This is a genomic window from Dongia rigui, from assembly GCF_034044635.1.
GTDB lineage: Bacteria > Pseudomonadota > Alphaproteobacteria > Dongiales > Dongiaceae > Dongia > Dongia rigui.
This window is the reverse complement of record NZ_JAXCLX010000003.1, coordinates 652,803-708,780: the sequence shown is the minus strand read 5'-3', so window position 1 is coordinate 708,780 and position 55,978 is coordinate 652,803. Positions and strand designations below refer to the sequence as shown.

Sequence of the window (55,978 nt, the reverse complement as noted above, 5' to 3'; positions counted from 1 at the left end):
GGACGCGAATTTGACGCCGACATAGCCCATCTCGGCCGGTTTCTGGGCGATGGCGACATCGACCAGGCCGGATTTCAAGCTGGCATCGATGCCGGGGACGGCGTCGAAGACGACGACCTTCACCTGGCCCGTCTTGCCGGCCTTCTTGACGCCTTCCGAGGCACCCATGCCGGAGAAGGTGTTGGCGCCGAAGATGCCGTCGAGATTGGGTTCGCGCGCCAGCACCGCCGCCACATGGGCCGCAGCCTTGTTGGCATCGTCCTCGTTATACTGCGTCTTCAATATCTTGATGTTCGGGAACTTCTTCATCTCCTCCTCGAAACCCTGCATGCGCTGGTCGGTCGAGGAAATGCCCGGCTTGTTGTTCTCGCAATAGACCGCACCCTTCTCGCCGACCGCCTTGGCAAGGGCCCGTGCCGCGATGCGGCCGCCCTCGGTGTTGTCGGAAGCGACGTAAGAGAGCGGGAAATCGGCCTTGCCGGAACCCGTCTGGTATTTGCCTTCACCGATATAGGTGTCGACGGTGATGACCTTGATGCCGGCATCGGCCGCCTCTTTGAGCGGCTGGATGAGCTGGTCCTTGTCGACCGGCGAAATGAGCAGCACGTCGGGCTTCTTGGCGATGATGGCTTTCAGGATCGGCACCTGCTCGGTGACGTTCCAGGCCTTGGGGATCTGGAACAGCAGCTCGATGCCTTCTTCCTCCGCCGCCTTGTCGGCGCCGCGCTTCATGGTGAAGTAGAAAGGATCGACCACACCGGGCAGCAGGGCCACGACGGGCTTCCCCGCAGCGCGGGCGATGCCCAGAGGCAAGGTGCTCATCGCACCGATGGCGGACAGGCCGGCAGCGCTATGCAGCAGGCGGCGACGCGTAAACATCATGCATTCTCCCCATGTTTATTAAACAGGAATGGTCCCAGTACTGGTCGCTCTTGATGGCAACCATGCTTGAATACTGGGACGGTCCTGTTCCAAAGGTCAATTGGAGAGAATAAACGGAAAGCAGTTTAGTAATCTGACTAAACAGGCTTATTGAAAGCGATCGCGTCCATGCTGCACAGCGTGATCGATCTCGGCACGGCTGATGCCGATGTCGCGCAGCTGGTGATCGGAGAGATGCGACAGCTCGATAACAGCGCGACGCTCTTCACGCATGCGCTTGAGTTGGGCGCCGAGGGCGATGAGGAAGGCGTGCAAGCGGCCGGTGCGGCGGCGGGCGAAGAGATAGGTCGTCAACATGGGGTACTCCGTTCAAAGCGTGATGCAACGGAGATAGGCGCTTTGCTGCGATGCGGCTGTGAGGAGCTTCACAGGTTGCGTGAGTAGAAACTGTACCTGCCGCGGTTAATTCCTTTCCAATCGGTCAAGAATAATTGACCATGCGGACAGAATGTGTTTCCATGGGTCCCAACAGGTAGCCAGATCGCCACCGAGTTCAACATCGCGCCCCATCATTCAAAGGGAGGCGCCGGGGCGGTCCGGTATTGAGTGTCTTTCATGACGTCAACCGGGAGAACCGCCGATGAGCGCGTATTCCGCACCCGATATCCGTGCCGGCCGATTGGGGGCCGCGGAGATCGCTGCGAATTTCAATGATGTGAAGCCGCCGCTCGACCACAAGCGCGCGCTGGTCGAAAGCAATCGCTGCTTCTATTGCTATGACGCGCCCTGCATCGAGGCGTGCCCCACTTCCATCGACATTCCGAGCTTCATCCGCTCGATCGCCGTCGGCGATGCGATCGGCGCGGCCGAGACGATCCTCGAGGCCAATATCATGGGCGGCATGTGCGCCCGCGTCTGCCCGGTGGAAATCCTCTGCGAGGATTCCTGCGTGCGCAACCATTCGGAAGACAAGCCGGTGCAGATCGGGGCGCTGCAACGCTACGCAACCGACGCGCTGGTGGCGGCGGGAAAGCAGCCGTTTGTGCGCGCACCCTTGAGCGGCAAAAAGGTTGCCGTGGTGGGCGGCGGTCCGGCGGGCCTGTCAGCGGCGCATCGCCTGTCGCGCCTCGGTCACGACGTCACGGTCTATGAAGCGAAGCCGAAACTGGGCGGCCTCAACGAATACGGCATCGCCGCCTATAAGACGGTGCATGATTTCGCGCAAACCGAGGTGTCGTTCATCCTGGCTTTGGGCGGCATCCATGTCGAGACCGGCAAGGCCTTGGGGCGCGATGTCAGCCTGGAAGACCTGCGCAGGAATTACGACGCGGTGTTCCTGGCCATGGGCCTTGGCGGCGTCAATGCGCTGGGCGCGGAAGGCGAGGACCTCCAAGGCGTCGAGGATGCGGTCGCCTATATCGCCAAGCTCAGGCAGGCCAAGGACAAGACATCGCTTCCCGTGGGGCGCAAGGTCGTCGTCATCGGCGGCGGCAACACGGCCATCGATATCGCCATCCAGTCGAAGCGATTGGGGGCCGAGGACGTGACCCTCGTTTATCGCCGCGGGCCAACCAATATGAGCGCCACGCATCACGAGCAGGAATTCGCCCAGGTGAACGGCGTCAAGATCAAGCATTGGGCGCGGCCCGTGAAGCTCTATGGCCATCAAGGTGCCGTGCGCGAGATCGAGTTCGAATACACGCAGCTCGATGCGCAGGGCCGGCTGATGGGGACGGGCGAGAAGTTCACGCTGCTGTGCGACACGGTCTTCAAGGCGATCGGGCAGACCTTCGTGAAGGATCCCGTCAACGGCAAGGCGAAGGACATCCTCGACCTCACCAACAGCAAGATCGCGGTCAATGAAGATTTCGCCACCTCGATCAAGGGCGTCTTTGCCGGCGGCGATTGCGTCGAGAGCGGCACGGATCTGACCGTGCAATCCGTGGCTGACGGCCGCGATGCGGCGATCGCGATCGATGCCTATCTGCGGGGTGAAGGATAATGACACCCACTCCCCGTCATGGTCGGCGCAGGCCGACCATCCATGAGTTTCTATCCGATCACCGAATCGTTGCTGGCAAATTCGTGGATGGTCGGCCTGCGCCGACCATGACGATGTAGAGGTGACCCATGGCTGACTTGCGTTCCAATTTCATCGGTATCAAATCGCCCAACCCGTTCTGGCTGGCGTCGGCGCCGCCGACGGATAAGGAATACAACGTCGTGCGCGCCTTCCAGGCGGGCTGGGGCGGTGTCGTGTGGAAGACGCTGGGCGAAGATCCGCCTGTGGTGAATGTGAGCTCGCGTTACGGCGCCTTCCATATGGGCAACGACCGCATGGTGGGCTTCAATAATATCGAGCTCATCTCCGACCGGCCGCTTGACGTGAACCTGCAAGAGATCAAGCGGGTGAAGCGCGATTGGAAGGACCGCGCCGTCATCGTCTCGCTGATGGTGCCGTGCGAGGAGGATGCCTGGAAACGCATCCTGGCGCGGGTGGAGGACACGGAAGCCGACGGCATCGAGCTGAATTTCGGCTGCCCGCACGGCATGTCGGAACGCGGCATGGGTGCGGCGGTGGGCCAGGTGCCGGAATATGTCGAGATGGTGGCGCGCTGGTGCAAGCAGAACACGCGCATGCCGGTCATCGTGAAATTGACGCCTAATGTCACCGATGTGAGGAAGCCCGCGCAAGCCGCGAGACAAGGCGGGGCGGATGCCGTCTCGCTCATCAACACCATCAATTCGATCTGCTCGGTCGACCTGGATTTGATGGCGCCCACACCCGTGGTCGACGGCAAGGGCACCCATGGCGGCTATTGCGGCCCGGCGGTGAAGCCCATCGCCCTCAACATGGTGGCGGAGATCGCGCGCGACCCGGCGACGCAGGGGATGCCGATTTCAGCGATCGGCGGCATCGGCAATTGGCGCGATGCGGCGGAATTCATCTCCATGTCCGCCGGCAATGTGCAGGTCTGCACCGCCGCCATGCATTACGGCTTCCGCATCGTCGAGGAGATGGCGTCAGGTCTTGCCAACTGGATGGACGAGAAGGGCTATCGCTCGATCGAGGACTTCCGCGGCAAGGCCGTGCCAAATGTCACCGACTGGCAGTATCTCAACATCAACTTCAAGACGATCGCCCATATCGATCAGGAGAAGTGCATCCAATGCGGGCTCTGCTATGTCGCCTGCGAGGACACGTCGCATCAGTCGATCGCGGCCAAGCGCGTGCCCGATGGAAAGGGTGGGGGCAAGCGCCGCTATGAGGTGATCGACGAGGAATGCGTGGGCTGCAACCTCTGCTACCACGCCTGCCCGGTGCCCAATGTCATCACCATGGTGCCGCAGAAGACCGACAAGCCCTATCTCAACTGGACTCAGGACCCGCGCAACCCGATGCGCAAGAAGGCCGCCGAATAAGCCTTCACTTTTCCTCCCGTCACCTTAAGGCCGGCAATCGATCGCCGGCCTTTTTGTTGGGCGCGATCTGCGCATGGCTGCTCAGATTGCCTTGCGCGCTTTCGGGCACGCTTTTAAGGTGTCGCACACGGGTGATAATCCATGCAGACAAGTGATATCCATGTGGTCGGGTTCCAAGATCGGAAGCTGGTTCTTCAATGTCGCTATCGCCGCGTTCTGTTTGCTCTTTACAACATCTGTCTTTGTGCACGGCAGCCAGGCAAACAGCGACACGATCAGCATCGAAGTTTCCCCGGCCGCAGACTTCTTGGTTCTCGATGGAGAGAAGAAAAAGGTCGACGTCGTCGACGAGCCGGAGCGCAGCAGGGTCATCGCTGAGTTCGGTGAAGAGATTTCTAAGGCCGGTGGCTGGGGCGATATCAAAGGCTGCGAAGACGTCCTGGCATTTGATGTTGAATTTGGCTTCCGGAGCCGAATTGTCGGTAGCTCTTGCGCGTTGACGGGCGAGAAAGCTGGGCCCATCGCCATTTGCCTGAGTAATACTGGCTCCCAGTCTTGGAGCGCGCTCTCCGGCCCAATCGCCAAATCGGAGCTTATCGAATTCATGGCCCGGGAATGTGCCCTCCCCGAGCAGACGATATCGGCGGAAGGCGATGTCATGTGGAGTGGTGGGATCGAGTAGCCAATACATGACCTAGCTGGCGACGCCTATAGCGATGAATTGGCGAACCTCCGTGGATATATCGCCGGCGAGCGAAGTGGTGCCGCGTTGCAGAGTTGCGAAATGATCCTGATGATTTCGGCCAAAGGCGGGGGCTATGCCGGCGGCCTTTGTGAACTGATGAAGGACAAGATCATCGAAAAGGTGGCGATCTGCGCAAATGAGATGGTTGGATATATGAAGGTTCGGCCTCTTGGACACTCGGTCATGACTCGCCGGGATCTTGCTACCTATGTCGCTTACTACTGCACTGCCAGCTGAGGGCGATGGGCATCGCAGTTCCAATGCTGACAAGCGCCTCGTAATCGATATGGATTTATAATCCTATTATTCCATAAAATAAATCGCACCCGATTTAATGCCACCCCTTGAACGCGGCGTTCCGCATCCCTTATTAGATCGCATCCGATGTAATCGCGACCGATTGCACGGCAACCCTATCCAGGAGACATGCCATGACCGCGACTGCCCTCAACACCAATACCCCCGCCAAGACCTTGTTCACCGGCCGCACCCATACCAGCGCCGGGCGTGACGGCGTGGGGCGGTCCGAGGATGGCTTTGTCGATGTGAAACTCACCGCCCCGCACCCGGCCGCCGAGAATCTCTTCGGCGTGGCCTGGTCGGCCTGTTATCTCGGCGCCATCGAGTTGGCAGCGGCGCAGCACAAGGTGAAGCTTGCGGGTGCGCCCTCGGCCGATGCCGAGATCAGCCTCAACAAGGCGGGCGAGGCCTATTTCCTCAGCGCCAGCTTCAAGGTGACGCTGCCGGGCGTCGACCGCGCCACGGCCGAGAAGATCGCTGAAACCGCCCACACCATCTGCCCCTATTCGAAGGCGGTCCACGGCAATATCGCGGTCTCGACCCGCGTCATCTGAGCACGCTCCCGTTTCCTCGCTGCCAGCAAGGCCGGTGCATCTGCACCGGCCTTTTTGCTGCTGTCCGGGATGCCCGTTGAACCCAGATTTGTCGGGGTCGCAAAATCCTGCCCTCGCGTGTGCGAAGACTTCAGGCGAATTCACATCTCATTAATGAGTTTGCGGGATATATTCCCGGCATGACCGATGGCGGAAATCCCCGTGATTGCAGCGGGATATAAGCCGGCGGACGAAGTGAGTTAGCTAACAGATGTCGATCATATCCATGTCGGCGGCAGGGACCGACCTGCCGAGCCCGACCCAGCGTTTTGACGTGGCGCAGCTGGCATCGCCGCCAGCGGCGCATTGGCTGCGCGCCGATGGCGGTTTCATGCCGCGCCTGGGCGGCAATCTCGCCGCCGCAGCGCTCTATTTCCTGCTGGGTCTCGCCGTCGGGCATTATTTTGCCGCCTATGGCCTGTTTCCGGCACCGATCTGGCTGCCATCGAGTGTCGCCGTCGTGGCGGCGATCCTGGGCGGCTGGCGCTTTCTGCCCGGCCTGTTCCTGGGCTCGTTCCTGATCAATTACGGCTATTTCGGCTCCAGCTTGCCGGTGGCGGCGCTGATCTCGCTCACCAATGCCGCTGGGCCGATTCTTGCCACGCAAGCGATGCGGCGCTGGTGCCCGCAGGACCGGCTGTTCAGCACCTTTACCGGCGTCGTCGCCTTCATCCTCTGTGCCGTGCTGTTGCATCCGGCCATCACTGCGACCGGCGGTACGCTCGCATTGAATATCCATGGTGGCTGGGACATCACCGCGATGACCCGGACCTGGGTCAGCTGGTGGCTGTGCGACAGTGGCGGCACATTGGCCTTTGCGCCCTGCCTGCTGATGTGGCTGGGCGGCGAAAAATCGCCCGACGAGGCCGGCAGGCCCCTCACACGCCAGAGCCGCCTGGTGTGGATCGCGGTCGCTGTCATCGTCATCGGCCTGTTCGTGGCGCCGCCGGCGCCGATCGCGCTCTTTGCGACACTCCCCTTCCTGCTGGTGGTGCCGCTGTCCTGGATCGCGCTCAACACGTCGCTGCGTGCCGCCTATACGCTGGTGTCGCTCGCCTCCGTCATCGCCATGGCGGCGACCGCGGCGGGCCAAGGCCCGTTTCACGCGCCGACGATGATCAACCCGCTGCAAATGGCGGGCGAACTCATTGTGCTGCTCACCATGACGGTGCTGACCATCGTCGCCCTCTTTCGCGAGCGGCGCGCGGCCGAAGCCATCAGCCGTTCCAAAAGCATGCTGCTGGCCACGGCGAGCCATGATCTGCGCACACCGCTCAATGCGATCCTGGGCTTTGCCGATCTGATGCGCCTTTCCAGCCGGCAGGCCCTTACCCCAGAACTGGTGCGCGAATACGCCAATGACATCCATGCCAGCGGTGCGCTGCTCCTTGGCCTTATCGACGAGATCCTGGACCATGCCAAGATCGAAGCCGGCAAGCGCGAGATCGAGCCGCGCCTCCTCGACGCGTCGGCCATTGCCGGTGCGTGTTTGGACCTGCTCAACGGCCGTGCCGCTGCCAAGAACGTCTCGCTGAGCGTGAAGACATTAGGCGCCGGTGCGCTCCATGCCGACGAACTGGCCCTGCGCCAGATTCTTCTCAATCTGCTCTCCAATGCGGTGAAATTCACCGAGGCCGGCGGCGCGGTCGAGATCCGCCTCAGCTTGCTCGGCGACGGCGCCGGCATCGTCGAGGTGACCGATTCCGGCATCGGCATGAGCGAAGCGGAGCTGGAGCAGGTGCTGCAACCCTTTGGCCAGGCGGGTTCAAACCGCCACCGTGAAAGCGGCACGGGCCTTGGCCTCAACATCGTCGTGCGGTTGGTGGAACTCCATGGCGGCCGCTTCTCCATCACCAGCGCGCCCGCCAAGGGCACCACGGTCCGCATCAGCTTCCCGGTGGCACCGGACGCGTTCTGACGCCTCGCGACGATCACTTCGCACCTGCGAAAACCCGTTGCCGATGTGACGGCTTTGTGGAAGGATTGCGCTCGCGAGTTTGATAGGCGGGCCGAGTCTTTTCGCGCATCCGCACTTGCACCCGACCCCTTCCGCAGCCCCCGCGCATGCGCCGGCCGCGTGATCACCCGGTCGGCTGGTGGGCTCGCAATCCCCAGATTACCCAATGCCCAAACGCGACCAAAAATAATAACAGGAGAAGGCTATGATCCGGACAACTCGACGTGCATTCCTGCATGCTTCCGCGGCGATGGCTGCCGTCACCGCGACCAGTGCGATGGGGCCGCGCCTGGCGCTGGCTGCCGATCCGATCAAGGTGGCGGCGATCTATACCGTGCCCATTGAACAGCAATGGGTGAGCCGCATCCACAAGGCAGCAACCGCCGCCAAGGAACGCGGCGATATCGACTACGTGTTCTCGGAAAAAGTCGCCAATACCGATTACGAGCGCGTCATGCGCGAATATGCCGAAGCCGGGCACCAGCTCATCGTCGGCGAGGCCTTCGCGGTGGAAGACGCGGCGCGGGCTGTTGCCAAGGATTACCCGGGCACGGCCTTCCTCATCGGCTCGTCCTTCAAGCCGGATGCGGCGCTGCCCAATTTCGCCACCTTCGACAACTATATCCAGGACGCCTCGTATCTCACCGGCATGATCGCCGGGGCGATGACCAAGAGCGGCAATATCGGCATGGTCGGCGGCTATCCGATCCCCGAGGTCAACCGCCTGATGAACGCCTTCATGGCGGGGGTCAAGGAAGTGAAGAGCGACGTGAAGTTCCAGGTGGCCTTCATCGGTTCGTGGTTCGACCCGCCCAAGGCCAAGGAAACGGCGCTGGCGCAGATCGATGCCGGTGCCGATCTCCTTTATGCGGAACGCTTCGGCGTCTCCGACGCGGCGAAGGAGAAGGGCATCCTGGCGGTGGGCAACGTCATCGACACGCAGGCCGATTACCCGGATACCGTCGTCGCCTCCGCCTTGTGGCATTTCGAGCCGACGCTCGACCGCGCCATCGCCAAGGTGAAGGATAAGAGCTTCACGGCGGAAGATTACGGCGCCTTCTCGTTCATGAAGGAAGGCGGTTCGTCTCTCGCACCCTTAGGCACCTTCGAGAGCAAGGTGCCGGCCGATATCGTGGCCAAGGTGAAGGAGAAGGAGGCGGCGATCAAATCCGGCGCCTTCACCGTCGCCATCGACGACAACGAGCCGAAATCGAGCTGATGAAGGCTGATGTGAGCGCTCAGCCGGGGGAGATCGTCCTCCGGCTGAGCGGCATTTCCAAAAGCTTCGGGAGCCTCCAGGCCAATGACGGGATCAGCTTCGATCTCGCCAAGGGCGAGGTGCTGGCGCTGCTCGGCGAGAATGGCGCGGGGAAGACGACGCTCATGAACATCCTCTTCGGCCATTACCTGGCCGATGCGGGATCGATCGAGGCGTTCGGGGCGACGTTGCCGCCGGGACGGCCGGCGGCGGCACTCGATGCCGGCATCGGCATGGTGCATCAGCATTTCACGCTGGCCGAGAATCTGACCGCCCTCGAGAACATCGTGCTGGGGACGGAGAGCCTTTTTGCCTGGCGCGCGGAGACCAAGGCGGCGCGGGCGCGGGTGGCGCAATTGGGCGCCGATTTCGGCCTCGCCGTCGATCCCCTGAAGCGCGTTGCCGATCTCTCGGTCGGCGAGCGGCAGCGGGTGGAGATATTGAAGGCGCTCTATCGCAACGCCCGCATCCTCATCCTCGACGAGCCGACGGCGGTGCTGACACCCCAGGAAAGCGAGGCGCTGTTCGCCACCTTGAAAAAACTGGTGGCGCGGGGACTGGCCATCATCTTCATCAGCCACAAGCTGCATGAAGTGCTGGCGGTGAGCGACCGCGTGCTGGTGCTGCGCCAGGGGAAGCTGGTGGCGGGGCGCGCGACCCAGGGTGCGACGCGCCAGGAACTGGCTGAGATGATGGTGGGACGGCCGGTGCCAGCACCGAAGGTCGAGCCGCAAACGCCGGGGGCGGAAGTGCTGCGGCTCGATCGCGTGACGGTGCTGGGCGCGCAGGGGCGCCCGGAGCTTGAGGCCGATCTATCCCTGCATGCAGGCGAGATCGTGGGATTGGCCGGCGTGAGCGGCAACGGGCAGGCAGTGCTGGCTGATCTCCTGAGCGGGCTGGTGCAGCCCAGCGCCGGTACTTTCACCATGCTGGGCGACAGCATCACGGTGACCGACGCCGCCGGCATGGTGGCGCGCGGCGTCGGGCGCATTCCCGAAGACCGGCATGCGGTGGGCCTCATCGGCGACATGTCGATCACCGAGAACATGATCGCCGAGCGTTACCGGGAAGCGCCGTTCAGCAAACGGCAGCTCATCGACTGGAAGGCGGCGAAGGCGTTTGCGGAAGGCATCATCAAGGGTTTCGATGTGCGCTGTCCGGGCCCAAGCGCCACAGCGCGGCTGCTGTCGGGCGGCAACATGCAGAAGCTGATCCTGGGGCGCGAGATGGCGGGCGACCCGAAGCTCATCCTCGCCGCGCAGCCGACGCGCGGGCTCGATATCGGCGCGGTCGGTTATGTGCATGAGCAGCTCCTCAAAGCGCGCGCACGCGGCGCCGGCATCCTGCTCATTTCCGAAGACCTCGATGAATTGCTGGCCTTGAGCGACCGCATCCAGGTCATCTATCGCGGGCGCCTGTCGGCATCATTGCCGCGCGAACGCTTCTCGGTGCCGGAGATCGGGCTGATGATGGCGGGGCATGGATTTGGAGGCGCGCATGCGGCTTGAACCCCGCGCCGAGACACCCTGGATCATCTGGCTTGGCGCGCCGCTTGCGGCGGTGGCGGTCAGCCTGGTGCTGGCGGCCCTGCTGGTGCTGTGGAGCGGGGCCGACCCTTTCGGCGTCTTCGGCCTCGTCATCAGGGGGGCCCTTGGTTCGCAATTCGCCCTCTTCGAGACATTGACGCGGGCGACGCCGCTCATCTTCACCGGATTGGCCGCCGCCGTCGCCTTTCGGGCGCGGCTGTGGAATATCGGTGCCGAGGCGCAGCTTTACGGCGGCGCCGTGATGGCGGCGTTGCTGGGGACGGGTCTGCTGCCGCTGCCCGGCCCGATCCTGGTGCCCCTTCTGCTCATTGCCGGTGCGGTTGCGGGCGCGCTGTTGCTGCTGGGGCCGACCCTCATGAAGACGCGCTTCGGCGTCGATGAGGTCGTCACCACGTTGCTCTTGAATTTCATCATCCTGCTCTTCGTTTCCTTCCTGCTGGAAGGGCCGTTTAAGGACCCGATGGGCATGGGCTGGCCGCAATCGAGGAAGGTGATCGAGGCGGCGCATTTGCCCAAACTCATTCAAGGGAAACGGCTGCATCTGGGGTTCCTCATCGCCTGCGCCATGGCCTGTGTCGTGTGGTTCATCAACACGAAGACCATCCACGGTTATGAAATGAAGGCGGTGGGCTTCAATGCGCGTGCGGCGCGCTTTGCCGGCATGAAGGTCGACCATGTGATGGTGAAGGTGGCGCTGCTCTCGGGCGGCCTCGCGGCCCTTGCCGGCGTTTCGGAAGTGATAGGCCTCAAGGGCAATCTGACGCTCGATCTCAGCCCCGGCTTCGGCTATGCGGGGATCGTGGTCGCCATGCTGGCCATGCTGCATCCCTTGGGCGTTGTCGCGGCCTCGATCTTTGTGGCGGCCATGTTTGTGGGCGCCGATGCGATGAGCCGGCAGGCGGGGGTTCCGAGCTACATCGCCCAGGTGATGGTGGCGACCGCCCTCCTCACTATGGTGGTCGCCATGCTGTTCACCCGATTTCGCTTGAAGTGGCGGTGAGCATGGAAGCGATCGAGATCGTCTTCACGGCAAGTCTCTGGGCGGCGGCGATCCGCATCGCCTCGCCGCTGATCTTTGCGACCCTTGGCGAGCTCATCTGCGAGCGCGCTGGCGTGCTCAATCTCGGCATCGAGGGCATCATGACGGTCGGCGCCTTTGCCGGCTGGTTCACCGTCTATCAGGGCGGCGATCTCTGGGCCGGGATCGTGGTGGCGGCGGCCTGCGGGGCGCTGTTCGGGCTGTTGCATGCGCTGCTCGTGGTGCCGCTGGGATTGTCGCAGCATGTGACGGGTATCGGCATCACGCTGCTTGCGACCTCGCTCACCTCCTATGTCTATCGCGTGTCGCTCCCCGAAGTGACGAGCCCGCCGAAGATCGAGCCGTTCCAGCCGCTGGCCATACCGGGCTTCCGCGATATTCCCTTCCTTGGCGAAGCGCTGTTCAACCAGACGCCGCTTACTTATCTGGCCTTCATCGCCGTGGCGCTTGTTGCCTATATCCTCTATCGCACGCCGCTGGGACTTGCCGTGCGCATGGTGGGCGAGAATCCATCCGCGGTCGAGGCGCAGGGCATCGACGTGACGCTGCTGCGCATCGGCGCGGTGATGGTGGGGAGTGCCTTCATGGCGCTGGGGGGTGCGTTCCTCACCATGTCGGCGTTCAACTCGTTCTATTTCGACATGGTCAATGGGCGCGGCTGGATCGCCATCGCCCTCGTCGTCTTCGGGTCGTGGCGGCCGGGCAAGGCGCTCCTTGGCGCCATTCTCTTTGCGGCCTTCGATGCCTATCAGTTGCGGCTGCAGCAGATCGTGGCCGGTGTCCCCTATCAGTTCTTCCTGATGCTGCCCTATATCCTCTCGATCCTCGCCCTCATCACCATGGCGCGGCGGGCGGGATATCCAAGGGCACTTATGATCCCCTATCGCAAGGGGGAAAGGTAATCGCGATGTTCGATCTCATCATCCGCCACGCCACTTTGCCCGATGGGCGCAAGGACATCGATATCGGCATCACGGGCGGCAGGATAGTCGCGGTCGAGCATGGGCTGCCGGATGCGGGTGAAGCCACGATCAACGCCGCCGGCAATCTGGTCTCGCCACCCTTTGTCGATGCGCATTTCCACATGGACGCGACCTTGAGTCTCGGCCTGCCGCGGCTCAACCAATCGGGCACGCTTCTGGAAGGCATCCAGCTTTGGGGGGAGTTGAAGCCGCATTTGACGCAAGAAGCCATCATGGAGCGGGCGCTGCGCTATTGCGACTGGGCGGTGGCGCGGGGCTTGCTCGCCATCCGCTCCCATGTCGATATCTGCGACCCGCGTCTCCTGGCGGTGGATGCGCTACTCGAGGTCAAGAAACGGGTGAAGCCCTATCTCGATCTGCAGCTGGTGGCCTTTCCACAAGATGGGGTGCTGCGGAGTGCCGGGGCTTTTGATCTGCTGAAGACGGCGCTGGATCGCGGCGTCGATGTGGTGGGCGGCATTCCGCATTTCGAGCGCACCATGGCGGATGGGGCGGCATCGGTGAAGCTGCTTTGTGAATTGGCGGCGGAGCGGGGCCTGCTGGTCGACATGCATTGCGACGAGACGGATGATCCGATGTCGCGCCATATCGAGACCTTGTCGGCCGAGGCGCACCGGCTGGGGATGCAGGGGCGCGTCACCGGCTCGCATCTCACCTCGATGCATTCGATGGATAATTATTATGTCTCGAAGCTCATCCCGCTGATGGCGGAGGCCGGGGTGGCGGCGATCGCCAATCCGCTCATCAACATCACCATCCAGGGGCGGCACGACACCTATCCCAAGCGCCGCGGCATGACGCGGGTCCCGGAACTGATGAAGGCCGGCGTGCCCGTGGCCTTCGGCCATGATTGCGTCATGGACCCCTGGTATTCGATGGGCTCGGGCGACATGCTGGATGTGGCCACCATGGCGCTGCATGTGGGGCAGATGACAGGGCAGGATGCCATGCGCGCCTGTTTCCAATCGGTGACGGAAACGCCGGCGAAGATTTTGCATCTCGAGGGTTACGGGATTGCCCCGGGCTGCAACGCCGATCTGGTTCTGCTCGACGCCGGCGACCCGATCGAGGCCATCCGCCTCAAGGCGGCGCGGCTCAAGGTCCTGCGCCGCGGCAAGGTCGTGGCGGAAGGGCCGGGGGGGGCCATGCGCCTCGACCTTGCCGGACGGCCCGGTGAGGTGACGTTCCATCACCAGGCTTGAGACAAACGGCGGCGCCGCGGGAACACCGGCGCCGCCGTTTCCTCAGAGGCCGATTTCATTCAGGGCGTACCCAGGATGAAATCGTCGCTGCCGAGGGAGGCGAGCTGCACATTGTGCAGGGTGATCGTGCGGTCCGGCCCGAAATCGAGCACCACGTCATCGCCGACGGCTTGGGCATGCGACAGCACGGTGTCGAGATCGGTGGCGCCGGCGATGTTGCGAAGATCGATGCGATCGCCGTCCTGGAAATCGTCGACGATGATGTCACCGAAGCCGAGGAAGGTGTCGTTGCCGGCACCGCCGATGAGGAGATCGTTGTCGCCGCCCACAAGCGTGTCGTTGCCTTCGCCCCCATTCAGCGTCAAGGCCACGTCGCCGGTATGGTTGCGGGCATCGATGGTGTCGTTGCCGCCAAGGCCGTTCACCTCAAGCCGGTCCTGGGCCGTGGCGCTGAACAGCTGGACCTCGGCATAGAGGCCGGTGATATGGGTGACGCCGCCCGCGGTTTCCAGCGTGATGGCATCGTTGCCGGTGGTGGCATTGACGGTGAGGGTGTCAATGGCGCCATCGTCGCCGCCGCTCAAGCTGGCAGCGAAGCCGACGGCCACCGTCCTGACATCGGTGCCGTCCATGGCATTGACCGTGACGTGATCCGTGCCACCCAGCACGCTGACCTCAAGGCGCTCGACGCCATCCAGATCCATGTGGATGTTGGCGACATCGCGGTTGAGGAAGGCGTGATCGCCATCGGCGCCGATGAAGATGTTCTCGCTGGCATTGGAGGCATTGAAGAGCAGCACGTCGGTGCCGGCGCCACCATCGACAACGTCGCTGCCATCGCCCGGATCCCAGACGAAGGTGTCGGTGCCGGCGCCCATGAAGACGGTATCATTGCCCTGATTGCCGTCCATGATGTCGTCGCCCTCGCCGCCGATCAGCGTGTCGCTGCCATTGCCGCCGGAGATGTGATCATTGCCGGCACCGCCATCGAGGGTGAGATGGGTGAGGGCCGCGACATTGCCGACGACAGCAAAGACGTCGTCGCCGATACCGCCGGTGATGGCGATTTCCTCGACACCGATCACGTTGATATTGCCTTGGGCCGGGTCGCCCGTCGCGACAAGGACGGCGCTGCCATTGGCCGCGACCTGGAACAGGTCATTGGCGCCCGTGCCGGCAACCTGCAGCACATCGTTGCCGCTGCCGCCATCGGCCGTGTCGAAGCCTTCGCCCGGGTTCCAGATGATCCTGTCATCGTCATTGCCGCCCAGCAGGACGTCATTGCCGGCACCGCCGTGGAGCGTGTCGTTGCCATTGCCGCCGTCGAGGATGAGGGTGACCCCGCCGGCGGGAACGCCCTTCACCTCCAGCGTATCGTTGCCGTCGAGACCGCGCAGGGCGAATTGATCGGTGCCGATCTCGGCATGCTCGACCCGGACCCGGACGCCGCGGCCGAGGGCTTCGATCTCGCCATTCACAAGCTCGAAGCGCAGGCTGTCATCGCCGGTGCTACCGGCGACATTGACCTCGTCCGCGGCGTTGTCGCCAAGGCCGTCACTGCCGGCAAGGTTCACCGTCACCTGGCGCAGATCGGTGCCGCGCATATCGCCGATCGTGATGCGATCGGTCCCGCCGAGCAGGTTGATCACGGCCCGTTCGACATGGTCGAGATCCATGTTGATATTGGCGATGTTGCGGAAGAGGGTGACATGATCGCCATTGGCCGAGAGGGTCATGTCCTCGCTGGCGTTTGATGCGTTGAAGCGCAAGCTGTCGGTGCCGCTGCCGCCATCGACGCTGTCGTTGCCATCGCCCGGATCCCAGATGAAGAGGTCGTTGCCGCTGCCCAGCTTGACGATGTCGTTGCCCTGATTGCCGTCGACGATGTCATTGCCGTCGCCGCCGATGAGCAGGTCGTTGCCGTTGCCGCCCTTGATCGTGTCGTTGCCGGCGCCGCCATCGATGGTGAGATGGGTGAGCGCTGCCACATTGCCGACGACATCGATGACGTCGTTGCCGGCCTTGCCGATGATCTTGATCTCCTCGACATTGGTCGCTGTGATCTCGCCCGGCTGACTGCCTTCCTTGGCGATGGTAACGCCCGTGCCGTTGGCCGCGATATGCAACACGTCACCGCCCATGGTGCCGCTCACTTCCAGCACGTCCGTGCCGCTGCCGCCATCGGCCATATCGACGCCGTCGCCCTGGTGCCAGAGGAAGCGGTCATCATCATTGCCGCCGATGAGCAGGTCGTTGCCGGCGCCGCCATGGAGCGTGTCGTTACCATCGCCGCCATCGAGGATGATGCCGACGAGCCCCGCCGCAACACCGCCGGCATCGACCATGTCATTGCCGCCGAGGGCGCGGACGGTGACGTGGTCGAGACCGACCTCGGCGTTCTCGACCCGGACCGTGGCGCCGAAGCGGTCGATTTCGATGGCACTGCCGACCGAGCGCAGGGTGATGGTGTTGCTGCCATTGGTGCCGTTGGCGATGACGTCATCGGCGGCACCATCGCCCGCCGTGGCGGAACCGGCGAGATCGACGGTCACAAGCTTCACGTCCGTCTCGTGGAGATCGTCGATGACGATTTGGTCGGTGCCGCCCAGGGTGCGGATGGCGATGTGCTCGACATTGTCGAGGTCCATGCTGATATTGGCGATGTTGCGGCTGAGCAGAGCATGGCTGCCGAGTGCCGAAATATTCATGACTTCATTGGCATTCGAGCCATTGAAGGACAGGCGGTCGACGCCAGCGCCGCCATCGACGACGTCATTGCCGTCGCCGGGGTTCCAGATGAAGACGTCATTGCCGGCGCCCATATGGGCGACATCGCTGCCGCGCCCGCCGGTGATGATGTCATTGCCGGCGCGGCCGTCGATCACGTCGTTGTCGTCGCCGCCATTGAGGACATCGTTGCCATTACCGCCTGTCACTTGGGTCATGTTCGGGATTTCCTTGCGGGGGTTGGGATAGGGGTGCGCGCGTCGCCGGGCGCGCCGGCGGGCCGACACCGCTGCATCCCACAGAGGTGGCTGGCAATCTGGTACGCGCAGCCTCAAAGCTAGCGATCCGCGACGCTCACACATCGGGAGGTTTCCCTATTTTGTGAGGCGGTTTTGGCGATTCGGATGGGCGGGCGATGCAGAATGTGAAGCGCGCGAGCTCTCTTCGGCGGGCGGATGGCGCCCGAAAGCAAGCTTGACCGAGCAGTCAGGATTGGGCAGGATTTCCCTCAAGGCCGCAAAGGCCATTGATAAACATCCGCCCGCAAGGAAAAGGGCTGGATAAACAGGGTTGGTTTGGGCTGCGACGACACGCATGCCCCGTGCTACATCACGCGGAATGGCGTGTGGCCGGGACGTGGCGATTCGCATCCATGCTCCCTGGACGTGCACGAGGCAGAACCGGCAGCCTTTTGGGCTGTCCGCGGGTACCCGGAGGGAAGAGCATGGCGACCAATCTCAAGATCAATGGCGAGCGGCTGTGGGACAGCCTGATGGAAATGGCGCGGATCGGCGCCACGGAAAAGGGCGGCGTCTGCCGCCTGGCCTTGACCGACCTCGACCGCCAGGCCCGCGACCTCTTCGTCAAATGGTGCAAGGAAGCGGGCTGCACCATCCGCATCGACAAGATGGGGAATGTGTTCGCAAGACGCGCCGGCAAGGATAACAGCCTCGCCCCCGTCATGACCGGCAGCCATATCGACAGCCAGCCGACCGGCGGCAAGTTCGACGGCGCCTATGGCGTGCTCTGTGGCCTGGAAGTCATCCGATCACTCAATGACATGAAATACGAGACGCTGCGCCCGATCGAGGCGATCATCTGGACCAATGAGGAAGGCTCGCGCTTTGCCCCGGCCATGGTGGCATCGGGTGTCTTTGCCGGCGTGTTCGACCTCGATTACGGCCTGGGCCGTGCCGATCAGGACGGCAAGACCATGGGCGAGGAGTTGAAGCGCATCGGCTATTACGGCGATGACGAGGTCGGCGGCCGGCCGGTCCATGCCTTCTTCGAGGCGCATATCGAACAGGGGCCGATCCTGGAGGCCGAGAAGAAGAAGATCGGCATCGTCCAGGGCGCGCAAGGCCAGCGCTGGTTCGAAGTGGTGTTCACGGGCCAGGAAGCCCATGCCGGTCCCACACCGATGAAGGTCAGGAAGGACGCGCTGGTCGGTGCCGCACAGGTCATCGCCGCCATCAACCAGATCGGCCATGACAACCAGCCCTTTGCCTGCGCCACGGTGGGCATGATCAATTCCAGCCCCAATTCCCGCAACGTCATCCCGGGCAAGGTCTTCTTCACCATCGATCTCAGGCACCCGGACGACAAGATCCTCTCCAAGATGGCGGCCGAAGCCAAAGCCGCCTGCGAGGCCGCGGTGAAGAAGAACATGCTGGAGATGGACTTCAAGGAAATCTGGTACTCGCCGCCGGTGAAGTTCGACCAGGATTGCGTGGCCGCGGTCAAGAAGGGTGCCGAAGAACTCGGCTTCGATAATCTCGACATCATCTCCGGCGCCGGGCATGACGCCTGCTATATGAACCGTGTCGCGCCCACCGCCATGGTCTTCATCCCCTGCGAGGGCGGCATCAGCCATAACGAGATCGAGAACGCCACCAAGGAGGATTGCCGCGACGGCTGCGACGTGCTGCTGCGCGCCATGGTCGAACGCGCCAATGCGGCTTGAAGGGGTCGGCCTTGTTGACAAACCCCTCACCCCACCCCCTCTCCCCGGAGGGGCGAGGGGCTTTGCAGCGAACTCGCTCGAAACTCCCTCGCCCCGCTTGCGGGGAGAGGGGGTGTCGATGATTGACACTGTCATCGACGTCCGCAAGCTCGGGCTCACTTTCGAGACGCCGGATGCGCCGGTCGTGGCGTTGCAGGATATCGATCTGCAGATCCGCCGCGGCGAGTTCGTGACCTTCATCGGGCCGTCGGGCTGCGGCAAGACGACCTTGATGCGGATCATCGCCGATCTGGAGCAGCCGACCTCCGGCACCGTCACGGTGAACGGGGTCTCACCGCGCGAGGCGCGTCTTAAACGCGCCTATGGCTATATCTTCCAGGCGGCAGCCCTTTATCCCTGGCGCAACATCCAGCGGAATGTCGAGCTGCCGCATGAGATCATGGGTGTTTCGAAGCGCGAGCGGGCCGAGAAGGCGCGGCGCTATCTCGACCTTGTGGGCTTGAAGGGCTTCGAGAAGAAGTTTCCCTTCCAGCTCTCGGGCGGCATGCAGCAGCGCGCCTCGATCGCGCGTGCCCTGAGCTTCGATCCCGATCTGCTGTTGATGGATGAGCCCTTCGGTGCGCTCGACGAGATCACGCGCGACCGCATGAATGAAGAGCTGCTGCGCATCTGGGGCGAGACCAAGAAGACGGTCATCTTCGTCACGCATTCGATCGACGAGGCGGTGCTGCTCTCCACGCGCATCGTCATCATGAGCGCCCGGCCCGGCCGCATCATCGATGTGATCGACAGCAATCTGCCGGCGGTACGGACGCTGGAGACACGCGAGACGCCTGAGGCGCAGGAACTGGCGCACCGCATCCGATTGGGGCTCAAGGCCGGCCATTCCTATGACGAGGTCAAATGAGCAGCGTTGCTCGGGACCTCAAGGAGAAGGCGCTGCCGGTTGCGGCGGTGGTCGCACTCATCATCGTGCTGTGGTACGGGCTCGCTGCCCGGCTTAACTGGACCCAGGTCGAAGACGGGCTGGTGAATGCCGCAGCCGACCAGGCGGCCGAGGCCGAGGCCGAAGCGGCGCTGAATGGCGACAATGGCAGCAGCGACAATGCCGACGCGGGCAGCGAGGACGACGAGAGCCAGTCTTATGATTCGGCAACCGCCGATCCCGAACCCGGCGAGGCGGCGCCCGAAGAAGATGCCGCCGGCAGTGACGAAAGCGACGTCGCACCGGCCCAAGCCGCACCGGCACAGGCTGCCACGGTTGAGAAGCCGCCTTTCATGACGGTGCTGAAGGGCACCTGGGAGATGGAACGCCCTGTCCTTCCCAGCCCGCATCAGATCGTGAAGGAATTCGTCGCCACGACCTTCGCCGAACCGGTCACCTCCAACAAATCCCTCGTCTACCATGCCGGGGTCACGGCATCGGCCACCTTGGTGGGCTTTGCACTCGGGGCCGTGCTCGGCATGATTCTGGCGGCCGGCATCGTGCATCTCCGGACCCTCGACCGCTCACTCATGCCCTGGATCATTGCCTCGCAGACCGTGCCGATCCTCGCCATCGCGCCGATGATCATCGTCGTGCTGGGGAATATCGGCATCACCGGCCTGGTGCCGAAATCGATCATCTCGATGTATCTCTGCTTCTTTCCCGTCACCATCGGCATGGTGAAGGGTCTGCGCTCGCCCGATCCGATGCAGCTCGACCTCATGCGCTCCTATAACGCCAGCACGGCACAGGTGTTCTGGAAGCTGCGCGTGCCGGCTTCCGTGCCCTTCCTCTTCGCCAGCCTCAAGGTAGCGGTCGCCATCAGCCTCACCGGCGCCATCGTCGGCGAGCTGCCGACGGGTGCCGCGGCCGGCATCGGCGCGCGGCTGCTCTCTGGCAGCTATTACGGCCAGACGGTGCAGATCTGGTCGGCGCTCTTCGCGGCGGCCTTGCTGGGTACCGTATTGGTCTATGGCATCGGCGGCATCGAGCGGCTGGTGTTGCGACTAGCGGGGGGGCGGGCATGAAAGCGACGCCTGCCCTGCGCAACAGCCTGCTTGCCGCCCTGCTGCTGCTGGGCGTTGCGATCTATGGCCTTCACGCCATCGGCGTGGCGGAAGCGGCGGGCGCCCTGCCGGTCCCAGCCTGGGTCAGCGTCCTGCTGGTGGTTGCGACCGCCGCCGCGTGGTGGCTGCTTGGCAATCTCAGCGCCATCAGAGGCGTCAAGCTCACGAACTGGCTGGTACCGGCAATCTTCGGCGGCGCCCTGCTCTTAGGCTGGGAAATCGTCTGTCGTGGTTACGGTGTGCCGCGCGTGCTGCTGCCGGCGCCGAGCCAGATTTGGGATGCTTTCTTCCGCGAATTGCCGACATTGATCGACGATTTCCGCCAGACGTTCCTGAAGGCGGTGATTGCCGGCTTCACGATCGGCAATCTGCTGGGCCTTGCCACGGCCCTCATCGTCGACCGGGTGCCGTTCCTGCAACGCGGGCTGCTGCCCTTGGGCAACATGGTCTCCGCCGTGCCGATCATCGGCATCGCCCCCATCATGGTGATGTGGTTCGGCTTTGGCTGGGAATCGAAGACGGCGGTCATCGTCTTCATGATCTTCTTTCCAATGTTGGTGAACGCGCTGGCCGGCCTCAACGCCGCCGACAACATGAGCCGCGATCTGATGCGTTCCTATGCCGCGGGCTACTGGGCGACGTTATGCAAGCTGCGCCTGCCGGCCGCCTTGCCGTTTATCTTCAACGCGCTCAAGATCAACTCGACCCTGGCGCTGATCGGCGCCATCGTCGCGGAATTCTTCGGCTCGCCGATTTCCGGCATGGGGTTCAGGATCAGCGTCGAGGTGGCGCGCATGAATGTCGATGTGGTCTGGGCGACGATTGCGGTGGCGGCCCTGGCCGGGTCGATCTCCTATGGCGTGCTGGCGCTGCTGGAGCGGCATTTCACCTCCTGGCATGCGTCCTTCCGGGGGCGCTGAGGTGGCAAACGGGTTCTTTGGAGTTCTTTGGGCGTTCAACAACAAACGAATGAAAACGGAGGCTTAAAATGGTGCTCAAGAAACTGTTCGGCTCGGCGGTCATCGCCGGCCTGTTGCTGGGTGGTGCCGCGGCGGCGGAGGCCAAGGATGCGCTGACCCTGCAGCTGAAATGGGTCACGCAGGCGCAGTTTGCCGGCTATTACGTCGCCAAGGACAAGGGCTTCTTCGATGAAGTCGGCCTCGACGTCACGATCAAGGCGGGCGGTCCGGACATCAACCCCTCCCAGGTGATCGCTGGCGGTGGTGCCGATGTGGTCGTCGACTGGATGCCGTCTGCTCTGGCAACGCGCGAGAAGGGCGTGCCGCTGGTCAACATCGCCCAGTTCTTCCAGAAGTCCGGCATGATGCTGACCTGCCGCAAGGACGCCGGCATCAAGTCGCCGAAGGATTTCAAGGACCAGACGCTGGGTGTCTGGTTCGGCGGCAACGAATATCCGTTCCTCAACTGGATGAACAAGCTCGGCTACAAGACCGATGGCTCGGCCGGCGGCGTCAAGGTGCTGAAGCAGGGCTTCAACGTCGATCCGTTGCTGCAGAAGCAGGCCGCCTGCATCTCGACCATGACCTATAACGAATATTGGCAGGTCATCGATGGCGGGCTCAAAGCCAAGCAGCTGGTCACCTTCCAGTACGAGAAGGAAGGTGTGGCGACCCTCGAGGACGGCCTCTACACGCTCGATAAGAGCTTGTCCGATCCGGCGATGGTCGACAAGCTCGCCCGCTTCGTGAAAGCGGCACAGAAGGGCTGGGACTGGGCGGTGAAGAACCCGAAGGATTCGGTCAAGATCGTGCTCGCCAATGACGCGACCGGCGCCCAGACCGAGAAGCATCAGCTGCGCATGATGAAGGAGATTGCCAAGCTGGTCGGCAAGAACCCGAAGGGTACCGGCTGGCTGGATGATGCCGCCGCCGAGCGCACGGTCGAGACGCTGATGTCGGGCGGTTCCGACCCGGTCATCACCAAGAAGCCGGAAGGTGCCTGGACCCACGACATCATCGAAAAAGCCAACGCGATGTAAGTCGCCGCCGCTTTCAGTTTCTCCAAAACTTGAAAACCCCGCCGAGAACATCGGCGGGGTTTTTGTTTTTGTTGGGTGGGATTTTTCAGTTGCCCACCCCCCTCCCTGACCCTCCCCCTCAAGGGGGGAGGGGAAAGAAGGAAGGCTCTATCAATGCACTGGGTGCAGTCCTCTCCCCCCTTGAGGGGGAGAGTTAGAGAGGGGGGTATCTCTCAGCTCTTCGGCCGAATGCGGTTCCAATGGCCCATCTTGCGGCCGGGACGCGCTTCGGCCTTGCCGTAGAGGTGGAGCTTCACATCCGGGTCGGAGAGAAGCTGGGGCCAGGTTTCGACCTCGTCGCCGATGAGGTTGGTCATCACGGTGTCGGAATGGCGCGCGGGGTTGCCGAGGGTGAGGCCGCAGACGGCGCGGACATGCTGTTCGAATTGCGAGGTGACGGCACCGTCCTGGCTCCAATGCCCGGAATTATGGGGACGGGGGGCCAGCTCGTTGACCAGGACCTTGCCGTCCCTGGTGACGAACATCTCGACCGCGAGCAGGCCAATGAGATCGATCTCGGCGGCGATCTGGCGGGCGATGGCTTCGGCGGCGTGTGAGACTTTCGCCGGGACGCCGGCCGGCACCGTCGAGGTGTCGAGGATATGATGCTTGTGATGATTGCGTGCCGGTTCATAGAGCGCGATCTCGCCCGCTGGGTTGCGGGCGACGATGACCGAGATCTCGCAATCGAAATCGATGAAGCCTTCGAGGATGGCGATGGAACCGCCCATCTTCTTCCAGGCGTCGTCGAGATCCATGCCGGCTTCGATGCGCACCTGGCCCTTGCCGTCATAGCCGAAGCTTGCGGATTTGAGGATCGAGGGGGTGCCCAGGGCCGCCACGGCCGCCGGGAGCTCAGCGGCGGATGTGACTTCGCGGAAGGCGGTGACCGGCACGCCGATGCCTTCGAGGAAACGCTTCTCGCGCAGGCGTTCCTGGGTGATGTGGAGGACGCGCGGGGCGGGGCGGGTGGGTTTCACCTTGGCAAGGATCTCGGCCGAAGCGGCGGGGATGTTCTCGAACTCGAAGGTCACGACATCGACCGCTTTGGCAAAGGCTTCGAGGGCGGCGAGGTCGGTGTAATCGGCCACCGTGTTCTTCCACGAGACCTGCGCCGCGGGGCCGTCTTTCTCGGGCGAGAAGATATGGACCTTGTAGCCGAGGCGCCCGGCGGCCAGCGCCGACATGCGGCCCAACTGGCCGCCACCTAGGATGCCGATGACGGAACCCGGCGGCAGGATCTGACCGTTTTCAGCGCTCATCGCCTGTCAGCCCTCACGCGTCGGTTCATGGGCGACGGCGGTCGATTGTCTTTCGCGCCAGGCGGCGAGGCGCTTGGCCAACGCCTTGTCGTTGAGGGCGAGGACGGCGGCGGCGAGGAGGGCGGCGTTCACCGCACCGGCCCGGCCGATGGCGAGTGTCCCCACCGGGATACCGGCCGGCATCTGCACGATGGAGAGGAGCGAGTCCTGGCCCTTCAAGGCGGCACTTTCGACCGGCACGCCGAAGACCGGGAGTTCAGTAAGGCTCGCCGTCATGCCGGGCAGGTGGGCGGCACCGCCGGCGCCGGCGATGATGACCTGCAGGCCCCGCGCCTTGGCGTTCTGGGCGTAGTCGAACATGCGTTTGGGGGTGCGGTGGGCGGAGACGATTCGCGTTTCGGCGGCGATGCCGAGGGCGTCCAGCGTTTCGGCGGCATGGCGCATGGTGGCCCAATCGGATTGGCTGCCCATGATGATGCCGATTTTGGCTTTGCCCATCTTGATCTTGCCGGCGGGGGCCTTGGTCCGCGCCCTGGCGCCAGCCGGCCCGGCCTTGCGTTTCTCTTTTGTTGCCATGGCCTTACGCCTTTCTGACCCCAGCTGGAAAGGCCGCGATTATAGGGACGGGACGACCTTTGGCAAGCGGTGGGGACAACGATATTAACGTCGCTTTAACTGAGTTATGCGCATGATTCGGCGTCATTTTTTGACCCCTGCGCCGGCCTGGGCCAGGAGCCAAAAAGAGATTGCGAGGGCGGCCCGGGGTCGCCAACATCGGTCGCCAGCAGGGGGGCCTGTGGCGGAGCGAAAGGCAGCGGAATGAAGATCAGAGATCGAGCTGGCGGTCCGACGGGGATTGGCCCCGCTGGCGGCGCCCGTCCGGTTTCCAAGGTGGCCAAGGCTGCGAAGACGGCCGCGGCGGCCAGCGTCGATTCCGCCACCTCAGCCGCCCCCGTCGACCAGGCGACCTTTCTAGGACTCAGTGAAAACGAACTGTCGCCCAATGTGCGCGCGGCCCTCACCGCCTTGCTCGATGAAGTGCGCAGCCTGCGCGACGAGCTCGACCGCACCAGGAAGCGCATCAGCCATCTGGAGCGCGTGGCCGATGAAGACGCCATGCTGCCGATTGCCAACCGCCGCGCCTTCGTGCGCGAGCTGACGCGCCTCATCTCATTCTCCGAACGCTACGGCTCGCCGGGCTCGGTGCTCTATTTCGACTTGAATGGCATGAAGCAGATCAACGACCGCTTCGGCCATCCGGCCGGTGACGCGGCGCTGAAGCATTTTGCGACCCTGCTGGTCAACAATGTGCGCGATTCCGATGTCGTGGGCCGATTGGGTGGCGACGAGTTCGGCGTCATCCTGGCGCAGGCAGACGTGGCGCAGGCACAAGACAAGGCCAACCAGCTGCTCTCGGTCATCAGTACATCGCCCTTGAACTGGGACGGGTACGAGATCCAGCTTTCCTGCGCGGTCGGCCTCCATGAATTCCACGGCCAGCAATCGGCGGACGATGCGCTTTCCCAGGCCGACGCCTCGATGTACCAGGCCAAGCGCAAGCATTACGCCGTCAAGAACGGCGCCGATCGCGACGCCGCCGCGGGTGAGGTGGATGACGCAGCAGATGAGGACGAGGCATCGTGACGCGACGCGTCGCCTGCCTCCATTCTGCCGACAGCAACATCGCCATCTTTGACGCGGCTTCCGCGGGGTTCGATTTGTCGCTGCGCCATGTCGTGCGCTCCGATCTGCTGGCGGCGGCTGAAAGTGCCGGCGGATTGACCCCCGACGTCATCGCCATGACCGAGATCGCGCTTCGCCAGGCGGCCGACGGCGCCGATGGCGTGCTCCTCACCTGCACCACCTTGGGCCCCATTGCCGACCGCTTGCGCCTGCCGATGCCGGTATCCGTGCGGCGCATTGACCGGGCGCTCGCCGAAGCGGCACGGGATCGGGCGGGTGGCGGCAGGGTCGTCGTGCTCTATACCTATCCCGGTACGCGCACCGCGACCGAGGCGCTCTTTCGCGAGGTCGCGGGTGCTGCGGTGGAGATGCAATTGGTGGCGGGTGCCTGGGACGCGTTCAGGGCCGGCGCGCATGACCGCTATGGGGCGATGATCGCGGCGGCGGCCGACGCCATTGCCACGGAAGACAGGCGTGTCGCGGCAGGGGCTGGTGCCATTGCTTTGGCGCAGGCCTCCATGGCACCGGCCGGCAGGCTGTGCCGCATCGCCCAGCCACTCGACAGCCCCAGGGCCAGCCTTGCAGCAGCGCTGCTGCCGGGTTAGCGCGCCCCCCCCCATCCCCATCTGCGCTACTTCTTCGTCGCCGCCTCATAGCGCGCCTTGGTTTCGGCACTCATCGGATAGAGGCCGGGGAGCGGCACGCCCCGCGCCACCTCCGCCATGATCCAGGCCTCCATGCGCTCCTGCTCGGGCGCTTCCTTCAGCACGTCGTCGAGGAGGGCCGCTGGGATGACCACGGCGCCATCGTCATCGGCCACGATGATGTCGCCGGGAAAGACGGCAACGCCGCCGCAGGCGATGGGCTGCTGCCAGGCCACAAAAGTGAGGCCAGCGACGGAAGGTGGTGCCGCAATGCCGTCGCACCAGACCGGAAGACCGGTCGAGAGAACCCCGGATGCATCGCGCATGACGCCATCGGTGACGAGCCCCGCAACGTTGCGCTTCACCATGCGGGCGCAGAGGATGTCGCCGAAGATGCCGGCATCGGTGATACCCATGGCGTCGGCCACGGCCACGACGCCGTCGGCCATGTCCTCGATCGCGGCGCGCGTGGAAATGGGCGAGGCCCAGCTGGCCGGCGTCGCCAGATCCTCGCGCGCCGGCACGAAGCGCAAGGTGAAGGCGGGGCCGACGACGCGCGGTTGCCCGGATTTCAGCGGCCTCGTCCCCCGCAGCCACACATTGCGCAGGCCCTTCTTCAGAAGGACCGTGGTGAGGGTGGCGGTGGAGACTTGTTGCAGGCAAGCGATGGCGGCGGGATCGAGCGGCATGACGATTTCCGTTGTGAAAGAGTGTCGCGGCAATGGTGGCATGTCGCGGCCAGCGCTGCAAATAGCGGTGCTGGTTGGCGCTGGCGAAATGTGCCACATTTCGGCATTCGATTTTCACGCAACGACGCGGCCGAGCCTTGCCGTCATGGCTAAACCCACCTCCCCATCATCCAGCAAGGCCGAGTTCCGCGATGACGGGCGGGCTTTGCTGAGCTTTGCCGAGCGCGTGCGCGTTCGTTGCCGCAAATGCCAGGCACCGGGGATCGTCCTGATGCAACGCGATGGCGCGCAAGCGGGGGCGAACTTCCGATGTGGCTCCTGTGGCACGGCGGGGTCGATCGCCGACAAGGACTGGTTCGGGCCGCTGGTTGTCGGCGGCAAGCGGCATTGCCAGTTCTGTGGCCACAGCTGGTCGGTGGCGGCACGGCGCCTTGCGCCGGGCGCTAGGTCACCGCGACATGTGAAAGCGCGCTGCCCGCAATGCGACAAGGAGACACGCAACGTTGCTGTGCTGTCGCCAGGCGTCGTGCCCGGTGAGCCTACCGACCCTTATCTCGGCCTTGCGCTTCTGCTGGTCGCCGAGACACGCTTTGGCCCGCTCTGGTGCTACAACGAAGAGCACCTTAGTTTCTTGAAGGACTACGTCACCGCCAGCCAGCGCCGCCGCACGAATGCGACGACGCACCACTCCATGTTCGTGCGCCTGCCGGCATGGATGAAGCTGGCGAAGAACCGCGATGAGGTGTTGAAGGGGTTGGCTCGCATCGAAGCGATGGCTGCGACATCTCACGCTCTCGGCTAGCGTTCGTCGCTGCATTTGTAATCACGCATACCGTTAGAAATCGGTCGGTGATGTGTTCCCGATGCGAAAGCCAAAATACTAAACAGCGTCTATTTGCCCGCTACGACCCCTTACTGACAGCGCATTTGCCGAGAACCTGGCCATCGGAGCTTCCGCCGAATCTCTTATCGCGTGCTGCGAAGGCATCTTCTGCGGGTTTGGGATTTGTCCGCTTAGAATCAGAGGCAAAGTCGTTTAGCTGTTTCAACTCTGCTTCAGTGAAAGTGGCAATTGTCTCGTCGACGATGCAAGCAAAGTATTTCGGTTGCTTCTCGCGCGACAAGCCATCTGCTTTCCACTTGGCGGCCATGCCATTGGTCAGCATCTCGCGGTATGTCGCCCCTGCCGGATAGATGACGCCTTTGCCTTCACAAACTGCGGAGGCATAGGGATAAAGCTTCATTCCGCGCTGTCGTTCAAAGCTTGCGCCGAATGATTTTAGCGGACCAATCATGTCGTAGAAGTCGTCGTACAGATGGCTTTTTGCAAACTTGTCCACCTGGCGATTCAACTCCGGCGGGGACACTCTAACGATCTGGTCGCCGATGCACTGACGATACGCAACCGGCAGAGACTTGATATCGGTCTTTTCGCTTTCGGCCTGAATCTCGAGCAGACGCGTCCAAACCTCTGAGGCAGAGTCGACGTTTTCAAAGCGTGTGACATACGTATTGTCGGGAACAAGACCCTTAGGCGGCAAAGAGCAAGCGCATAACGCAAGGCATGCAAGACTGGCAGCAAGGCGGAGGGGCATAGCCAATTTCATAGTCGATCTCACGTGAGCTTTGCATATCAATATTAGAGAAAATCGTCGTCTCTCACATTGCACGCTAAAGTATTTTATAAAAAAATCATTCGTGCAATAGTAATCGTCGAAGCAAAGCCGCTGACGAAGGCGAAAGCAATCAGTCGAGATTCTTGGAGGGAGGGGGGTATGAAACTAGCTATTACCAAAGATCAGATTGGAATGATCGTTGCAAAGGCACATGAGCATCTGGCGGCTTGTGTCGCGGCCGAGCTCGCGTCTGGCGGATGGCGCACGCGAATGAGTCCGGATGAGATAATTCGTCTTCATATGACGCCGGAGAAAAAGGACAGTCGAAATGAGATAAGTGAGCTTCTTTCTGGAATTTTATTCTCCGCTCAAAACCGACAAGACGCCAACCGGGTCATACAAGGGTCCGTCCGAGGAAAATGGGAAGGCTTGCGCAAGCTGCTCTTGGATTTCGAGCCCGAAAAAATTCTATCTACCTGGAGCAATTCCGATGAGTTGTTCGACTATATTCGCAAGGCTGACGAAGTTGGTGGTGCAAAGCGAGATGACCCAAGATCAAGATGGCCACAGTTCTGCAAGAGCGTAATGTCTGCATCGCAGTTCATTTCTCGCTTTAGAACGGCCCAAGAGTTCATATGTTGGATTGAGACCTTCACAAAGACACCCGATACTGCCGCCGCGCTGCCCCTCGTCCTTGCAGAAGAGATTGACGGCTTTGGGCTTGCTCTTGCGTGCGACTTTCTCAAAGAGCTTGGCTACGAGCAATTTCCAAAGCCTGATATTCATATAAAGCGTCTTGCTCATCGCTTGCGGATAAGTTCAGCCAACAGCGACTACATGTTACTCCGTGACCTGATGAAATTGGAGCCGCTTCTGGCGTCTTTCAAAATCAGCTTGTACGGGTTTGACAAGTATCTTTGGCTTATAGGGTCCGGCCGCTTCTACTTGGTAGAAGAAGACGGGGTCGAACTGAGCATCGGACGTCAGGCAAGGCCATTCTTGAATCGCATGCGGAAAGCCGGGTATGACGTGGCGGAAGACGCCAAAGCCGACAGCGAACTCGCAGTTGAGTAGCGCAATCTCGAAATATTCGGCGATGGCAAGATCGGAGGAGTATAGACTGTACACCCCTCCGGGCTCCTACACGTCCAGATTGGCGACGTTCAGCGCGTTCTGCTGGATGAATTCGCGTCTGGGTTCAACGAGGTCGCCCATCAGGGTTGAGAAGATTTCTTCCGCCTCGTCGACATGGTTGACCTTCACCTGGAGGAGCGAGCGGACGGCGGGGTCGAGGGTGGTGGCCCAGAGCTGCTCGGGGTTCATTTCGCCGAGGCCCTTATAGCGCTGGATGTCGATGCCCTTGCCGCCGATCTCGATCACGGTGTCGACCAAATCGATCGGGCCGTGGACGTCGATGGTGCGGTCCTTGACGGTGAGGGTGGTGGCGCCGCTGAAGCTTTCGGCAAGATCCGCCTTCATCTGGTCGAGGCGGTGCGCCTCGGCCGAGCGGATGAGGCCGGCATCGATGATGTGCCCCGAGGTGACGCCGCGCAGGCGCCGCTTGAAGGCAAGGCCCCCCTCGCTGTCGGAGAGGCCGGACCAGCCGCGTTCGGTTGCGGGTGAAAGCGTGTCGAGCTTGGCGGCAATCGCCGCGGCAAGCTCCGGATTGGCGGCGGCCTGCGGATTGAGGCCACCCAAAATCGCCGTCTGCTGCACGACATTGACCGAGCCCACCTTGCGGATGAGCGGCTCCATCAGATGCTTGGCCTGTGCTGCCATGTTGACGACACGGCGGAGATCGGCGCCGGCAACCTGCGCGCCGGACCCCAGCGTCAGCACGGCGCCATCGAGCCCTAAGGTGATGAGATAGTCTTCGCGGGCTGCGTCGTCCTTGAGATAGTGCTCGGTCTTGCCCTTGGCGGCGCGATAGAGCGGCGGCTGGGCGATGTAGAGATAGCCCTTCTCGATCAACTCCGGCATCTGGCGATAGAAGAAGGTGAGGAGCAGCGTACGGATATGCGAGCCGTCGACATCGGCGTCGGTCATGATGATGATCTTGTGATAGCGCGCCTTGGCGGCATCGAATTCCTCCGGCCCGATTGAGGTGCCGAGGGCCGCGATCAGCGTGCCGATCTGTTCCGAGGAGAGCATCTTGTCGAAACGCGCGCGCTCGACATTGAGGATCTTGCCGCGCAAGGGCAGGATCGCCTGGTTCTTGCGGTGGCGGCCTTGCTTGGCTGACCCGCCTGCCGAATCACCCTCGACGATGAAGAGTTCAGAGAGGGCCGGGTCGCGTTCCTGGCAATCGGCGAGCTTGCCGGGGAGCGATGAGATGTCGAGCGCCCCCTTGCGGCGGGTGAGATCGCGGGCCTTCCGGGCCGCTTCGCGTGCGGCGGCTGCCTCGACGGCCTTGCCGACAACGCGCTTGGCTTCCGTCGGGTGTTCCTCGAACCATTGCGCCAGGCGCTCGTTGACGATGTTCTCGACCACGGGCCGCACTTCGGATGAGACCAGTTTGTCTTTCGTCTGCGAGGAGAATTTGGGGTCCGGCACTTTGACGGAAAGGACGCAGGTCAGCCCTTCGCGCGCGTCATCGCCGGTCAGCGTCACCTTCTCGCGCTTGGCGATGCCGCTTTCTTCCGCGTACTTGTTGACCTGGCGCGTGAGCGCCGCGCGGAAGCCCTGCAGATGGGTGCCGCCGTCGCGCTGCGGGATGTTGTTGGTGAAGCACAGCATCGTCTCGTGATAGGCGTCGGTCCATTCCATCGCCATCTCGACGGTGATGCCGTCTTTCTCGCCCACGATGATGATGGCCGGGCTGTGGATCGCCGTCTTGCTGCGATCGAGATAACGCACGAAGGCCTCGATGCCGCCCTCGTAATGCAGCTCGACCGATTTCGGTTCGACGGTGCGGTTGTCGGTCAAGATGAGGCGCACGCCGGAATTCAAGAACGCCAGCTCGCGCAGGCGATGTTCCAGGGTCGCATAATCATATTCGGTCTTGGTGAAGGTTTCCTTGGAGGCAAGGAAGGTGACCTCGGTGCCGCGCTGACCGTTGGCATCGCCGACGACAGCAAGCGGCGCTTCGGGATCGCCATGGCGGAAGCGCAGGAAATGCTCCTTGCCGTCGCGCCAGATCTTGAGATCGAGGCGTTCCGAGAGCGCATTCACCACCGAGACGCCGACACCGTGCAGGCCGCCCGAGACCTTGTAGCTGTTCTGGTCGAACTTACCGCCGGCATGCAGCTGGGTCATGATGACCTCGGCCGCCGAGACGCCTTCTTCCTTGTGGATGTCGACGGGGATGCCGCGGCCGTTATCGTTCACCGTGACCGAGCCGTCGCCATTCAGCGTCACCAGCACGCGGTCGCACCAGCCGGCGAGGCTCTCGTCGATGGAGTTGTCGACGACTTCGTAGACCATGTGATGGAGGCCCGAGCCGTCATCGGTGTCACCGATATACATGCCGGGGCGCTTCCTGACCGCATCGAGGCCCTTGAGGACCCGGATGGAATCGGCGCCGTATTCGTCGCCGCCATGGTTCTGGTTCTTGGTTTCGTCGCTCATGGTCAATTACTCGTCACTGAAAATTACGGGGTTGGCAAAGCGCCGTCTTACGCGTCGCTTTGCAGGCGGCCGTCACCGGCCGTGATGAATTGGGCCCAGCCGGAAAGCGGCTGGAAGATGTCGCGCTCGGTGCCGGTCAGCCAACATTGGGCGGAGAGGGCCTGGAGTTCGGCAAAGAGCGCCTCGCGCCGGGACTTGTCGAGATGGGCCGCCACCTCGTCGAGGAGGATGACCGGCGGCTCGCCGCGCCGCCGTGTGGAGAGCCGCGCTTCGGCGAGGATGATGGCGATGAGAAGCGCCTTCTGCTCGCCGGTCGAACAATCGGCGGCGCGCAAGGGTGCTCCTCCTAGATGGCGACCGAAGAGGGTTACGACAAGGTCCGATCGATGCGTGCCCCACGTCGTTATGCCGCTGTCGGCATCTGATCCACGGGCGGCAGCGAGCCGATCGCGCAGCAAATCCTCCGCCTGCAAAGCGGAGTGGGTGCCCAAGGATTCTTCGACCGAACCGGCGACAGTCAGTTCCGCCTGCGGGAAGGGGCCGATGCCCTCCGCCATGGCGGCGTTGAGACTGGCCGCGGCATCGAGGCGGGCGGCAGCGATCGCCACGGCCTGCGCCGCCATTTCGCTCTCAAGGCCGGAGAGCCAGGCATTCATGTCGGTGCCAGACGCCATTGGCGCTTCACCGCGCAGGATCCGGGCCCGTTCGCGCATCGCCTGTTCGTATGAAGCGACGCGGGCAGCATGGGCGGGATCGAGGCCATAGACCAGGCGGTCGAGGAAACGGCGGCGGGAGGATGTGCCTTCCGAAAACAGGCGGTCCATCTGCGGCGTCAGCCACAGCACGGTCAGGATCTCGGCAAAGCTTGCCTGCGAGCGCATGGCGGCGCCATTGAGGCGCGAGACGCGCCGCTCGCGGCCGCTCTGGGCGAAGGCCAGGGGATCGCGACCCGTGCCCAGCGCATGCTCGCCGCCTTGGGCTTGATAACGGCCATGCACCGCCCAGGCGATGCCGCCCTGGCGGCTGAATTCTTCCGGATGCGCGCTGGCGGCAGCGTGGTTTCCGTTCTGGCGGAACTCGACCTCGGCGATGCTTGCCTGGCGCAGGCCGGAGCCGGGGGCGAGATAAGAGATCGCCTCGAGGAGATTGGTCTTGCCGGCGCCGTTGCGCCCGGTCAGCACGACGGCACCCAGGCCCCGATCGAGACCGGTTTCGAAGCTCACCTCGCGGTAATTACGGAAGGAGGTGAGCGAGAGATACGAAAAGCCGTTCGCCACTTGCGTCACATTGCGTGGCGTCGGGGAGGTCTGGTCGGTTCCGCGCAGGGCGTCCGCCATTGCCTCACGCGCCCCCCATCTCAAACACGCCCCATCTCAAACACGCCCCATCTCAAACACGCATGGGCATCAGCACGTAGAGTGCCTGAGCATCGGCCATGTCACGCAGCAGAGTCGGGGCAACCGAATCCGCGAGCTTCAGTTCCAGTCCCTCACCCTCGATCTCGTCGGCGACATCGAGGAGGTATTTCGAGTTGAAGCCGATCTCCATCGCCTGGCCGTCATACTTCACCTCGATCTCTTCCGAGGCGCTGCCGTTCTCGGCGCTGGTGGCCGACAAGGTTAGCATGCCGGGCTTGAGGCTGAGCTTCACGGCACGTGATTTTTCGGAGGAGATGGTGGAGACGCGGTCGACGGCGTCGCGGAACTCCTTGCGGTCGACCTCGAGCACCTTGTCATTGGCAGTGGGGATGACGCGCTGATAATCGGGGAAGGAGCCATCGATCAGCTTCGAGGTCAGGACGACATCGGCAAAGGCGAAGCGGATGCGGCTGTCGGAGAGGGAGACGTCGACGGCGCCGTCGAAATCCTCGATCAGCTTGCGCACCTCATTGACCATCTTCCGGGGCACGATGACGCCGGGAATGCCCTCGGCCCCTTCGGGCAGCGGCATCTCGACCCGCGCCAGGCGGTGGCCGTCGGTGGCGACGGCGCGCAGGCTGGTCTGCTTGCCGGCGGCATAGGCATGCACATAGATGCCATTGAGGTAGTAGCGGGTCTCTTCGGTCGAGATCGCGAATTTGGTGCGGTCGATGAGACCCTTCAAATCGGCGGCCGAGAGGGGAAATTTATGGGCGAGGTCACCGGCATGGATGGCCGGGAAGTCTTCCTTGGGCAGCGTCGCCAGGGCAAAGCGCGAGCGCCCGGCCTTCACGGTGACCTGGCTGCCGTCGGCGGCAAGTTCGAACTGCACCTGGGCGCCTTCGGGCAGCTTACGGACGATGTCGTAGAGCGTGTGGGCGGAGACCGTGACGGCGCCGGGGATGGCGATGTCGGAGGGCACCTTCTCGACCACGGCGAGGTCCATGTCGGTGGCGGTCAGCCCCAGCTGCCCGTCCTTGGCCTCAATGAGCACGTTGGAGAGGATGGGAATGGTGTTGCGGCGTTCGACGACGCTCTGCACATGGCCCAGGGCCTTCAGGAGGAGGGCGCGCTCGATGGTCAGTTTCATGGCCTAACTCAACCCTGTTTCTGGCCGAAGGCGGCTCCGCCCGTCCCGGACGACCTGTCGCGGGATGGCGGCCCGACGCTGTCGGTCCGATCTTTTCCAACCTTGCCTGAAGGTCCCCCGCACCTGGTCAAAAACAGGCGCGGAAACGGCCGAATCGGCCCCTAAATCCCAGCAAGTGGCGGATTATAGCAGGTTAGTCCCGGCGCAACAGGGTTTTGTGCCGATTCCCAACCACCGGCAGGAGGCCGCAACCCCGCAGAATACTTGGCGAAATTCAGCCTTCCAGCATGCGCTTCAGGAGGTCGATATCCTCGGCAAAGGAGATGTCGCCAGAGGCCAATTCCTCGACCTTTTTGACGGCATGCATGACTGTCGTGTGGTCACGCCCGCCGAAGGAGCGGCCGATATCGGGCAGCGATTTGGTGGTCAGCTGCTTGGCGAGATACATGGCGATCTGGCGGGGCCTTGAAACCTGGCGGGCGCGGCGCGGCGAGCTCATATCGGCAAGCTTGATGTTGTAATGCTCGGCGACGCGGCGTTGGATTTCCTCAATGGTCACAGACCGATCATTGGCGCGCAGCAGGTCCTTCAGGAGTTCCTGCGCGGATTCGACCGAGACGGGGCGCCCCACCAGTGTCGCATGGGCAATGATGCGGGTGAGTGCCCCTTCGAGCTCGCGCACGTTGGAGGAGATGCGGTGGGCGAGGAATTCCAGGACCTTGCCCGGAATGTCGATCGGCGCAGCTTCAGCCTTCGCCTGCAGGATGCCGAGGCGCAGTTCGTAGGTGGTGGGGTGGATGTCGGCGACGAGCCCCCAGCCAAAGCGGGTGCGCATGCGCTCCTCGAGCCCCTGCAGGTCGGAGGGCGACTTGTCGGCCGAGAGCACCACCTGCTTGTTCTGGTCAAAGAGCGCGTTGAAGGTGTGGAAGAATTCTTCCTGGGTCGATTCCTTGCCGATGATGAACTGCACGTCGTCGACCATGAGCACATCGACCGAGCGGAACAGCTCCTTGAAGGCCATGGTGTTCTTGTTCCGCAAAGCGCGGATGAACTGGTACATGAACTTCTCGGCCGAGAGGTAGATCACCCGCTTTTGCGGCTGCTTCTTCTTGATGTGATGCGCGATCGCATGCATGAGATGCGTCTTGCCGAGGCCGACGCCACCATAGAGAAACAGCGGATTGAAGGGCACAACATCGCTTTCGGCGACGCGCAAGGCAGCGGCATGGGCCAGTTCGTTCGACTTGCCGACGACGAAATTGTCGAAGGTGAGGCGTGGGTCGAGCGTGGCGCTGACTTCGGCCAGGCCATCAGCCTCGTTGATGGCGGCGCCGGCAATTTGCGGCAGCGCATCGGCGGGCGCGGCATGGTCGCCGGCAACCGGTGTTTCCATCATGGCATCGTCGAGGGCCGAATCATCGCTTGCTGCGGCGTCGCGCGCATCGACGATCACCTCGACCGAGCGGATCTCCGGGCATTCGGAGGTCCACAGCGCCATGATGCGGTCGGCGTAATGCGTCGCCACCCAGTCGCGCATGAAGCGTGAGGGCACGGCGACGCGCAAATCCTGTCCGCGGCGGCCGGCCAGCGTTAGGGGCTTCAGCCAGGAGCGAAACGTGGCTTCGCCGAACTCGGCACGCAGGCGGCCGCGGACTCGGGCCCATTGCGCGTTGAGGAGCGAATCGCTGCCGGCTTCAATCATGGCTTTACCCCCAAGAGCACTCATATTCGCATTCATGTCGTCGTTACGGCTCATCAGGCGCGTCAATCCTGCATCCAGGGAAGGCCGGAAGCCTTCCAGCCATTCATGCGCCCACGATGGTTGTCGCCGTCCTTGTCGCCTTCGAAGCCGCCGGCCACGTTGAAGCAGGGGCAAAGCCCCGCTTCGGTCATGGCGATGGCCGCAGCGCGCGAGCGCGCCCCGGAACGGCACAGGAAATAGACCGGGCCGCCGGCATCGCCCAATTGCGCCTTCACCTTGGCGGCAAAGTCGGGGTCGACCGCCATGGCGGGATAGACCTGCCAGGAGGCGAGGACGACCTTCTTGGCGACGGAACTGAGATTGGGCACGCCCACGAAGCTCCATTCGGGCTGGGTGCGGACGTCCACCAGGCGGGCTTTCGGATCGGTCTGGAGCGCATCCCAGGCGGCTTGGGGCGTCACGTCGCCTGCATAGTTTCCAGATTGGCTCATACCGTCATACCCCGCAGAAAAAAACATCCCCACCACCAGCACGGAGACTCACGCGCCCTGGCGCAGGGCGTGGCTTCCGGAGCGGCGGCGGTCTTGATAGATAACTTAAGCCCGCACGCCGAAACCGTTGGGGTTTGGTGCGTAAGGCTGCAACCAATGCGCGAGAATGCCGTGGAGGCGCGCAATGTAACCGTGACTTGGCTGCCACAGGCTTCGGCGGGGAAAAACGGACGCTGAAAGCGGGCCGGAAAGGGTCATAATCCCAGACTTCCGGCTGTTATCCACAGGCTCCGCGCGCAAGCTGCGGAAACCATGGATGGCGCAATGATGGAACGTATCGTCACGCATCATAGGTCTTTGTTTTTTATGACTAATTTTCCCGTGATCAAGCCCCTTTTCGGAGCTTCGGTCAACGCCCTGTCCGCGACCGAAGGGGACTCTACGCGCGCGCTTTAACCCTTGCAACAAGTCCGAATCGAGAACGGATTGGAATCGACTCAAGGGGAGGCACCTGTGGCCGAATCAACACAGATTCAGCCGCCGGTGGCGGGGTGCGGCCTACAACGGATGGTGGCGTAGACCGCCAGAACCCACAAACGAAACCGCGGCCTTCGAGAGGAAGGCCGCGGTTGTTGTGAGCACTACCAAGCCCTTGCGGGTGGCGGCTGAAGCTTTGCCTTGTGTCTCAGGCGAGGGCGCGGACGGCCTTGGTCAGGCGCGACATTTTGCGCGCTGCGGTATTCTTGTGCAGCACGCCATGAACGACGCCACGGGCGAGTTCCGGCTGGGCGGCCTTCAGGGCGGCTTCGGCGGCGGCCTTGTTGCCACCAGCGATCGCCTCTTCGGCCTTTTTGACGGCCGTCTTCAAACGGCTGTTGTTGGCGCGGTTGCGCGCGGTGCGAACTACGGTCTGGCGAATGCGCTTTTCCGCGGACTTATGATGAGCCATGGGAGCAATACCTGCTGTGAAACGTCGGAATTTCTATTGGCGGCGGGTTATACAGAGGGGCAGGGCAGGCGTCAACCGCTGCAATTGGGCGATATTTTCCTGATGAATATCAGTGTGTTGATGGCGTTTGGCAAATGCCGCCCTGCAGCCAGCGCAGGGCCCGATGCCCCTGAAATCATTGGACTTGATGGGGCAGAGAGCGGCATAACCACCCTCATCCGACGCAGTTTCAGCCCGATTGGCGCCGTTTCATGACTATTGTCCCGTTTTTGAAGATGCATGGCCTTGGCAACGACTTTGTCGTGCTGGACGCGCGCAAGCAGAAACTGGACCTGACGGTGAAGCAGCGCCAGCGCCTGGCGGACCGGCATATGGGTGTCGGCTTCGACCAGATGGTGACGCTGGAAAACCCGGTTTCAGCCGGGGCCGACGTCTTCATGCGACTCCACAATGCCGACGGCTCCGAGGCGCGCGCCTGCGGCAACGCCACGCGCTGCATCGCCGCGCGCATCATGGGCGAAAAGGGCCACGGCAACGTCGTGATCGAGACCGTCTCCGGTCTGCTTGCGGCCGAGGCGATCGGCAACGGCCATATCGCGGTCGATATGGGGCCGGCCCATCTCGACTGGCAGGACATTCCGGTGGCTGCCGCTTGCGACACGCTGCACATGCCGGTGGCGCTGGGGCCTGTTTCCGATCCCGTCGGTGTCAATGTGGGGTCGAGCCATGCTGTCTTCTTCGTCGATGACGTTAATGCCATCGATTTGCCGCTGATCGGCCCGCAGCTTGAAAACCATTCGTTCTTTCCCAATCGGGCCAATATCGAATTCGCGCAGATCATCGGCCCGGACCGCATCCGCATGCGGGTCTGGGAGCGCGGCGCCGGCATCACGCTGGCCTGCGGATCCGGTGCCTGCGGAACCCTGGTCGCGGCGGCGCGGCGCGGCCTCACGTCAAGGAAGGGCGAGGTCATCGTCGATGGCGGCACGCTCACCATCGAATGGCTGGAAAACGGCCATGTCCGCATGACGGGACCGTGGACGCTGTCCTATGAAGGCCAGATCGATCTCGATGCGCTCGTGAACGGTCATGGCTGAGACTATTCGGGCTGAAGAAGAAATTCTGGCCCCGGTCGAGGAGGCGCGCCGTCCCGGCGAGCCGCAGCTCGTCACCTTCGGCTGCCGCCTCAACGCGTTCGAGAGCGAGGTCATGCGCAATCACGCCAGTGCCGCGGGATTGGGCGATGCCATCATCTTCAATACCTGTGCGGTGACGTCCGAGGCCGAGCGCCAGGCGCGCCAGGCCATCCGCAAGGCGCGGCGCCTCAACCCGGAGGCGCGCATCATCGTCACCGGCTGTGCCGCGCAGATTTCGCCAGAGACTTACGCGGCGATGGCCGAGGTCGATGCCGTTCTTGGCAATGAGGAGAAGCTGAAGGCGGAGAGCTTTGCAGCCCTTTCCCTCTCGCGCGAGCCGGTGGTGCGGGTCGCCGATATCATGACGGTGACGGAGACGGCGCCGCATCTGATTTCCGGATTCGCCGCCCGCGCCCGCGCCTTTGTCGAGATCCAGCAGGGCTGCGACCATCGCTGCACCTTCTGCATCATCCCCTTTGGCCGCGGCAACAGCCGCTCGGTCGCGGTCGGTGCCATCGTCGAGCAGATTCGCGCGCTTGTCGCCAATGGTGTCCGCGAGGTGGTGCTGACCGGTGTCGACATCACATCCTACGGCGGCGATCTGCCGGGCAAGCCCAGCCTTGGGGCGCTCACGCGCCGCATCCTCAATCTGGTGCCCGACCTGCCGCGTTTGCGCCTGTCGTCGCTCGACGTGGTCGAGGTGGATGACGAGCTGAAGCGCATCATCGTCTCGGAAGAGCGGCTGATGCCGCATCTGCATCTGTCGCTGCAGGCCGGCGATGACATGATCCTGAAGCGCATGAAGCGCCGCCACAGCCGCGATGACGCCGTCCGCTTCGTGCGCGAGATGAAGGCGATGCGGCCCGACCTCGTCTTCGGCGCCGATCTCATCGCCGGCTTCCCGACCGAGACGGAAGCGATGTTCGAGAACAGCTTGCACCTCATCGACGACTGCGACCTCACCTTCCTGCACGTCTTTCCCTATTCGGCGCGCAAGGGCACGCCGGCTGCGAAGATGCCGCAGGTGCCGGGGAACATCCGCAAGGAGCGCGCGCAAGTCTTGCGCGCCCGCGGCCTTGCGCGGCAGAAGGCCTACTTCGCGCGGCTTCTGGGCGCACCGGCCCGCGTGCTGGTGGAAAAATCCGAAGACGGCCGCGCCTTCGGCCACAGCGATCATTTCGCACCCGTCGCTTTGAGCTTCGGCGTGCCGCCCGGCACCATCATCGAAACCCGTATCAACGGGGCGACGGACGAACATCTCACGGCTACCGCCGCCTGATTTCTTGAATTGATCCCATGACCAACAGCAGCAGCAACGAAAAGCGGGGCTGGTTCCAGCGCCTGAAGGACGGCCTCAGCCGCTCCTCGACCAAGCTTACCGACAGCATCACCGGCATCTTCACCAAGCGGAAGCTCGACCGGGCGCTGCTCGATGAATTGGAAGAGGCGTTGATCGCGGCCGATCTCGGCCCGGCGACGGCGGAGAAGCTCACCAAGGCGCTGGCCAAGGACCGTTTCGACAAGGAAGTGACCTCGGACGAAGTGCGCCGCCTCTTCGCCGACGAGATCGCCAAGCTGCTCGATCCGGTCGCCAAGCCGCTGGTCATCACGCAGAAGCCGCATGTGGTGCTGGTGGTGGGTGTCAATGGTTCCGGCAAGACGACGACCATCGGCAAGCTGGCGCGGCTCTACCAGGGCCAAGGCAAACGCGTCATGCTGGCCGCCGGCGACACCTTCCGCGCTGCGGCGGTTGAGCAGCTCAAGATCTGGGGTGAACGGGCCAACGTGCCGGTGATCGCCCGCGGCGAGGGCGCCGATCCGGCGGGTTTAGCGTTCGATGCGTTGACCGAAGCCAAAGCCAGCGATATCGACCTTCTCCTCATCGACACGGCCGGGCGCCTCCAAAATAAGGCGGGCCTCATGGAAGAACTCGCCAAGATCGTGCGCGTCATCAAGAAGGTCGACCCATCCGCCCCGCATGATTGCCTGCTGGTGCTGGACGCGACCGTCGGGCAGAACGCGCATTCCCAGGTCGATATCTTCAAGCAGATCTGCCAGGTGAGTGGCTTGGTCATCACCAAGCTCGACGGCTCGGCCAAAGGCGGCGTCCTCGTGGCTCTTGCCGAACGCTTCGGCCTTCCCGTGGTGGCCATCGGCGTCGGCGAGGGCCAGGACGATCTGAAGCCCTTCGCCGCACAGGAATTCGCCCGCTCCTTGATGGACGTCGCCTAAGCTGGTGACGGCGTTTAGGGCCTTTGCAGCAAGAGCCCCCTAGAAGGTCACTGTTCCATGGTCTTCACGGGGTTGCGCTGGGTCGCCACCCGTCATCGCCGCGCCTATGGCGGCCAGTCGATAAGCGACGTCCTTTAATCCGCTGCTGTCCCAGTATTCGCCGATCGTCCCGGTGAGCACCAGAATGCAGAGCTGCGGGTCGGTCTTGCCGCCGGGAAACCAGGGGGCCCAATCATCCTGCCACAGGCTGTCGATCAGACCGGCGTCGCGCGAGAGCGCGACTGTTCCGCTCAGCGTCGCAAAGGTCTTCGCGCCTTGGAACGTTGCAACCGCCTGCGGGTTGGCGTCGAGTTCGGCGATCTTGGGGCTGTCGATAGCACTGGCGAAATAGGCGCGACCGTTCGGTTCCAGTTTGGCCAGCGCCATGGGGCGGGCATGCAATGTCCCGTCCCGACGCGCGCTGACCAGGATGACCGTGTCGATCCCCGCGACGATATCCTGAAATTTCTTAGCCTGATCCATGCTGCCGTTTCCTTTGCACTGTCACTTGGCAACGCAAAGGATGCTGCGGTGGTTCCGCTGGCGGCTTATTTGAAGGCGGCGCAGGCGATGCGGGCGCCGGCACCGCCGATGGGCTGGCTGGTGTAGTCGTCGGGGGCCGCATGAACGACAATGGCAAAGCCGTCCTGATCGGCAAGCTTGGCTTGGTGGTGGCCGCCCTTCACCGCCGAGAGGGTCGAATAGAGTTCGACATTGAGGCTGCCGTCGCTGGCGACAAAGACATTGGGCAGGTCGCCGGCGTCATTGGCGTGGTTGTTGAGAAGACCATGGACGACCTTGTCGCCGCGGTGGACGTGACCGCCGGCATTGGCGAATTTGGCGTCGCCGCAATCGCCCTTCTCATGAAAATGCATGCCATGCCAGCCAGCGGGCAGGCCCTTGGCCTCGACCCGCAGGAGCACACCCTTGGGCGCGCTTGTGACCGTGACCGTACCGAGAACGGCGCCGTCCGTGCTCTTCAAGTCGGATGTCAGATGTTGCGGCTCATCGGCCAGAGCGAGGGGCGCCAGCACACCGACGATTGCACTGAGAAGACCGGTCAGAAGCGGAAGGCGCAAAAAGGGGGTCATGAAGCTCTCCTTGAAATAAGCGGGTCAGCCGCCGATCTTGTGATGCATCGCCGGGAAGGGAACGCCGCAGTCTTGGCCTTCGTTCCTGACACCGGCCTTACCTGGAAAGGATGACTGATCGATGCGCCTGTTGCAGTTGATGTCGGCGGCTTTACTGACTGTGGCCGGGATGGGTGCCTTACCCAATCTGGTCCTGGCGCAGCAAGAGATCGGCGCGGTCTCTACCACGTTCCGCCTGATGAGTCCCAACGATAAGGTCGTCATCGAACGCTATGACGATCCCAAGGTCGACAACGTCTCCTGCTATCTGTCGCGGGCCGAGACCGGTGGCTGGAGCGGGGCGATGGGATTGGCGGAAGATCCCAGCCGCTTCTCGATCGCCTGCCGCGCCGTCGGGCCCGTGACGATGAAAGGCAAGATCCCCACCGACAAGAAGGGCGAGGTGGTGTTCTCGGAAGACACGTCGATCATGTTCAAGGAACTGCGCATCAGCCGCTTCTACGACACGCAGAAGAACGTGCTGGTCTATCTGGTGTGGTCGACCAAGCTCATCGACGGTTCGCCCTACAATTCGATTTCGGTGGTGCCGCTGAATTAGAGGGTCCGGCCACCAACGCCGCAAATCCGCCGCATTTTATGCGTCTCATCTATCGGTCGGCGCTGACCTATGCGGTTTTATCTATGGCACCATCGAAACAAGCGATTGGGCAGGCTGTCACCGATATGTCATGGTCCGGCCCATCATGCAGCATACGCTTTCCCTCTCCATGACCCTCCTTGTCCTGCTCGCGGCCGTGATGCACGCCAGCTGGAACGTGATGGTCAAGATCGGCAACGACACCCTGCTCAATATGGGGCTCACCATGGGCCTCGCCGGGTTCGTGGCCGTGCCGTTCCTGTTTGTGACCGACGTGCCGGATCCGGCGAGCTGGATCTATCTTCTGGGCTCGCTGGTGACGCATCTTGGCTATTACCTGTTCCTGGTGCTGGCCTACCGGCATGGCGAATTGTCCCAGGTCTATCCGATCGCGCGTGGCTCGGCGCCGTTGCTGGTCGCGGTCTCGGCCTGGCTGCTGCCGCCCTATGAGATGCTGGCGCTGTGGCAGATGGCGGGCGTTGCCGCGATCTCGATCGGCATTTTGTCGCTGTCGGTGGAAAAGCCGCTCTCGGGTGCGCATAAATGGGAGCCGGTGGCATTCGGCCTGCTCACTGGCATCTGTATCATGGGCTACATGCTGTGCGACGGGCTGGGTGTGCGCGCCGCCGGGGAAACCGAGGCGCAGCAATTCGGCTATATCGCCTGGCTGTTTGCCCTCGACGCGCCGATGCTGGTGCTGTTCTGCCTGTGGCGGCGGGGGCTGAAACCGGCGCTCGGCTATTGGTCCACTGCATGGAAGCTGGGCCTTGCCGGCGGCTGTCTCTCGGCCGGGGCCTATGGCATCTCGATCTTCGCCATGAAGAGCGGCGCTTTCGCCCAGGTGAGCGCCTTGCGCGAAACCAGCGTCATTTTTGCCGCCATCATGAGCACGTTCCTGTTGAAGGAGCGCTTCCGCAAGCGCCGTTATGCCTCGGTCAGCCTGGTGGCGCTGGGGGCCGTCCTGCTGCACTAGCCGGGCGGATTTTCCGAATGCGACAGCGTTCTGAAACTTTTCTGTAGCGCCGTTGTTGTCACTGCTGGAGGGATGGGGCGCGTGCTAGGAAGCCCCGTCCAAGGCGGCGCGGCGCAGAGGTATCGCGCCGGCCATTCTTTCGGCATGAACGCGTATGAGCAGCACCCTTTCCTCAACCTCGGATCCCGCCCCTGCCGCCGCCATGGCGCCCCCGGCATCGGGGCGCCTATCCTATGAGAGCTTCCTACGCGTCAAACAGGGGATCGGCAGCGAGGCACTCCGTGCAGCCGGACTGCCGGCGGCCGAGCACCTCTCCTATGACGCCTATGTCGCTGCCCTCAATCGCAAGGCGGCGGAGTTGCGGGGCGTCGAAGATATGCCGGCGGCTCGGCCCCAGACGAAGACCGACCGCGCCGACGCCAAACGCATCGCCTGGGCGAGCTTGGTGGTCGTGCCCATCGCCCTGGTCTTTGTGGTGCTCGTCGCCGATATGTTCAAGGACCGGCCCGATGGCGTGGTCTTGCCCAATGCCGGCGAAGCGGTGGCGGCACCGCTGACTGGCGAGGGGTTGCCGGTGGCACTGGTCATCACGAATACGGAGGAGATGCCGTTTTTGATCCCACCCGGGGATGATGTGGCACTGATGCCCGCCCATTTCGACACGGCGCTGTCGCCGCCGCCCCCTCTACCGGAAAGGGTTGAACTATTGCCGGCCGCAGCCGAGGCAGCCGTTGCACTTCCTGTCCCAGCGGTAAAGCAGGGAGAAACGCCCTCCGTTAAAACAAAAGCGCCGGTTGCCAAGAAGAAAGCCGCAGCAGCGCCTGGGGAACCTGCCAAGGTGGCCGCCAAAGCGCAGAAGACGCAGAAGACAACGGCCAAGCCGACGCGTCCATCGGCCAAGGAAGAAGGTGGCTTCTGGCAGCCCTTGCTCGACCTCCTCCATGGCGAGGTCGCGCGTGGCAAGCATCGCGCACCAGCCCCCAAGGACCGTTCCGGCCGGTAAATCGCCGCTGCCCTGCAATCCTTCTGTGGCTTGCGGGTGCGGCCGCAGCCCGTTCTGGGCGACATGCCAGCACCGCCGTCACCTGCCTTGGCAGAGAGCGTCGCCATCGCGACGGGGCGGCAGTCGCCATCCGCGCTTGGCTTTCCGCATCTGGATGCCTAGTGTGCCGATCACGGCTTTTTTTGTGGACGTCCGTGGCCGGTGGCGCAAAGGTGTGCGCAAATCGGCCTGGTTTGGGGCCCTATTTTGGATTGCGGGACAAGAAACGATGTCGGCTTCGGCCAAGGATCTGCCAGACGCGGACCTCGAAAACCTCATTCGCGAGAAACAACGCCAGGCCCTGGCCGAGCCGGGAGTGCGGGCGCAAGCCCGGGTCCCGCTCCATGGCGCTGGCGAGCGCCACGGCAATGGCTTCAAGGACGATCCGCCCATGGCGCCGCCGGCCCCCGCGGCGTCGAGCCGCCTCGGCGGCGGGCCGACCCTTGAAATCGACCCCTCGGACCGCGTCCTGCCGGTGATTGGAGCGGAGCGCCGCCGTGCGTCGCTGGTCCCCCTCATCGTCGTGGTGGTGGCCGTCGCCGCGATCGCCGCGGTCGTCACCTGGACGCAGCAGGGCAGCGGCAATTTCGCCATATTCGCATCGCCGACGCCCACGCCCGCGACGACGGCCACCGATTTCTCGGTGGCGGCCGAGAACAAGCCGCCGGTCGGAACGGCCGCGCCGGTAGCGGCGCCAGCCCCAACGCCAGCCCCTGCTCCGGTTCAAGCGGCAGCACCCGCGCAGCCGGCGGCACCAGCGCCGGCCCCGGTTCAGGCGACGGCACCCGTCCCGGCACCGGCCCCAGCCCCAGCCCCAGCCCCAGCCGCCACACAGCCGGCGGCACCAGCTGCGCAGGCGGTGGAAAAAAAGGATGCCGTGCCAGTGGTGCCCAAGGCTGCGGAAAAGAAAACGGTGAAGCCGGCCGAGAAGCCCAAGCAGGCGGCCGAGAAGAAGGCCAAGCCGGCCGAGAAGCCCAAGCAGGCGGCGGCTAAGCCCAAGCCCGCCGCGGATGAGGGGGATGCGTCATTCTCGACGCTGCTCAACAGCCTGACCAATGAGGCAGCGCAAGAGACGGCGGCACCCGCGAATTCGCAGCCGGCCAATTCGCAGCCGGCCAATTCGCAGCCGGCCGCTCAACAGCCAGCGGCGCAACAACCGGCTGCAGCGCCCAAATCGGATGCGCCGCTGCCGACGTCAACGGCGCCGTCGACGCCTGGGACACAACTCTTCAATCCGTAAGGATGGGTATCTGAGACGGCAAAGCCCGGCGCTGTCGCGCCGTTGCGCAGGCGTTGTTCAGGCGTGGTGCTGCTGCAACTGGAAGCGGCGCGCCGAAACCAGCGAGGAGACCGCGAGCAGCTTGTGGGCGTGCGGGTCGCTGACATTGCGCAAGGCCACATGGGGCATGTCGCCTGGACCCTTGAAGCGCTTTTCGATGCGCCAATGCGGGTACATGTGCTGTGGCAGCTTGTCGGAAATCTCCACCAGGACCGAACCGACGTCCAACTGGTCGATTTCCTCGTCGTGGAGAACATTGGCATCGCGATGCCACGGCAGCCAGTTGAGAAGTGCTCGCCCCATAATTGCGCCCCTGCGAATAGACCGGTCGCGGCACCACGCCTCTGACCTGATGCGTACACTTTAGGCGCAATTTCTTAACAACAAGTTTCGGAGAACACGCTAACCCGTTGGCCGGACTGTGAAGTCCGGCCTTTTAGGTTTTTGCGATTATTCGAACCGGATGTGGTTGATCTCGTCGCCCATCTCTAGGGATTGTAGGACATCAAGTCCATCGACGATCTGGCCGAACACCGTATGGCCACCATCGAGATGCGGCTGCGGGTCGAGTACCAGAAAAAATTGCGAGCCGCCGGTGTCGCGGCCGGCATGGGCCATGGAGAGCGACCCCTCGACATGCTTGTGCGGGTTGCCCTTGGTTTCGCAGGCGATGCGCCAGCCGGGGCCACCGGTGCCGGTGCCGGTGGGGCAGCCGCCCTGGGCGACGAAGCCCGGGATCACGCGGTGAAAGTTGAGGCCGTCATAGAACTTGTCGTTTGCCAGCACATAGAAATTGGCGACGGTATTGGGGGCCTCTTGCGGAAACATCTCCAGCTTCATGTCGCCCTTGGAGGTCGAGATGGTGCAGTGCTTCAGGCTTTTGATCTTCTCCGGGGGCAGGTCATGCACCTTGAGGTCGCCGCGGGACATCTTCCTTATCCTTTCAGGTCGTTGCGCCAGCCCGTTCTGGGCTGGGCCGGTGTGGCAATGGGGGCCTATCTATGGCGATCGGGCTCCAAGTTCAATATCGATCAGCCGGCGCTCCCAAGGTCAGCCACGAATTTCGCCAGAATCTCGTTGAGCCCGGCATTGAGGGCGTGGACCGCATCATCGATATCCGGGCCGCTTGCCTCCTTGGTGACTTCATAGCTGCCGGAGGCGACGATCGAATCCGTGGTCTTGTCGATGAGGGCAAGCTCCAGCGCGATCACCGCGGCATTCTTGGCCCCGCTCAATTGCTCCAGGCGCTTGATGCGGCCTTCGACGCGGTATTGCGCCTGCACGCGCAGTTCGCTCGGCACCACGTCCTTGGCAAGCTTGGCTGTGCGCAGATAGGCGACGATCTGGTCGCGCAGCATGGCGGGCGGCGGGTCGGTCCAATAGGCGTAGTTGCGCTGTTCCAGTTTCTGCCCGCCATCCTTGGTGAAGAGCAGCGGCCGCTCGCCCATGACACCTTCGGCCTGCAGCGGCGGCACTTCGACCACGCCGTCGACGGGCTTTGCTGCGGTTGCGGGCGTGCTGTTGGCGATGAGGCGGAAATACTGCTCCTTGGGCACCGGCGGGGCGGAGCCGAAGCAGGCGCTGAGCGATAGCGCCAGGGTCACCAGCAACAGGCGGCGTGCCAGCATCATCTTCATTCTTCTTCATCTCCGCTGTTCTGCTTCAAGCCCTTGTCGGTTTCCGGATTGCTGCCAGAGAGCAGCAGGCCCGGATTCTGACGGATGAGTCGGCTGAACTCGTTCATGTTGCGGGTCGTTCCATCGAGATTATGCGTGATGGAATCGATGTTCTGGGCGACCGCGCGCAGGATGTATTCGAGATCGGCCACCGATTTGTCGACGCCCTTGCGGTTGTCGGCCACCATACCCTGGATCTCGTCGGCCACTGCGGTGATGCGGGCGCCCAACGATTTCAGATCGCGGCTCGCCACCTCGGCATTGGCGGTCGCCTTCTGGATGTTGGCGAGCGAGCTGTCGATGGCGCCGATGTTCTTCTCGGACAGGATCTTGTCGACCTTGCCCATCTCGACATTGATCTGGCTGGAGAAGTCCTGGACGTTGCTCATGATCGTCGGGGTCTTGGCATTGACCTCGCTGGCGATCGCATTCAACGAGCCCATCAGCTGCTGCAGATTGGTCTCGGTCGTGGCGCCGATGCGGTCGATGATCTCGCCGATGCGTGCGACCAAGGGCTTCAGTGAGGATTTGGATAGATCGCCGATCTCGCCCGCGACCTGTGCCATCAGCGTGAACATGTCGGCTGCCGTGCCGCCGGCAATTTCGCCGCCGGGGGCGATGGTCTCTTGCGCCTGGCCGCCATTGATCTCGATGGTCTTGCCGGCAAGGAAGCTTGAAGCGGCGATGCGGGCGATGGAATCGGCCGGGAACTTCCAGCCCTGCTTCACCGCGACATGGAGGCGGAAGCGATATTTGCCGGCATTGTATTCGGGCGAGATTTCCTCGACCTGGCCGATCGGGAAGCCGGCAAAACGCACGGCGGTGCCGTATTTCACGTCGGTCACATCGTCGAGCACGATCGAGTAACTGTCGGTGGGTCCCGTGCGCCCTGCCAGCATGGAGAGCATGACCACCAGCGCCACGATCATGGCGGCAACGAAGATGCCGACGGCCGTGTAGTTGAGAAAATGATTACGCATCGTCTTTTAATCCCCCGCGAGGCGACGCAGATATTCGGTTGGATCGATCTCGGCCTGTTCAGACCGGCGGTGCAGCAGATTCTGCACCCGTTCGTTGGTCGAATTGCGGACCGCGTCGACGCGGTCGCAGGCCAGAATGTGGCCCTTGTCCAGAATGGTGATGCGGTCGGCGATCTTATAGGCGCTCTCGACATCGTGGCTGACGACGACGACCGAGATATCCATCGCATCGCGCAATTTGAGGATGAGGTCGTCAAGCGCCGAGGAGACGACGGGATCGAGGCCAGATGAGGGTTCATCGAGGAAGATGAGCTTGGGGTCCATGACGATAGCGCGCGCGATCGAGGCGCGTTTCATCATGCCGCCGGAAAGGTCGGAGGGCATCAGATGGCCGAAGCCGGAGAGGTTGCACACCTCCAGCTTCATATTGGCCATGATGTCCATGGTGCGTTCCTCAAGATCGGTGAGCTCGCGCAAGGGCAGCTTCACGTTCTCGGAAACCGACATGGAGGAGAAGAGGGCGCCGAACTGAAAGGCGACGCCGATGCGGCGCTTCAGCTCGAGGAGCTGCATGCGCGACAATGCGCCCATATCCTTGCCCAGCAGCTTGATCTTGCCGGGGAGCGGCGGCATCAGGCCCACGAGATGGCGCAGCAAGGTGGTCTTGCCGGAGCCAGACCCGCCCATGATCACCATGATCTCGCCCTCACGCACATCGAGATTGATGTCGTAAAGGACCTGGCGCGTGCCGAAGGACCAGTCGAGGCGGTTGACCTCGATCACCTTCTTGCGTGCGGCCAGGTCTTCGGCGCTGGGGCGGTTGGCCTGATTGACGGCTTCGGCGGTGAGGGCTTCGTTCGTCATGGCGTCACTTCGTCGTCATATAGGCGAAGATCATGTCGGCGACGACGATGAGGGTGATGGAGATGACCACCGAGCGCGTCGTCACCTTGCCGACACCTTCGGCACCACCCTGCACCATCGAGCCGTTGACCACACCGACCAGAGCGATGATGACGCCGAACAGCGTCGCCTTGCCCAGGCCATGCCAGACATCGCCGGTCTTAAGCACCTCGATCGTGTCGTTGAGATAGGCGCCGAAGGATTGGTGGAGCTGCGCCGAGACATAGAGGCCGGCGGCGAGGATCGACACAAGGTTCGCCCACATGGCAAGGCAGGGCATCATCAGGATGAGGGCGATGAGGACCGGCGAGACCAGGAAGCGCACCGGGTTGATGCCCATCACCTGCAGCGCATCGACCTCCTGGTTGATGCTCATGGTGGCAAGGCGTGCGGCGATCGCGGAACCGGAGCGGCCGGCGATGAGGATTCCCATGATCATCGGGCTGAATTCGCGCACCACCGAAAGGGCGATGCCGATATAGGCATATTGCTCGGCACCGAAGAGGCCGAGGCTGTAGAGGCTCTGGATCGCCAGCATGAGCCCGATGGTGGCGGCAAGCAGGGTGGCGATCGGCAGGGCGGTGACGCCGAACTGCATCATCGCGGCAAAGGCCGAGGTGATGCGTACCGGTTGGCGATAGCGCCAGCCGGTCAGGGTCCAATAGATCGCCTCGAAGAAAATGGCGGCGGCATAACCCATCTCGTCGAGGCCGGCGACGGTGCGTCGGCCGATGCCTTCGAAGAACTTGCCGGGAAGTTTAAGTGGGTTTGCCATTGCCAAACGTCGCCCTCAGGGCCGCGCCGCGAGAGCGGCGGCGACGTCGCCGTGAATGGCAAAGACCTTGTCGAGGCGCGCCAGTTCGAGGACGCGCCTTGCCCGCACGCTGACCGACACCAGCGACAGCTCGTTCTTCTGCTTTCTGGCAACCTGCAGGCCCTCGACCAGGCTGGCGATGCCGGAGGAGTCGATATAAGTGACGGCGGATAGATCGATCAGCAGGTCTTTCTTCTGCTTCAGGTTGGCAAGCAGCGCCTTCCTGACCTCGCCGGCATTTTCGAGATCGATGTCGCCCTCAAGGGCGATCACGATCTTGCCCTGCTCTTCCCTAACGCTGGATACGGACATCCCCTAATTCCCACCCTTGTTGTCCGCCCCGGACTCGTCCGTGGGGCGGCGTCGTTTGACAAGTTCCAACAGGTTCCCCTCCCCGTCCGGTAGGGGGATGAAGCTGGCATCGTCCATGATGGCCCGGATGAAATGCGTCCCCAATCCACCGGGTCTTAGCTCGTCAAGCGGCCTAGGTTCTATCTTACCGGTATCGACCCGGGGTGCAAAATCGCGCAAACGGAGCATGATTCCGTCCGGCAAACGATGTACCGCCAGTGTGATTTCGCCCTTGGCCTGCCCACCATAGGCGTGAACCATGATGTTTTCGATGGCTTCCCCGGCCGCCAGGACCAGGTCCTGGATCTCATCCTCGGCGAATTTGCAGGCCCTGGCGGCCGCTTCCAGGGCCGGGCGCATCAGTTTGAGGCGGCTGGGATCGGCCGGGAAGGAGATGCCGAAGAGGAAATCCCCCTCCGGCGGTATCGCCATTTCAGAAGGGTGCTCGCGCTGCCAGGCCTTGCCGGCCGATTGATCGTCGATGGCGAGCAGGGTCAAATCGTCCCGGGCTTCCCAGCCGCCCTGGTCGAGCTCAGCGAGGACCATGTTGAGGCGCTGCCTGAGCGTGCCGGTATGGGCGTATTCGAGGAGCTGGTTGAGCCCATCGACACCCAGTTCCTCGTCGCCATAGCGAAACTCGGTCAGGCCATCCGAGAAGGCGACGAACAGGCCGCCTTTGAGGTTGATCTCGTGATCGACGAAATGCGTGTCGCGCAGGATGCCGAGCGGCGGCGCATCCGGCATCACGGTTTCATATAGATGATCCGGAAACTTGATGAGCGGCGGCAGGTGCCCGGCATTGGCAAAGCGCAGCAGGCCGGTCGCCGGTTCGTAGAGGCCGGCCACCATGGTGACGAACATGCCGCGGCTGGTCGTCTCGCAGATCTCGCGGTTGAGAATGGAGAGGAGGCGCGCCGGATCGCGGATGGTTTTGCCAAGGCAGCGGAAGAGGCTGGCGGTCTTTGCCATCAGCAAGGCCGCATTCATGCCTTTGCCCGAGACATCGCCAAGGGCAAACGCAATCGTGCCGTCGGGCAAGTCGAAATAGTCATAGAAATCGCCGGAAACCTCGCGGATCGGGCGGTTGATGCCGCAGATCGGCAGGTCGTCGTCTTCGCTTGGCAACAGGCTGCGCTGGATTTCGGATGCCAGTTCCAGCTCGCGCTTGATGCGCTCCTGCTCCAGCAGCTGATCGGCCAGGCGCGCATTGGAAATGGCGAGGGCCGCGGCATTCGCCATCACCTGCAGCATGTTGGCATCCTTGCCATGCTCGCCGTCGAAGGGGATGCCGGAACGCTTGTTGAGAACCTGGACGGCGCCGATCAGCTTGTCCCCGACACGCATGGGGGCGCAGAGGATCGAACGTGTGACGAAGCCGGTGCGCTCGTCAGCCGCCTTGAAGAAATTCTTATCCTCATAGGCGTTCTCGATGACGAGGAGGCGGTCTTCGGCCACTGTGCGGCCGACGATACCCTGGCCCATCGGCACGCGCAGGCCGTCGATCTTGACCGGCCCGACACTCGCCCGGCAGACCAGGGTCGTGCCCGCATCGTCGAGCAGGAACAGGGAGCCGGCCTCCGTCTCCAGCAAATGGATGATGCTGCCCAAGGCCTGGCCGACCGTCGCATCGACATTGAGCGAGGCGGCGAAGGACCGTGCCAGGCTCGCCGCGAAATTGAGCGCGCCGGTATCGGCATCTGTCGCCAGATCGGCCACCGCGGGCTTGTCGGCGGTGTTGCCGCTCATGGGCGGGTGGCCTCAAAATCCAGCTGGTAGGCCGAGAGAATCATGAACATGCCTGTTTTTGGTGTGGCCGGCACTCTAGCCCGCGGTCTTTGGCGGCAGCAACAGCGGCTGGCGCGCAAATTGGCCGGGGTGAGAGGGCCGTCACAGTCCTGCCGGCACTTTTCCTATCCCCCGCCCGGTGTGTATGCTGACCCCAACAGATGGCGCCGACAGAGTGCCAGATAAGAACCGGGTACAAGGGGGAGGCGGCGGCATGGCAGCCAGGGACCATGGTCCGGAATCAGCAAACGAGGCGGCAAGCCTCGCCTTCGTCGTGGCAGACGATCACCCTATGGTGCGAGATGCCCTGGCCGCGGCCCTGAAAGGGGCGTTTGCGCATGCCAAGATCGGCTTTGCCGGCAGCCTGGCGGAGACTCAAGCGGCAATCGAAGCAGCGCCCGAGACCGACCTGGTCGTGCTCGATCTCGATATGCCGGGGATGCTGGGCCTTGCCGGCCTCTCGGCGCTCAGGGCGCAGCATCCTGCCTTGCCGATCGCCATCGTCTCGGCGACCACCAATTCCGCCGCCATGCGCCAGGCCATTGAGATGGGGGCCGCCGGCTTCATCCCCAAGCTCGCCGCCGCCGACCGGTTCCTGGATGCGGTGCGGATGATTTTGGCCGGTGCCGTGGCGCTGCCCGAGGCGGCGCGGGACGATGCCCTGGCCAGCCGCGACCGTGATCTTGCCCAGCGCGCGGCACAATTGACGCCGCAGCAGCACCGGGTGCTGTCGTTGCTGGCCGAAGGCATGCCGAACAAATTGATCGCCTATGAAATGCAGATCAGCGAACCGACGGTGAAGGCCCATGTCACCGAAATCCTGCGCAAACTGGGTGTGACGTCGCGCACCCAGGCCGTCATCCTGGCGCAGCGCCTGTCGCTGGACCCGGTAACGAAGCCGCTGCCGGTGGGGCAGGAGGAATAGGCGCTATTCGGCGGCGGCGGCCATGTTGGCGCGGATGGCATTGAGGCGCTCGCGCAACGCAATGATCGCATCAAGCGGTTCGCCGATCACCTCGCCAAGGCGCTTGGGGATGCCTTCCGCCCGGGCGCGCAGGGCCCGGCCGGCATCGGTAAGCGTCACGCGCACCTGACGCTCGTCGCCTGAATCGCGCGTGCGGGTGATGAGGCCGGCGGCATCAAGGCGCTTCAAAAGCGGGGTCAGGGTCCCGGAATCGAGCTGCAGCTTGGCGCCGATCTCCTTCACCGTGACCCCATCCTCCTCCCACAGCACCAGCATGACCAGATACTGGGGATAGGTAAGCCCCAAGGGCTCCAGCAGCGGCTTGTAGGCCCGGGTGAAGGAATGGCTGGTCGAATAGAGGGCGAAGCAGAGCTGCTGCGACAGCTTCAGCATATCGGTGTCATGGCTTTGCTTCATGATCGGGCCTCAGGATTCGTGCTTTCCTTAATGTAAGTCCCCACGGTGCGTTGGGGAATAGCTTGTGTGCAATTTAATTGCGCAATCCAGCCATGCAGATCATGCATGCAAAATTAAATTGTGCACAATCTAATTCGTGCCAATATCTCGGTCATCGGCGGCGGGCAATCAAGCCCACGCGAGATGCAGGGCCCCAAAGACAGGGCGAGCCAGGAAAGGAAGAGATCATGAGCGTCAACGTTCTCTATAAGACGAAGGCTACAGCCACCGGCGGTCGCGACGGCAAGGCGCAGACAGCGGACGGCACGTTCAGCGTTAATCTCGCGACGCCGAAGGAATTGGGCGGTGCCGGTGGCCCGGGCAACAACCCGGAACAGCTCTTTGCCGCCGGTTATTCGGCCTGCTTCATCGGCGCCATGAAATTTGTCGGCGGCCAGGAAAAGATCAAAGTGCCGGCCGATGCCAGCATCACCGCGGAAGTCGGCATCGGCCCGCGGTCGGAAGGCGGCTTCGGCCTGACCGTCTCGCTCGACATCTCGCTGCCCGGCCTCGACAAGGCGACGGCGCAGTCGCTGGTCGAGAAGGCCCACCAGGTTTGCCCGTACTCCAATGCAACGCGCGGCAATATCGATGTGAAGTTGAACGTGATTTAAGGCGTTAAGCCGCAATCTCGATCGTCATGCCCGCACTTGGTGCGGGCATCCACGAGTTGCTTTCTTCAGCCGCACACAGACTCGTGGATCCCCGGGCCAAGCCCGGGGATGACGTGTGAGTTGGTTGGATTACCCCCGCCGCTTCTGTGCTTCGAGCGCGGCTTTCAGATTGGCGCGGATGAAGTCGCGGGCGTGGCCGGCCAAATCGCTGCTGTCTTCCCACAGGTTGCGCCAGATCGCCAGAATGCCGGAAAGCTGCTTGTTGACGACGGTCGACGAGAAGCTTTCGAAGGTGATCGGGCCCTTGTAGCCGGCGCGCGCGAGGCCGCGGAAGATCTTGTCGAAATCGATCGAGCCCGCGCCGAGATAGCCGCGGTTCGATTCACCGATATGGAAATAACCCAGATAGTCGCCGGTATCGACGATGCATTGCTCGATATCCGCTTCCTCGATGTTCATGTGATAGGTGTCGAGATGCACCTTCACATTGGGGGCGCCGATGCGCTTGCAGAAATCGACCGCCTGCGCCGCCGTGTTGAGCACGTTGCTCTCATAGCGGTTCACGACCTCGAGGCCGATGGTCATGTTGCTCTTGGCCGCTTCGTCGCAGATCCGGCGCAGCACCTCGGCCGAATTCGCCTTGCCGCGCTCGGTGGTGGGGTCGGCATATTTCATGAAGCCGGAATAGAGGATGCCGCACATATGCGTGCCGCCCATGTCGCGGGTGACGCTGAGTGCGTCCCGCAGCAATTTCTCGCCGCGCTTCACCTTCTCCGGATCCTCGCTGGAAATGTCGGCGCTGCCGTCGAGGCCGAGCGACACCGTGATGCCAAGGCCGTTCGCCTCGGCCGTGCGGCGGGTATGCTCAGGGTCGATGGTGGTGGGGTCGAGGGCCGGGATTTCGATGATGTCGTAACCAAGGGCGGCGCTGCGCTCGATCGCCTTCGTCGCCTCGGCATGGCTCCAGCCACCGACCCAGACCAGGGCGTGGACACCGATCTTGTTCATGCATTCCTCCCAATGGTGATTTTTCGCGACAGCGTTCTCAGCAGGAAATTAGGCCGCGCGCCGCCGCCTTGCCAGCGCGGAAACAGCGGCGCCGCAATTTTATGTCTGACAATTGCCAGGACGGGTCAGTTTCGTTTCCGAGCCCCGCTGCTTTCGCAATGTTGCAATGCGAAAGGAA

54 protein-coding genes (1 of these 54 running past the window's edge) are annotated in these 55,978 nt (G+C 63.0%); 29 read left to right on the top strand and 25 right to left on the bottom strand.

Annotated elements, in window-relative coordinates; translation table 11 throughout:
- Together SMD31_RS18780 and SMD31_RS18775 are read right to left on the bottom strand one after the other, a co-directional pair.
- Positions 1–882, bottom strand: the 5' portion of a protein-coding gene (locus SMD31_RS18780) for an ABC transporter substrate-binding protein (protein ID WP_320502462.1). 111 nt of this gene lie to the left of the window's left edge; the window shows 882 of its 993 coding nt (coding positions 1–882); it begins with the start codon at positions 880–882; its stop codon lies off the left edge, out of view.
- Positions 883–1,029: 147 nt separating this feature from the next.
- On the bottom strand, positions 1,030–1,239 hold the full coding sequence (locus SMD31_RS18775; protein WP_320502461.1) for a DUF1127 domain-containing protein: 210 nt from the start codon (positions 1,237–1,239) through the stop codon (positions 1,030–1,032).
- Between the two features lie 283 nt (positions 1,240–1,522).
- On the opposite strand from SMD31_RS18775, the gene SMD31_RS18770 reads away from it, so the two are divergent.
- The 11 genes from SMD31_RS18770 to SMD31_RS18720 all read left to right on the top strand — a co-directional run bounded on the left by SMD31_RS18770 (position 1,523) and on the right by SMD31_RS18720 (position 13,929).
- Entirely contained in the window at positions 1,523–2,884 is a 1,362-nt protein-coding gene (locus SMD31_RS18770; protein ID WP_320502460.1) for an NAD(P)-dependent oxidoreductase, read from the top strand.
- 128 nt (positions 2,885–3,012) lie between these two features.
- Positions 3,013–4,305, top strand: a complete 1,293-nt coding sequence (preA, locus tag SMD31_RS18765) for an NAD-dependent dihydropyrimidine dehydrogenase subunit PreA (RefSeq protein ID WP_320502459.1) — start codon at positions 3,013–3,015, stop codon at positions 4,303–4,305.
- 73 nt (positions 4,306–4,378) lie between these two features.
- A complete protein-coding gene (locus SMD31_RS18760; RefSeq protein ID WP_320502458.1) occupies positions 4,379–4,987 on the top strand; it encodes a hypothetical protein in 609 nt (202 codons plus the stop codon).
- A 102-nt stretch (positions 4,988–5,089) separates the two neighbouring features.
- Positions 5,090–5,287, top strand: coding sequence for a hypothetical protein (locus tag SMD31_RS18755; RefSeq protein ID WP_320502457.1), 198 nt, complete (start codon positions 5,090–5,092; stop codon positions 5,285–5,287).
- Positions 5,288–5,481: 194 nt separating this feature from the next.
- Positions 5,482–5,904, top strand: coding sequence for an Ohr family peroxiredoxin (locus SMD31_RS18750; protein ID WP_320502456.1), 423 nt, complete (start codon positions 5,482–5,484; stop codon positions 5,902–5,904).
- Between the two features lie 250 nt (positions 5,905–6,154).
- Positions 6,155–7,861: a sensor histidine kinase gene (locus tag SMD31_RS18745; RefSeq protein WP_320502455.1), complete on the top strand. Its 1,707-nt coding sequence runs from the start codon at positions 6,155–6,157 to the stop codon at positions 7,859–7,861.
- Positions 7,862–8,105: 244 nt separating this feature from the next.
- A complete protein-coding gene (locus SMD31_RS18740) occupies positions 8,106–9,119 on the top strand; it encodes a BMP family protein (protein ID WP_320502454.1) in 1,014 nt (337 codons plus the stop codon).
- A gap of 11 nt (positions 9,120–9,130) precedes the next feature.
- On the top strand, positions 9,131–10,666 hold the full coding sequence (locus SMD31_RS18735) for an ABC transporter ATP-binding protein (RefSeq protein ID WP_320502453.1): 1,536 nt from the start codon (positions 9,131–9,133) through the stop codon (positions 10,664–10,666).
- The gene (locus SMD31_RS18730; RefSeq protein WP_320502452.1) at positions 10,656–11,705 is read left to right on the top strand and encodes an ABC transporter permease; all 1,050 of its coding nucleotides are present in this window, start codon (positions 10,656–10,658) and stop codon (positions 11,703–11,705) included. The genes SMD31_RS18735 and SMD31_RS18730 overlap by 11 nt, the downstream gene beginning before the upstream one ends.
- A 2-nt stretch (positions 11,706–11,707) precedes the next feature.
- On the top strand, positions 11,708–12,646 hold the full coding sequence (locus tag SMD31_RS18725) for an ABC transporter permease (RefSeq protein ID WP_320502488.1): 939 nt from the start codon (positions 11,708–11,710) through the stop codon (positions 12,644–12,646).
- A gap of 5 nt (positions 12,647–12,651) precedes the next feature.
- Positions 12,652–13,929 (top strand): amidohydrolase family protein, encoded by a 1,278-nt coding sequence (locus tag SMD31_RS18720; protein WP_320502451.1) that lies wholly within the window; start codon positions 12,652–12,654, stop codon positions 13,927–13,929.
- 59 nt (positions 13,930–13,988) lie between these two features.
- On the opposite strand, the gene SMD31_RS18715 is transcribed toward SMD31_RS18720, so the two are convergent.
- Positions 13,989–16,874 carry a beta strand repeat-containing protein gene (locus SMD31_RS18715; protein ID WP_320502450.1) on the bottom strand — a complete coding sequence of 962 codons (2,886 nt, stop codon included), beginning with the start codon at positions 16,872–16,874 and terminating at the stop codon, positions 13,989–13,991.
- Between the two features lie 506 nt (positions 16,875–17,380).
- Here SMD31_RS18715 and SMD31_RS18710 point away from each other — a divergent pair.
- The 5 genes from SMD31_RS18710 (at position 17,381) to SMD31_RS18690 (ending at position 22,670) form a co-directional block, all read left to right on the top strand.
- Complete coding sequence (locus tag SMD31_RS18710) at positions 17,381–18,619, top strand: Zn-dependent hydrolase (RefSeq protein WP_320502449.1); 1,239 nt, start codon at positions 17,381–17,383, stop codon at positions 18,617–18,619.
- A 118-nt stretch (positions 18,620–18,737) separates the two neighbouring features.
- A complete protein-coding gene (locus SMD31_RS18705) occupies positions 18,738–19,526 on the top strand; it encodes an ABC transporter ATP-binding protein (RefSeq protein ID WP_320502448.1) in 789 nt (262 codons plus the stop codon).
- Positions 19,523–20,632, top strand: a complete 1,110-nt coding sequence (locus tag SMD31_RS18700; protein WP_320502447.1) for an ABC transporter permease — start codon at positions 19,523–19,525, stop codon at positions 20,630–20,632. Before SMD31_RS18705 ends, SMD31_RS18700 begins: the two co-directional genes overlap by 4 nt.
- Complete coding sequence (locus tag SMD31_RS18695; RefSeq protein ID WP_320502446.1) at positions 20,629–21,591, top strand: ABC transporter permease; 963 nt, start codon at positions 20,629–20,631, stop codon at positions 21,589–21,591. The genes SMD31_RS18700 and SMD31_RS18695 overlap by 4 nt, the downstream gene beginning before the upstream one ends.
- A gap of 68 nt (positions 21,592–21,659) precedes the next feature.
- Positions 21,660–22,670, top strand: coding sequence for an ABC transporter substrate-binding protein (locus tag SMD31_RS18690; protein ID WP_320502445.1), 1,011 nt, complete (start codon positions 21,660–21,662; stop codon positions 22,668–22,670).
- Positions 22,671–22,882: 212 nt separating this feature from the next.
- Here SMD31_RS18690 and SMD31_RS18685 read toward each other — a convergent pair whose 3' ends face one another.
- Both SMD31_RS18685 and purE read right to left on the bottom strand, forming a co-directional pair.
- Positions 22,883–23,971: a 5-(carboxyamino)imidazole ribonucleotide synthase gene (locus tag SMD31_RS18685; protein WP_320502444.1), complete on the bottom strand. Its 1,089-nt coding sequence runs from the start codon at positions 23,969–23,971 to the stop codon at positions 22,883–22,885.
- A gap of 6 nt (positions 23,972–23,977) precedes the next feature.
- Positions 23,978–24,469 (bottom strand): 5-(carboxyamino)imidazole ribonucleotide mutase, encoded by a 492-nt coding sequence (gene purE / locus SMD31_RS18680; RefSeq protein WP_320502487.1) that lies wholly within the window; start codon positions 24,467–24,469, stop codon positions 23,978–23,980.
- Between the two features lie 321 nt (positions 24,470–24,790).
- On the opposite strand from purE, the gene SMD31_RS18675 reads away from it, so the two are divergent.
- Positions 24,791–25,615, top strand: coding sequence for a GGDEF domain-containing protein (locus SMD31_RS18675; protein WP_320502443.1), 825 nt, complete (start codon positions 24,791–24,793; stop codon positions 25,613–25,615).
- Positions 25,612–26,259: a hypothetical protein gene (locus SMD31_RS18670; RefSeq protein WP_320502442.1), complete on the top strand. Its 648-nt coding sequence runs from the start codon at positions 25,612–25,614 to the stop codon at positions 26,257–26,259. Before SMD31_RS18675 ends, SMD31_RS18670 begins: the two co-directional genes overlap by 4 nt.
- A gap of 26 nt (positions 26,260–26,285) precedes the next feature.
- On the opposite strand, the gene SMD31_RS18665 is transcribed toward SMD31_RS18670, so the two are convergent.
- Positions 26,286–26,987, bottom strand: a complete 702-nt coding sequence (locus tag SMD31_RS18665; protein WP_320502441.1) for a ribonuclease activity regulator RraA — start codon at positions 26,985–26,987, stop codon at positions 26,286–26,288.
- Between SMD31_RS18665 and SMD31_RS18660 the strand changes: the two genes are divergently transcribed.
- On the top strand, positions 26,986–27,789 hold the full coding sequence (locus tag SMD31_RS18660; RefSeq protein ID WP_320502440.1) for a hypothetical protein: 804 nt from the start codon (positions 26,986–26,988) through the stop codon (positions 27,787–27,789). The two genes, SMD31_RS18665 and SMD31_RS18660, sit on opposite strands and share 2 nt — an antisense overlap.
- Before the next feature lie 100 nt (positions 27,790–27,889).
- Here the strand turns inward: SMD31_RS18660 and SMD31_RS18655 are convergent, their stop codons facing one another.
- On the bottom strand, positions 27,890–28,594 hold the full coding sequence (locus SMD31_RS18655; protein WP_320502439.1) for a hypothetical protein: 705 nt from the start codon (positions 28,592–28,594) through the stop codon (positions 27,890–27,892).
- Positions 28,595–28,762: 168 nt separating this feature from the next.
- Here SMD31_RS18655 and SMD31_RS18650 point away from each other — a divergent pair, with 168 nt between their 5' ends.
- A complete protein-coding gene (locus tag SMD31_RS18650; RefSeq protein WP_320502438.1) occupies positions 28,763–29,677 on the top strand; it encodes a hypothetical protein in 915 nt (304 codons plus the stop codon).
- Positions 29,678–29,743: 66 nt separating this feature from the next.
- On the opposite strand, the gene gyrB is transcribed toward SMD31_RS18650, so the two are convergent.
- The 6 genes from gyrB to rpsT all read right to left on the bottom strand — a co-directional run bounded on the left by gyrB (position 29,744) and on the right by rpsT (position 37,820).
- Positions 29,744–32,170, bottom strand: coding sequence for a DNA topoisomerase (ATP-hydrolyzing) subunit B (gene gyrB, locus SMD31_RS18645; protein WP_320502437.1), 2,427 nt, complete (start codon positions 32,168–32,170; stop codon positions 29,744–29,746).
- Between the two features lie 47 nt (positions 32,171–32,217).
- On the bottom strand, positions 32,218–33,507 hold the full coding sequence (recF, locus tag SMD31_RS18640; RefSeq protein ID WP_320502436.1) for a DNA replication/repair protein RecF: 1,290 nt from the start codon (positions 33,505–33,507) through the stop codon (positions 32,218–32,220).
- A 52-nt stretch (positions 33,508–33,559) separates the two neighbouring features.
- The gene (dnaN, locus tag SMD31_RS18635; protein ID WP_320502435.1) at positions 33,560–34,678 is read right to left on the bottom strand and encodes a DNA polymerase III subunit beta; all 1,119 of its coding nucleotides are present in this window, start codon (positions 34,676–34,678) and stop codon (positions 33,560–33,562) included.
- Between the two features lie 274 nt (positions 34,679–34,952).
- Positions 34,953–36,380 (bottom strand): chromosomal replication initiator protein DnaA, encoded by a 1,428-nt coding sequence (dnaA, locus tag SMD31_RS18630; protein WP_320502486.1) that lies wholly within the window; start codon positions 36,378–36,380, stop codon positions 34,953–34,955.
- A gap of 62 nt (positions 36,381–36,442) precedes the next feature.
- Positions 36,443–36,871 (bottom strand): rhodanese-like domain-containing protein, encoded by a 429-nt coding sequence (locus tag SMD31_RS18625; RefSeq protein WP_320502434.1) that lies wholly within the window; start codon positions 36,869–36,871, stop codon positions 36,443–36,445.
- Between the two features lie 685 nt (positions 36,872–37,556).
- Complete coding sequence (rpsT, locus tag SMD31_RS18620) at positions 37,557–37,820, bottom strand: 30S ribosomal protein S20 (RefSeq protein WP_320502433.1); 264 nt, start codon at positions 37,818–37,820, stop codon at positions 37,557–37,559.
- Positions 37,821–38,071: 251 nt separating this feature from the next.
- Between rpsT and dapF the strand changes: the two genes are divergently transcribed.
- The 3 genes from dapF to ftsY are packed head-to-tail and all read left to right on the top strand — an operon-like array spanning position 38,072 to position 41,188.
- Complete coding sequence (dapF, locus tag SMD31_RS18615; protein WP_320502432.1) at positions 38,072–38,917, top strand: diaminopimelate epimerase; 846 nt, start codon at positions 38,072–38,074, stop codon at positions 38,915–38,917.
- Complete coding sequence (mtaB, locus tag SMD31_RS18610; RefSeq protein WP_320502431.1) at positions 38,910–40,235, top strand: tRNA (N(6)-L-threonylcarbamoyladenosine(37)-C(2))-methylthiotransferase MtaB; 1,326 nt, start codon at positions 38,910–38,912, stop codon at positions 40,233–40,235. The genes dapF and mtaB overlap by 8 nt, the downstream gene beginning before the upstream one ends.
- Before the next feature lie 17 nt (positions 40,236–40,252).
- Entirely contained in the window at positions 40,253–41,188 is a 936-nt protein-coding gene (gene ftsY, locus SMD31_RS18605) for a signal recognition particle-docking protein FtsY (protein WP_320502430.1), read from the top strand.
- Between the two features lie 39 nt (positions 41,189–41,227).
- Here the strand turns inward: ftsY and SMD31_RS18600 are convergent, their stop codons facing one another.
- Both SMD31_RS18600 and SMD31_RS18595 read right to left on the bottom strand, forming a co-directional pair.
- Complete coding sequence (locus tag SMD31_RS18600) at positions 41,228–41,710, bottom strand: pyridoxamine 5'-phosphate oxidase family protein (protein ID WP_320502429.1); 483 nt, start codon at positions 41,708–41,710, stop codon at positions 41,228–41,230.
- A 65-nt stretch (positions 41,711–41,775) separates the two neighbouring features.
- On the bottom strand, positions 41,776–42,318 hold the full coding sequence (locus tag SMD31_RS18595) for a superoxide dismutase family protein (protein ID WP_320502428.1): 543 nt from the start codon (positions 42,316–42,318) through the stop codon (positions 41,776–41,778).
- A 121-nt stretch (positions 42,319–42,439) separates the two neighbouring features.
- On the opposite strand from SMD31_RS18595, the gene SMD31_RS18590 reads away from it, so the two are divergent.
- From SMD31_RS18590 to SMD31_RS18575, 4 genes are all read left to right on the top strand, one after another.
- Entirely contained in the window at positions 42,440–42,916 is a 477-nt protein-coding gene (locus SMD31_RS18590; protein WP_320502427.1) for a CreA family protein, read from the top strand.
- Between the two features lie 130 nt (positions 42,917–43,046).
- Positions 43,047–43,928 carry an EamA family transporter gene (locus SMD31_RS18585; RefSeq protein ID WP_320502426.1) on the top strand — a complete coding sequence of 294 codons (882 nt, stop codon included), beginning with the start codon at positions 43,047–43,049 and terminating at the stop codon, positions 43,926–43,928.
- Between the two features lie 154 nt (positions 43,929–44,082).
- A complete protein-coding gene (locus tag SMD31_RS18580) occupies positions 44,083–44,931 on the top strand; it encodes a hypothetical protein (protein ID WP_320502425.1) in 849 nt (282 codons plus the stop codon).
- Between the two features lie 268 nt (positions 44,932–45,199).
- Positions 45,200–46,210, top strand: a complete 1,011-nt coding sequence (locus tag SMD31_RS18575; RefSeq protein WP_320502424.1) for a hypothetical protein — start codon at positions 45,200–45,202, stop codon at positions 46,208–46,210.
- A gap of 57 nt (positions 46,211–46,267) precedes the next feature.
- Here the strand turns inward: SMD31_RS18575 and SMD31_RS18570 are convergent, their stop codons facing one another.
- The 8 genes from SMD31_RS18570 to SMD31_RS18535 form a co-directional block, all read right to left on the bottom strand.
- The gene (locus SMD31_RS18570; protein WP_320502423.1) at positions 46,268–46,552 is read right to left on the bottom strand and encodes a hypothetical protein; all 285 of its coding nucleotides are present in this window, start codon (positions 46,550–46,552) and stop codon (positions 46,268–46,270) included.
- Positions 46,553–46,699: 147 nt separating this feature from the next.
- Positions 46,700–47,179 carry a peptidylprolyl isomerase gene (locus SMD31_RS18565; protein ID WP_320502422.1) on the bottom strand — a complete coding sequence of 160 codons (480 nt, stop codon included), beginning with the start codon at positions 47,177–47,179 and terminating at the stop codon, positions 46,700–46,702.
- A 101-nt stretch (positions 47,180–47,280) separates the two neighbouring features.
- The gene (locus SMD31_RS18560) at positions 47,281–47,886 is read right to left on the bottom strand and encodes an ABC-type transport auxiliary lipoprotein family protein (RefSeq protein WP_320502421.1); all 606 of its coding nucleotides are present in this window, start codon (positions 47,884–47,886) and stop codon (positions 47,281–47,283) included.
- Positions 47,883–48,905, bottom strand: coding sequence for an MlaD family protein (locus SMD31_RS18555; RefSeq protein ID WP_320502420.1), 1,023 nt, complete (start codon positions 48,903–48,905; stop codon positions 47,883–47,885). Before SMD31_RS18555 ends, SMD31_RS18560 begins: the two co-directional genes overlap by 4 nt.
- 6 nt (positions 48,906–48,911) lie before the next feature.
- Positions 48,912–49,769 (bottom strand): ABC transporter ATP-binding protein, encoded by an 858-nt coding sequence (locus tag SMD31_RS18550; RefSeq protein WP_320502419.1) that lies wholly within the window; start codon positions 49,767–49,769, stop codon positions 48,912–48,914.
- A 4-nt stretch (positions 49,770–49,773) separates the two neighbouring features.
- Positions 49,774–50,583, bottom strand: a complete 810-nt coding sequence (locus tag SMD31_RS18545; protein WP_320502418.1) for an MlaE family ABC transporter permease — start codon at positions 50,581–50,583, stop codon at positions 49,774–49,776.
- A 15-nt stretch (positions 50,584–50,598) separates the two neighbouring features.
- Positions 50,599–50,934 carry an STAS domain-containing protein gene (locus SMD31_RS18540; protein ID WP_320502417.1) on the bottom strand — a complete coding sequence of 112 codons (336 nt, stop codon included), beginning with the start codon at positions 50,932–50,934 and terminating at the stop codon, positions 50,599–50,601.
- Between the two features lie 3 nt (positions 50,935–50,937).
- A complete protein-coding gene (locus SMD31_RS18535; RefSeq protein ID WP_320502416.1) occupies positions 50,938–52,719 on the bottom strand; it encodes an ATP-binding SpoIIE family protein phosphatase in 1,782 nt (593 codons plus the stop codon).
- Between the two features lie 253 nt (positions 52,720–52,972).
- Here SMD31_RS18535 and SMD31_RS18530 point away from each other — a divergent pair, with 253 nt between their 5' ends.
- The gene (locus SMD31_RS18530) at positions 52,973–53,683 is read left to right on the top strand and encodes a response regulator transcription factor (RefSeq protein WP_320502415.1); all 711 of its coding nucleotides are present in this window, start codon (positions 52,973–52,975) and stop codon (positions 53,681–53,683) included.
- A gap of 3 nt (positions 53,684–53,686) precedes the next feature.
- Here SMD31_RS18530 and SMD31_RS18525 read toward each other — a convergent pair whose 3' ends face one another.
- On the bottom strand, positions 53,687–54,139 hold the full coding sequence (locus tag SMD31_RS18525) for a MarR family winged helix-turn-helix transcriptional regulator (protein WP_320502414.1): 453 nt from the start codon (positions 54,137–54,139) through the stop codon (positions 53,687–53,689).
- 227 nt (positions 54,140–54,366) lie between these two features.
- Between SMD31_RS18525 and SMD31_RS18520 the strand changes: the two genes are divergently transcribed.
- On the top strand, positions 54,367–54,792 hold the full coding sequence (locus tag SMD31_RS18520) for an organic hydroperoxide resistance protein (protein WP_320502413.1): 426 nt from the start codon (positions 54,367–54,369) through the stop codon (positions 54,790–54,792).
- Between the two features lie 129 nt (positions 54,793–54,921).
- Here SMD31_RS18520 and SMD31_RS18515 read toward each other — a convergent pair whose 3' ends face one another.
- On the bottom strand, positions 54,922–55,800 hold the full coding sequence (locus SMD31_RS18515; RefSeq protein WP_320502412.1) for a sugar phosphate isomerase/epimerase family protein: 879 nt from the start codon (positions 55,798–55,800) through the stop codon (positions 54,922–54,924).
- Between the last annotated feature and the right edge of the window lie 178 nt (positions 55,801–55,978).

Excerpts from the sequence above, each read along its gene's own strand:
- dapF (WP_320502432.1), top strand. The coding sequence starts at position 38,072 with ATGACTATTGTCCCGTTTTTGAAGATGCATGGCCTTGGCAACGACTTT.
- SMD31_RS18570 (WP_320502423.1), bottom strand. The coding sequence starts at position 46,552 with ATGGGGCGAGCACTTCTCAACTGGCTGCCGTGGCATCGCGATGCCAAT.
- SMD31_RS18540 (WP_320502417.1), bottom strand. The coding sequence starts at position 50,934 with ATGTCCGTATCCAGCGTTAGGGAAGAGCAGGGCAAGATCGTGATCGCC.
- SMD31_RS18700 (WP_320502447.1), top strand. The coding sequence starts at position 19,523 with ATGAGCAGCGTTGCTCGGGACCTCAAGGAGAAGGCGCTGCCGGTTGCG.
- recF (WP_320502436.1), bottom strand. The coding sequence starts at position 33,507 with ATGGCGGACGCCCTGCGCGGAACCGACCAGACCTCCCCGACGCCACGC.
- dnaA (WP_320502486.1), bottom strand. The coding sequence starts at position 36,380 with ATGATTGAAGCCGGCAGCGATTCGCTCCTCAACGCGCAATGGGCCCGA.
- SMD31_RS18675 (WP_320502443.1), top strand. The coding sequence starts at position 24,791 with ATGAAGATCAGAGATCGAGCTGGCGGTCCGACGGGGATTGGCCCCGCT.
- SMD31_RS18695 (WP_320502446.1), top strand. The coding sequence starts at position 20,629 with ATGAAAGCGACGCCTGCCCTGCGCAACAGCCTGCTTGCCGCCCTGCTG.
- SMD31_RS18525 (WP_320502414.1), bottom strand. The coding sequence starts at position 54,139 with ATGAAGCAAAGCCATGACACCGATATGCTGAAGCTGTCGCAGCAGCTC.
- mtaB (WP_320502431.1), top strand. The coding sequence starts at position 38,910 with ATGGCTGAGACTATTCGGGCTGAAGAAGAAATTCTGGCCCCGGTCGAG.
- SMD31_RS18585 (WP_320502426.1), top strand. The coding sequence starts at position 43,047 with ATGGTCCGGCCCATCATGCAGCATACGCTTTCCCTCTCCATGACCCTC.
- SMD31_RS18665 (WP_320502441.1), bottom strand. The coding sequence starts at position 26,987 with ATGCCGCTCGATCCCGCCGCCATCGCTTGCCTGCAACAAGTCTCCACC.
- SMD31_RS18590 (WP_320502427.1), top strand. The coding sequence starts at position 42,440 with ATGCGCCTGTTGCAGTTGATGTCGGCGGCTTTACTGACTGTGGCCGGG.
- SMD31_RS18575 (WP_320502424.1), top strand. The coding sequence starts at position 45,200 with ATGTCGGCTTCGGCCAAGGATCTGCCAGACGCGGACCTCGAAAACCTC.
- SMD31_RS18660 (WP_320502440.1), top strand. The coding sequence starts at position 26,986 with ATGACGATTTCCGTTGTGAAAGAGTGTCGCGGCAATGGTGGCATGTCG.
- SMD31_RS18725 (WP_320502488.1), top strand. The coding sequence starts at position 11,708 with ATGGAAGCGATCGAGATCGTCTTCACGGCAAGTCTCTGGGCGGCGGCG.
- rpsT (WP_320502433.1), bottom strand. The coding sequence starts at position 37,820 with ATGGCTCATCATAAGTCCGCGGAAAAGCGCATTCGCCAGACCGTAGTT.
- preA (WP_320502459.1), top strand. The coding sequence starts at position 3,013 with ATGGCTGACTTGCGTTCCAATTTCATCGGTATCAAATCGCCCAACCCG.
- SMD31_RS18685 (WP_320502444.1), bottom strand. The coding sequence starts at position 23,971 with ATGAGCGCTGAAAACGGTCAGATCCTGCCGCCGGGTTCCGTCATCGGC.
- SMD31_RS18535 (WP_320502416.1), bottom strand. The coding sequence starts at position 52,719 with ATGAGCGGCAACACCGCCGACAAGCCCGCGGTGGCCGATCTGGCGACA.
- SMD31_RS18690 (WP_320502445.1), top strand. The coding sequence starts at position 21,660 with ATGGTGCTCAAGAAACTGTTCGGCTCGGCGGTCATCGCCGGCCTGTTG.
- dnaN (WP_320502435.1), bottom strand. The coding sequence starts at position 34,678 with ATGAAACTGACCATCGAGCGCGCCCTCCTCCTGAAGGCCCTGGGCCAT.
- SMD31_RS18555 (WP_320502420.1), bottom strand. The coding sequence starts at position 48,905 with ATGCGTAATCATTTTCTCAACTACACGGCCGTCGGCATCTTCGTTGCC.
- SMD31_RS18770 (WP_320502460.1), top strand. The coding sequence starts at position 1,523 with ATGAGCGCGTATTCCGCACCCGATATCCGTGCCGGCCGATTGGGGGCC.
- SMD31_RS18550 (WP_320502419.1), bottom strand. The coding sequence starts at position 49,769 with ATGACGAACGAAGCCCTCACCGCCGAAGCCGTCAATCAGGCCAACCGC.
- SMD31_RS18715 (WP_320502450.1), bottom strand. The coding sequence starts at position 16,874 with ATGACCCAAGTGACAGGCGGTAATGGCAACGATGTCCTCAATGGCGGC.
- SMD31_RS18710 (WP_320502449.1), top strand. The coding sequence starts at position 17,381 with ATGGCGACCAATCTCAAGATCAATGGCGAGCGGCTGTGGGACAGCCTG.
- SMD31_RS18750 (WP_320502456.1), top strand. The coding sequence starts at position 5,482 with ATGACCGCGACTGCCCTCAACACCAATACCCCCGCCAAGACCTTGTTC.
- SMD31_RS18600 (WP_320502429.1), bottom strand. The coding sequence starts at position 41,710 with ATGGATCAGGCTAAGAAATTTCAGGATATCGTCGCGGGGATCGACACG.
- SMD31_RS18730 (WP_320502452.1), top strand. The coding sequence starts at position 10,656 with ATGCGGCTTGAACCCCGCGCCGAGACACCCTGGATCATCTGGCTTGGC.
- SMD31_RS18560 (WP_320502421.1), bottom strand. The coding sequence starts at position 47,886 with ATGAAGATGATGCTGGCACGCCGCCTGTTGCTGGTGACCCTGGCGCTA.
- SMD31_RS18650 (WP_320502438.1), top strand. The coding sequence starts at position 28,763 with ATGAAACTAGCTATTACCAAAGATCAGATTGGAATGATCGTTGCAAAG.
- SMD31_RS18655 (WP_320502439.1), bottom strand. The coding sequence starts at position 28,594 with ATGAAATTGGCTATGCCCCTCCGCCTTGCTGCCAGTCTTGCATGCCTT.
- SMD31_RS18530 (WP_320502415.1), top strand. The coding sequence starts at position 52,973 with ATGGCAGCCAGGGACCATGGTCCGGAATCAGCAAACGAGGCGGCAAGC.
- SMD31_RS18520 (WP_320502413.1), top strand. The coding sequence starts at position 54,367 with ATGAGCGTCAACGTTCTCTATAAGACGAAGGCTACAGCCACCGGCGGT.
- SMD31_RS18705 (WP_320502448.1), top strand. The coding sequence starts at position 18,738 with ATGATTGACACTGTCATCGACGTCCGCAAGCTCGGGCTCACTTTCGAG.
- ftsY (WP_320502430.1), top strand. The coding sequence starts at position 40,253 with ATGACCAACAGCAGCAGCAACGAAAAGCGGGGCTGGTTCCAGCGCCTG.
- SMD31_RS18580 (WP_320502425.1), top strand. The coding sequence starts at position 44,083 with ATGAGCAGCACCCTTTCCTCAACCTCGGATCCCGCCCCTGCCGCCGCC.
- gyrB (WP_320502437.1), bottom strand. The coding sequence starts at position 32,170 with ATGAGCGACGAAACCAAGAACCAGAACCATGGCGGCGACGAATACGGC.
- SMD31_RS18545 (WP_320502418.1), bottom strand. The coding sequence starts at position 50,583 with ATGGCAAACCCACTTAAACTTCCCGGCAAGTTCTTCGAAGGCATCGGC.
- SMD31_RS18515 (WP_320502412.1), bottom strand. The coding sequence starts at position 55,800 with ATGAACAAGATCGGTGTCCACGCCCTGGTCTGGGTCGGTGGCTGGAGC.
- SMD31_RS18740 (WP_320502454.1), top strand. The coding sequence starts at position 8,106 with ATGATCCGGACAACTCGACGTGCATTCCTGCATGCTTCCGCGGCGATG.
- SMD31_RS18565 (WP_320502422.1), bottom strand. The coding sequence starts at position 47,179 with ATGTCCCGCGGCGACCTCAAGGTGCATGACCTGCCCCCGGAGAAGATC.
- SMD31_RS18745 (WP_320502455.1), top strand. The coding sequence starts at position 6,155 with ATGTCGATCATATCCATGTCGGCGGCAGGGACCGACCTGCCGAGCCCG.
- SMD31_RS18720 (WP_320502451.1), top strand. The coding sequence starts at position 12,652 with ATGTTCGATCTCATCATCCGCCACGCCACTTTGCCCGATGGGCGCAAG.
- SMD31_RS18625 (WP_320502434.1), bottom strand. The coding sequence starts at position 36,871 with ATGAGCCAATCTGGAAACTATGCAGGCGACGTGACGCCCCAAGCCGCC.
- SMD31_RS18595 (WP_320502428.1), bottom strand. The coding sequence starts at position 42,318 with ATGACCCCCTTTTTGCGCCTTCCGCTTCTGACCGGTCTTCTCAGTGCA.
- SMD31_RS18775 (WP_320502461.1), bottom strand. The coding sequence starts at position 1,239 with ATGTTGACGACCTATCTCTTCGCCCGCCGCCGCACCGGCCGCTTGCAC.
- SMD31_RS18760 (WP_320502458.1), top strand. The coding sequence starts at position 4,379 with ATGGCTGCTCAGATTGCCTTGCGCGCTTTCGGGCACGCTTTTAAGGTG.
- purE (WP_320502487.1), bottom strand. The coding sequence starts at position 24,469 with ATGGGCAAAGCCAAAATCGGCATCATCATGGGCAGCCAATCCGATTGG.
- SMD31_RS18755 (WP_320502457.1), top strand. The coding sequence starts at position 5,090 with ATGATCCTGATGATTTCGGCCAAAGGCGGGGGCTATGCCGGCGGCCTT.